Source organism: Rhizorhapis sp. SPR117 (assembly GCF_021742065.1).
Window position 1 is genome coordinate 113,649 of record NZ_JAKKIE010000003.1, and the last position, 53,456, is coordinate 167,104.

Annotated in this window: 50 protein-coding genes (1 of these 50 only partly in view); 23 read left to right on the top strand and 27 right to left on the bottom strand. The window is 64.5% G+C overall.

The window, feature by feature from the left end:
* A protein-coding gene (gene ppsA / locus L3X40_RS02290) for a phosphoenolpyruvate synthase (protein ID WP_066556477.1) crosses the window boundary here: on the bottom strand, window positions 1-1,424 show its 5' portion. 997 nt of this gene lie to the left of the window's left edge; only the first 1,424 of its 2,421 coding nucleotides appear in the window; the start codon lies at window positions 1,422-1,424; its stop codon lies beyond the left edge, outside the window.
* 201 nt (window positions 1,425-1,625) lie between these two features.
* Here ppsA and L3X40_RS02295 point away from each other — a divergent pair, with 201 nt between their 5' ends.
* The 3 genes from L3X40_RS02295 to L3X40_RS02305 all read left to right on the top strand — a co-directional run bounded on the left by L3X40_RS02295 (window position 1,626) and on the right by L3X40_RS02305 (window position 3,335).
* Window positions 1,626-2,030, top strand: coding sequence for a hypothetical protein (locus L3X40_RS02295; RefSeq protein ID WP_237364199.1), 405 nt, complete (start codon window positions 1,626-1,628; stop codon window positions 2,028-2,030).
* Window positions 2,031-2,166: 136 nt separating this feature from the next.
* Window positions 2,167-3,081 carry a class I fructose-bisphosphate aldolase gene (locus L3X40_RS02300; RefSeq protein WP_066561618.1) on the top strand — a complete coding sequence of 305 codons (915 nt, stop codon included), beginning with the start codon at window positions 2,167-2,169 and terminating at the stop codon, window positions 3,079-3,081.
* 65 nt (window positions 3,082-3,146) lie between these two features.
* Window positions 3,147-3,335, top strand: coding sequence for a hypothetical protein (locus tag L3X40_RS02305; protein WP_082748524.1), 189 nt, complete (start codon window positions 3,147-3,149; stop codon window positions 3,333-3,335).
* Window positions 3,336-3,432: 97 nt separating this feature from the next.
* Here the strand turns inward: L3X40_RS02305 and L3X40_RS02310 are convergent, their stop codons facing one another.
* The 3 genes from L3X40_RS02310 to L3X40_RS02320 all read right to left on the bottom strand — a co-directional run bounded on the left by L3X40_RS02310 (window position 3,433) and on the right by L3X40_RS02320 (window position 5,395).
* Complete coding sequence (locus L3X40_RS02310) at window positions 3,433-4,413, bottom strand: 1-phosphofructokinase family hexose kinase (RefSeq protein ID WP_066561619.1); 981 nt, start codon at window positions 4,411-4,413, stop codon at window positions 3,433-3,435.
* 123 nt (window positions 4,414-4,536) lie between these two features.
* Window positions 4,537-5,037, bottom strand: a complete 501-nt coding sequence (locus tag L3X40_RS02315; RefSeq protein ID WP_066556485.1) for a hypothetical protein — start codon at window positions 5,035-5,037, stop codon at window positions 4,537-4,539.
* Window positions 4,985-5,395, bottom strand: coding sequence for an alpha/beta fold hydrolase (locus L3X40_RS02320; protein ID WP_145907242.1), 411 nt, complete (start codon window positions 5,393-5,395; stop codon window positions 4,985-4,987). Before L3X40_RS02320 ends, L3X40_RS02315 begins: the two co-directional genes overlap by 53 nt.
* A 171-nt stretch (window positions 5,396-5,566) precedes the next feature.
* On the opposite strand from L3X40_RS02320, the gene L3X40_RS02325 reads away from it, so the two are divergent.
* From L3X40_RS02325 to L3X40_RS02350, 6 genes are all read left to right on the top strand, one after another.
* Window positions 5,567-6,382, top strand: coding sequence for a universal stress protein (locus L3X40_RS02325; protein ID WP_066556489.1), 816 nt, complete (start codon window positions 5,567-5,569; stop codon window positions 6,380-6,382).
* Between the two features lie 546 nt (window positions 6,383-6,928).
* The gene (locus L3X40_RS02330) at window positions 6,929-9,742 is read left to right on the top strand and encodes a cation-translocating P-type ATPase (protein ID WP_066556493.1); all 2,814 of its coding nucleotides are present in this window, start codon (window positions 6,929-6,931) and stop codon (window positions 9,740-9,742) included.
* Window positions 9,743-10,201: 459 nt separating this feature from the next.
* The gene (locus L3X40_RS02335) at window positions 10,202-11,350 is read left to right on the top strand and encodes an ABC transporter permease (protein ID WP_082748527.1); all 1,149 of its coding nucleotides are present in this window, start codon (window positions 10,202-10,204) and stop codon (window positions 11,348-11,350) included.
* Window positions 11,347-12,120, top strand: a complete 774-nt coding sequence (locus tag L3X40_RS02340; protein WP_066556496.1) for an ABC transporter ATP-binding protein — start codon at window positions 11,347-11,349, stop codon at window positions 12,118-12,120. The genes L3X40_RS02335 and L3X40_RS02340 overlap by 4 nt, the downstream gene beginning before the upstream one ends.
* Window positions 12,120-13,064 carry an MlaD family protein gene (locus L3X40_RS02345; protein WP_066561622.1) on the top strand — a complete coding sequence of 315 codons (945 nt, stop codon included), beginning with the start codon at window positions 12,120-12,122 and terminating at the stop codon, window positions 13,062-13,064. Before L3X40_RS02340 ends, L3X40_RS02345 begins: the two co-directional genes overlap by 1 nt.
* On the top strand, window positions 13,061-13,711 hold the full coding sequence (locus tag L3X40_RS02350; protein WP_082748529.1) for an ABC-type transport auxiliary lipoprotein family protein: 651 nt from the start codon (window positions 13,061-13,063) through the stop codon (window positions 13,709-13,711). The genes L3X40_RS02345 and L3X40_RS02350 overlap by 4 nt, the downstream gene beginning before the upstream one ends.
* Window positions 13,712-13,754: 43 nt before the next feature.
* Here the strand turns inward: L3X40_RS02350 and lptB are convergent, their stop codons facing one another.
* Window positions 13,755-14,552, bottom strand: a complete 798-nt coding sequence (gene lptB / locus L3X40_RS02355) for an LPS export ABC transporter ATP-binding protein (RefSeq protein WP_413243696.1) — start codon at window positions 14,550-14,552, stop codon at window positions 13,755-13,757.
* Window positions 14,553-14,936: 384 nt separating this feature from the next.
* On the opposite strand from lptB, the gene L3X40_RS02360 reads away from it, so the two are divergent.
* Together L3X40_RS02360 and L3X40_RS02365 are read left to right on the top strand one after the other, a co-directional pair.
* Window positions 14,937-15,695 (top strand): sensor histidine kinase, encoded by a 759-nt coding sequence (locus L3X40_RS02360; RefSeq protein WP_066556502.1) that lies wholly within the window; start codon window positions 14,937-14,939, stop codon window positions 15,693-15,695.
* Entirely contained in the window at window positions 15,667-16,320 is a 654-nt protein-coding gene (locus L3X40_RS02365; protein WP_066556506.1) for a BON domain-containing protein, read from the top strand. The genes L3X40_RS02360 and L3X40_RS02365 overlap by 29 nt, the downstream gene beginning before the upstream one ends.
* A gap of 16 nt (window positions 16,321-16,336) precedes the next feature.
* Here the strand turns inward: L3X40_RS02365 and L3X40_RS02370 are convergent, their stop codons facing one another.
* On the bottom strand, window positions 16,337-16,558 hold the full coding sequence (locus tag L3X40_RS02370) for a hypothetical protein (protein ID WP_237364201.1): 222 nt from the start codon (window positions 16,556-16,558) through the stop codon (window positions 16,337-16,339).
* A gap of 135 nt (window positions 16,559-16,693) precedes the next feature.
* On the opposite strand from L3X40_RS02370, the gene L3X40_RS02375 reads away from it, so the two are divergent.
* Complete coding sequence (locus tag L3X40_RS02375; RefSeq protein WP_066556514.1) at window positions 16,694-17,248, top strand: HdeD family acid-resistance protein; 555 nt, start codon at window positions 16,694-16,696, stop codon at window positions 17,246-17,248.
* Between the two features lie 236 nt (window positions 17,249-17,484).
* Here L3X40_RS02375 and L3X40_RS02380 read toward each other — a convergent pair whose 3' ends face one another.
* The 9 genes from L3X40_RS02380 to L3X40_RS02420 form a co-directional block, all read right to left on the bottom strand.
* Entirely contained in the window at window positions 17,485-17,931 is a 447-nt protein-coding gene (locus tag L3X40_RS02380; protein WP_237364203.1) for a GNAT family N-acetyltransferase, read from the bottom strand.
* Between the two features lie 80 nt (window positions 17,932-18,011).
* Window positions 18,012-19,223, bottom strand: coding sequence for an acetate/propionate family kinase (locus tag L3X40_RS02385; RefSeq protein ID WP_066556520.1), 1,212 nt, complete (start codon window positions 19,221-19,223; stop codon window positions 18,012-18,014).
* Window positions 19,220-20,644 (bottom strand): bifunctional enoyl-CoA hydratase/phosphate acetyltransferase, encoded by a 1,425-nt coding sequence (locus L3X40_RS02390; RefSeq protein ID WP_066556525.1) that lies wholly within the window; start codon window positions 20,642-20,644, stop codon window positions 19,220-19,222. Before L3X40_RS02390 ends, L3X40_RS02385 begins: the two co-directional genes overlap by 4 nt.
* A gap of 3 nt (window positions 20,645-20,647) precedes the next feature.
* The gene (locus tag L3X40_RS02395; RefSeq protein ID WP_145907246.1) at window positions 20,648-22,408 is read right to left on the bottom strand and encodes a PHA/PHB synthase family protein; all 1,761 of its coding nucleotides are present in this window, start codon (window positions 22,406-22,408) and stop codon (window positions 20,648-20,650) included.
* A 385-nt stretch (window positions 22,409-22,793) separates the two neighbouring features.
* Window positions 22,794-23,594: a universal stress protein gene (locus tag L3X40_RS02400; RefSeq protein WP_066561628.1), complete on the bottom strand. Its 801-nt coding sequence runs from the start codon at window positions 23,592-23,594 to the stop codon at window positions 22,794-22,796.
* Between the two features lie 229 nt (window positions 23,595-23,823).
* A complete protein-coding gene (locus L3X40_RS02405; RefSeq protein WP_237364204.1) occupies window positions 23,824-25,113 on the bottom strand; it encodes an MgtC/SapB family protein in 1,290 nt (429 codons plus the stop codon).
* Window positions 25,114-25,341: 228 nt separating this feature from the next.
* Window positions 25,342-26,403 carry an AI-2E family transporter gene (locus tag L3X40_RS02410; protein WP_066556528.1) on the bottom strand — a complete coding sequence of 354 codons (1,062 nt, stop codon included), beginning with the start codon at window positions 26,401-26,403 and terminating at the stop codon, window positions 25,342-25,344.
* 10 nt (window positions 26,404-26,413) lie between these two features.
* Window positions 26,414-26,752, bottom strand: coding sequence for a TraR/DksA family transcriptional regulator (locus tag L3X40_RS02415; protein ID WP_066556531.1), 339 nt, complete (start codon window positions 26,750-26,752; stop codon window positions 26,414-26,416).
* Window positions 26,740-27,000, bottom strand: a complete 261-nt coding sequence (locus L3X40_RS02420) for a YdcH family protein (RefSeq protein WP_066556533.1) — start codon at window positions 26,998-27,000, stop codon at window positions 26,740-26,742. Before L3X40_RS02420 ends, L3X40_RS02415 begins: the two co-directional genes overlap by 13 nt.
* Window positions 27,001-27,725: 725 nt before the next feature.
* Here L3X40_RS02420 and L3X40_RS02425 point away from each other — a divergent pair.
* Genes L3X40_RS02425 through L3X40_RS02435 form a run of 3 tightly spaced genes read left to right on the top strand, consistent with a single transcriptional unit; the run spans window position 27,726 to window position 30,447 of the window.
* Window positions 27,726-28,466 (top strand): SDR family NAD(P)-dependent oxidoreductase, encoded by a 741-nt coding sequence (locus L3X40_RS02425; protein ID WP_066556537.1) that lies wholly within the window; start codon window positions 27,726-27,728, stop codon window positions 28,464-28,466.
* A gap of 49 nt (window positions 28,467-28,515) precedes the next feature.
* Window positions 28,516-29,238: an acetoacetyl-CoA reductase gene (phbB, locus tag L3X40_RS02430; RefSeq protein WP_066556539.1), complete on the top strand. Its 723-nt coding sequence runs from the start codon at window positions 28,516-28,518 to the stop codon at window positions 29,236-29,238.
* A gap of 24 nt (window positions 29,239-29,262) precedes the next feature.
* A complete protein-coding gene (locus L3X40_RS02435; protein ID WP_066561633.1) occupies window positions 29,263-30,447 on the top strand; it encodes a thiolase family protein in 1,185 nt (394 codons plus the stop codon).
* 79 nt (window positions 30,448-30,526) lie between these two features.
* Here L3X40_RS02435 and L3X40_RS02440 read toward each other — a convergent pair whose 3' ends face one another.
* Window positions 30,527-31,219, bottom strand: coding sequence for a TetR/AcrR family transcriptional regulator (locus tag L3X40_RS02440; protein WP_082748827.1), 693 nt, complete (start codon window positions 31,217-31,219; stop codon window positions 30,527-30,529).
* Between the two features lie 169 nt (window positions 31,220-31,388).
* Between L3X40_RS02440 and phbB (L3X40_RS02445) the strand changes: the two genes are divergently transcribed.
* The 6 genes from phbB (L3X40_RS02445) to L3X40_RS02470 all read left to right on the top strand — a co-directional run bounded on the left by phbB (L3X40_RS02445) (window position 31,389) and on the right by L3X40_RS02470 (window position 39,172).
* Window positions 31,389-32,117 (top strand): acetoacetyl-CoA reductase, encoded by a 729-nt coding sequence (gene phbB, locus L3X40_RS02445; RefSeq protein WP_066556542.1) that lies wholly within the window; start codon window positions 31,389-31,391, stop codon window positions 32,115-32,117.
* Between the two features lie 108 nt (window positions 32,118-32,225).
* Window positions 32,226-32,654, top strand: coding sequence for a hypothetical protein (locus L3X40_RS02450; RefSeq protein ID WP_145907249.1), 429 nt, complete (start codon window positions 32,226-32,228; stop codon window positions 32,652-32,654).
* A gap of 87 nt (window positions 32,655-32,741) precedes the next feature.
* Window positions 32,742-34,208 (top strand): efflux transporter outer membrane subunit, encoded by a 1,467-nt coding sequence (locus L3X40_RS02455; protein ID WP_145907251.1) that lies wholly within the window; start codon window positions 32,742-32,744, stop codon window positions 34,206-34,208.
* Complete coding sequence (locus L3X40_RS02460; protein ID WP_066556547.1) at window positions 34,205-35,278, top strand: HlyD family secretion protein; 1,074 nt, start codon at window positions 34,205-34,207, stop codon at window positions 35,276-35,278. Before L3X40_RS02455 ends, L3X40_RS02460 begins: the two co-directional genes overlap by 4 nt.
* Window positions 35,275-38,046 (top strand): ribosome-associated ATPase/putative transporter RbbA, encoded by a 2,772-nt coding sequence (gene rbbA / locus L3X40_RS02465; RefSeq protein WP_066561634.1) that lies wholly within the window; start codon window positions 35,275-35,277, stop codon window positions 38,044-38,046. Before L3X40_RS02460 ends, rbbA begins: the two co-directional genes overlap by 4 nt.
* 1 nt (window position 38,047) lies before the next feature.
* Window positions 38,048-39,172, top strand: a complete 1,125-nt coding sequence (locus L3X40_RS02470) for an ABC transporter permease (RefSeq protein WP_066556549.1) — start codon at window positions 38,048-38,050, stop codon at window positions 39,170-39,172.
* A 48-nt stretch (window positions 39,173-39,220) separates the two neighbouring features.
* Here L3X40_RS02470 and L3X40_RS02475 read toward each other — a convergent pair whose 3' ends face one another.
* A complete protein-coding gene (locus L3X40_RS02475) occupies window positions 39,221-43,966 on the bottom strand; it encodes a chemotaxis protein CheB (protein ID WP_082748539.1) in 4,746 nt (1,581 codons plus the stop codon).
* A 185-nt stretch (window positions 43,967-44,151) separates the two neighbouring features.
* Between L3X40_RS02475 and L3X40_RS02480 the strand changes: the two genes are divergently transcribed.
* Window positions 44,152-44,379, top strand: coding sequence for a hypothetical protein (locus L3X40_RS02480; RefSeq protein ID WP_145907254.1), 228 nt, complete (start codon window positions 44,152-44,154; stop codon window positions 44,377-44,379).
* 263 nt (window positions 44,380-44,642) lie between these two features.
* On the opposite strand, the gene L3X40_RS02485 is transcribed toward L3X40_RS02480, so the two are convergent.
* The 10 genes from L3X40_RS02485 to L3X40_RS02530 form a co-directional block, all read right to left on the bottom strand.
* Window positions 44,643-45,497: a F0F1 ATP synthase subunit gamma gene (locus tag L3X40_RS02485; RefSeq protein WP_082748541.1), complete on the bottom strand. Its 855-nt coding sequence runs from the start codon at window positions 45,495-45,497 to the stop codon at window positions 44,643-44,645.
* On the bottom strand, window positions 45,494-47,005 hold the full coding sequence (locus tag L3X40_RS02490) for a F0F1 ATP synthase subunit alpha (protein ID WP_066556567.1): 1,512 nt from the start codon (window positions 47,003-47,005) through the stop codon (window positions 45,494-45,496). The genes L3X40_RS02485 and L3X40_RS02490 overlap by 4 nt, the downstream gene beginning before the upstream one ends.
* Complete coding sequence (locus L3X40_RS02495; RefSeq protein WP_066556571.1) at window positions 46,995-47,726, bottom strand: F0F1 ATP synthase subunit B family protein; 732 nt, start codon at window positions 47,724-47,726, stop codon at window positions 46,995-46,997. Before L3X40_RS02495 ends, L3X40_RS02490 begins: the two co-directional genes overlap by 11 nt.
* A gap of 9 nt (window positions 47,727-47,735) precedes the next feature.
* Window positions 47,736-47,984 (bottom strand): F0F1 ATP synthase subunit C, encoded by a 249-nt coding sequence (locus L3X40_RS02500; RefSeq protein ID WP_066556573.1) that lies wholly within the window; start codon window positions 47,982-47,984, stop codon window positions 47,736-47,738.
* Window positions 47,981-48,670: a F0F1 ATP synthase subunit A gene (locus L3X40_RS02505; protein ID WP_066556581.1), complete on the bottom strand. Its 690-nt coding sequence runs from the start codon at window positions 48,668-48,670 to the stop codon at window positions 47,981-47,983. The genes L3X40_RS02500 and L3X40_RS02505 overlap by 4 nt, the downstream gene beginning before the upstream one ends.
* Window positions 48,667-48,945, bottom strand: a complete 279-nt coding sequence (locus tag L3X40_RS02510; RefSeq protein WP_145907256.1) for a hypothetical protein — start codon at window positions 48,943-48,945, stop codon at window positions 48,667-48,669. Before L3X40_RS02510 ends, L3X40_RS02505 begins: the two co-directional genes overlap by 4 nt.
* On the bottom strand, window positions 48,942-49,220 hold the full coding sequence (locus L3X40_RS02515) for an AtpZ/AtpI family protein (protein WP_066556585.1): 279 nt from the start codon (window positions 49,218-49,220) through the stop codon (window positions 48,942-48,944). The genes L3X40_RS02510 and L3X40_RS02515 overlap by 4 nt, the downstream gene beginning before the upstream one ends.
* Window positions 49,217-49,642 (bottom strand): ATP synthase F0F1 subunit epsilon, encoded by a 426-nt coding sequence (locus L3X40_RS02520; protein WP_066556589.1) that lies wholly within the window; start codon window positions 49,640-49,642, stop codon window positions 49,217-49,219. Before L3X40_RS02520 ends, L3X40_RS02515 begins: the two co-directional genes overlap by 4 nt.
* Entirely contained in the window at window positions 49,639-51,096 is a 1,458-nt protein-coding gene (atpD, locus tag L3X40_RS02525) for a F0F1 ATP synthase subunit beta (RefSeq protein WP_082748543.1), read from the bottom strand. Before atpD ends, L3X40_RS02520 begins: the two co-directional genes overlap by 4 nt.
* Window positions 51,097-51,445: 349 nt before the next feature.
* Window positions 51,446-52,150: a TorF family putative porin gene (locus L3X40_RS02530; protein WP_082748545.1), complete on the bottom strand. Its 705-nt coding sequence runs from the start codon at window positions 52,148-52,150 to the stop codon at window positions 51,446-51,448.
* 88 nt (window positions 52,151-52,238) lie between these two features.
* Between L3X40_RS02530 and L3X40_RS02535 the strand changes: the two genes are divergently transcribed.
* Window positions 52,239-53,401, top strand: a protein-coding gene (locus L3X40_RS02535; protein WP_237364206.1) for an IS3 family transposase whose coding sequence is annotated in 2 segments (ribosomal slippage) — window positions 52,239-52,500 and window positions 52,500-53,401 — 1,164 coding nt in all. Because the reading frame shifts where the segments join, the coding sequence is not laid out codon by codon here.
* Window positions 53,402-53,456: the final 55 nt, after the last annotated feature.

The window sequence follows — 53,456 nt, forward strand, 5'->3', positions numbered from 1 at the left end:
AGATCGATCTCCTCCCGCTCGAAGGCGAGGCGGCCGGCATAGACGCTGCCCAGGTCGCCTTCCGCGCAGCACAGCGTGATGTCCTGCTCGCGGCTGAGGACCGTCGTGGCATTGCCGGTTCCCACGACGGCGGGAACGCCCAGTTCGCGGCTGACGATGGCGGCGTGGCTGGTGGCGCCGCCATGATCGGTTATGATGCCGGCCGCGCGCTTCATGATCGGAACCCAGTCCGGGTCGGTCGTGCTGGTGACAAGGATCGCCCCATCGCGAAACTGGTCGATATCCGCGGCGTTGCGGATCACGCAGGCCTGCCCTGTCGCAATCGCGCTGCCGATGGCGGCACCCGTCACCAGCGGTGTGCCGCCTTTGGCCTTGAGTTGATAGCGCAGGAACGAGGAGCGGCTGAGCCCGGCCTGGACGGTTTCCGGGCGTGCTTGGACGAGGAAGAGCGTCCCGGTCTCGCCGTCCTTGGCCCATTCCATGTCCATCGGCCGGCCGTAATGTCCCTCGACGATGACCGACCAACGGCCGAGCTCGAGGATGTCGTCGTCATCGAGCACGAAGGCTTCTCGTTCGGCGCGACTGGTCTCGACGATCCGGGTGCGCTTGCTCCCGCCTTCGGCGTAGCGCATTTTCAGCGCTTTCTTGCCCAGTATCTTTTCGATGATCGGCCGCGCGTCGCGCCTTTCGAGCAGCGGCTTGAAGACCAGATATTTGTCCGGGTCGACGCTCCCCTGCACGACGGTCTCGCCCAGGCCCCATGCGGCACTGATCACCGTGACATTGGGAAAGCCGCTCTCGGTATCGATCGAGAACATCACGCCCGATCCGGCAAGATCGGATCGCACCATCTGCTGGACGCCGATTGAGAGCGCGACATCGAAATGATCGAACCCCTTGGTCTGGCGATAGCTGATCGCCCGATCCGTGAAGAGCGACGCAAAGCAGCGGCGGCAGGCGTCGAGCAGCGCCCGGTGACCGCGCACATTGAGAAATGTTTCCTGCTGGCCAGCAAAGCTGGCGTCCGGCAAATCCTCCGCTGTGGCGCTGCTGCGCACCGCGACGGCCAGATGGGGCGCGCCCGTCCTCTGCTTGAGCTCGTCATAGGCGGTCCGGATGGCCTCGGCGAGGGCAGGGGGAACGTCGCCGTCCAGGAACAGCGAGCGTATCGCATTGCCCGCTACTTGAAGCGTCGCTTTGCCATCCTCATAACCGGCGAGCTCCGCCCGGATTGCGGCCTCTATCCCGTTGGCCGCAATGAAGCCGCGATAGGCGTCAGCAGTGATGGCAAAACCGGCAGGGACCCGCACGCCCGTGGCGGAAAGCGTGCTCACCATTTCGCCGAGCGAAGCGTTCTTGCCGCCGACCATGGCGATATCGCCGATTCCGATCTTGTCGAACCAAAGTATCAGGCTTGCGGTCATTATGCGGTCCGTCGTCATGGCGATGCGCGACGAGGATGATCGGCATGATATGGCTTGTCAGTCGGGGATGATACGTAGTCGCGCGGCCACCGAGTCCGAGTAGCCGACCGACATGCCTATGTGCAATCCTGGCCGCTTTCCGGGGCGATTAGGTGGAGCTTCCATTGGTCCGCGAGTCGCCTCGGACCTGGAGCACGGGGCTTGCCGATCCGGAAATATACGCATTGGCCCGGTCAGATCGAACGACCATCCTTGCCTCAACAGCGGAGAAGCATGATGCGTACGATCGTCACGACCATAGCGCTCCTCGCGCTCGCCGCATGCGGCAGGGCCGACAAGGACGCCACTGACACGGCCGACGCGGGAGGCAACGTGACCAATTACGTCGCAGAGGTTGGGACGCTCAACGTGCCTCAGCGGAACGCGGTGTTCTTCCGTGCGATCCGAGACGCGGGTTTGCCCTGCCAGAACGTGACCGGGTCCGAGCAGATCGCCGCGCCCGCCCAACGGCCAATGTGGCGTGCCCGTTGCGAGGACGGTGCCGCGCACCTTATCCAGGTGATGCCCGACGGGACCGTCAACGTCGTCAGCCGGGCCACGCCATGATGGAGGCCGGGGACGAGAGAGCAGCCGATGGCCTCGGCGGGCTGCACGCGAACCTGCTGTGACGGTCGAGGAGGAGGCAGACGCGCAGGAGCGCGAGGGCGATCCCGACAGCCTCGATCGAGGGCATCCCGCACGAATGCACATCTCTGACCGGGTTCACAAGATTCTTGCCCGGTATGAAGGCGAATCGGCCGAAACCAAGATGAATTTGGCGCGCATCCTGATGCAGGGCCGAGTCGGCGGGACCGGTCACCTCGTCATCCTTCCCGTAGACCAGGGGCTCGAGCATGGTCCTGCGCGAAGCTTCGCCGCAAATCCCGCCGCCTATGACCCTCATTATCATTTTCGGCTCGCGATCGACGCCGGTCTATCGGCCTTCGCGGCGCCGCTCGGGATGCTGGAGGCTGGAATCGACACCTTCGCCGGACAAATCCCCACGATCCTCAAGCTCAATTCCTCGAACTGCCTCTCCGCTGTCAAGGATCAAGCCGTCTTCGCAAGCGTGGATGACGCGCTGCGCCTCGATTGCGCAGCAGTTGGATTCACACTCTATCCTGGCTCCGATGGCTTTTTCGGCCAGGTGGACGAGCTGCGCACCGTGGCCCGGGAAGCGCGCGCCGCCGGTCTCCCGCTGCTCCTATGGTCCTATCCGCGCGGCGGATCGATTACCGCGGTCGGCGAGACGGCGCTCGATATCGTCGCATACGCCGCGCATATCGCCGTCGAGCTGGGAGCCCACATCGTCAAGGTGAAAGTTCCCAGTGATCATGTCGAACAGGATGCCGCCAAATCCGCTTACGCCGGCCGGCAATGGGCTGATCCGGTCGACAGAATTCGGCATGTGGTCGAGGCCGCTTTCGCCGGACGGCGGCTCGTCATCTTCTCGGGAGGCGCAGCCACGGATCCGGAGACGCTGTACCGGGACGTCCGCGCGATCCGCGAGGGTGGCGGTGGCGGTTCGATCATCGGCCGCAACAGCTTCCAGCGGCCACGGTCCGAGGCTCTGGCGATGCTGGACAAGATCGTGCGGATCTACTCCGGGGAAGCTTGACGTTCGCGGGCTTGTCCGGGCGTGAGGCCCTGCCGTGGGCGCGTGTTGGAAAGAGGAGAAGCATAATGGCAACCCAGCCCGAATTTCCGCCGCCGGATACTATTCAGCCCCAGTCGCCACCGGAGACGCCGCCCGGTCCGGGGCCGGCCGAAAATCCCTTTTCAGAGCCCCCGGAGATCATTCCAGACGTTCCCGATCAGGATAATCCCGGCCGCGAGCCTGGTCCCGGCTCCTCGACCTATCGGTCATCGTAGCTGCTTTGCCTCCCGATGCGTGGACGTCCGCGACACCGGTCGGCGGCGGCCGCTTCGAGAGGTCAGGCGCTCGCGCGTCGCCCCTGAAGCGCGTTCCTCATTCGCTGGCGGCGGGCCGTATCGGACTGGTCGTAGATTTCCATTGCGTTCCGCCAGGAGCGACAAGCGCGTGCATGCGCTCGACGTCATCCCGACGGCAAAGATTATTGCCCGGGGAAAGGACCGCCGCGGCGCCTGCCGCGATTCCATACCGGAAGGCCTCCACGAGCTCCCGCCCGCAAGCGAGCGCGAATGTCATAGCCGCCAGGAAGCTATCTCCGGCGCCGACTGCGCTTTTCGCATCAACCGGCACCGCCGGCAGGCTCAACACTCCGGAGCGCTGCGCGAGCAGGGCGCCGTCCTGTCCCATGGTCACTGCCACATATTTGGCCTGATCGCGGTTGACGATGTCGGACGCGGCCGCTGCGATGTCGTCGAGCTCCATTAGGGGAGTGCCCACGAACTGTTGAAGCTCGCCCAAACTGGGCTTGACCAGGAAAATGCCGCCGCCAGCGAGGCCGCGCTTCAGGGCGGAACCCGAACTGTCAAGAATGAGCTCGATTCCGCGGGCAGCGGCTATCCGCTGGACACGGTTGTAGAAGTCCTCGGGCACGCCCGGCGGGAGCGATCCGCTTGCAACCAGATAATCACATTCGATGCCGTCAAGATGATCCAGGCATGCTTGCCATTCCTGTTCGGCCACGACAGGCCCACGCGGCACTAGCCTGAATTCCTTGCCGGTTTCCCGTTCGTAGACAGCCGTGCTGATACGCGTATTGCCCTCGATTGGAATACGGGCTCGGACCATTTGATGGAGATCGAGAAGGCTGTCGAGCGTGGCGCCGGTGGCGCCGCCCGCCAGATAATGGGCTCGCGCCGTGCCGCCAAGCCGGGCAATGACGCGCGTAACATTGATGCCGCCTCCTCCCGGATCATACTGTTCCTGGCTAGCCCGGATCTTGTGCGTGTGAAAGACACGATCCGCCTCGTACGCCACGTCTATGGCCGGGTTCATCGTGAGGGTCGCAATGTTCTTCATGTCCGCGACGGCTATCATCGCAAGCGGCCGCGTCAGAATAAGTATATATCCCAAGATCGCATCAGTAATCGCCTAATCACATTCGAATCATGCCGGCGACGTCTACGCGGAGAATGCCAAGCCTCAGCCTGGCGCGACTGAGTCGGGTCGCTGCGCGTCGGCCTTTTCGGTGAGAACGACCGGCCACGGCGTCAACACCAACTCGCCTCGTTCCTCGGCTGGCCGAGCCATGGTCCCGCCGCCGGCCCACGCGCGCTGCCAATCCTGCCAAGCCGCGACCAACCCTTCGGCGGCCTCCAGTCGCCATTCCTCGATATCGGCGATGATGTCCTCCCATCGGCCGGGACGAACATCGTCTTCACCGTCGCTGCCGCCGGTGTTCGCCGCCCGGCGCAGCATGGCGCTGCCTTCCGCGCCGCATTCGATAAACGCCTTCTCGCCGATCTGGCTGAGACGCTCCCAAGCGGCCCGAAGTCCGTCCCCGAGCCTCAATGCGAGTCGCATGTTCGCCTCACTCAGGCCAGCGACTCCGCCGAGGGCCCAGTCCAGCGGGAAGGCATGTTCCCCATTTTCAGCCGATGCGATCGAGCCGGCATCGCGCGGATGTGTGACGTCGCTGTCCATGATGGGCCTCCTGACCCAGGATTATCCCAACACGCGCGCGTGCGTCTGTACGTGCTTTCCGCAATGACGCCCGGATGGCGAGACTATTCAGCAGCGCCGTGACCGACCGATGGAAACTGACGGGATCTTGCTGCGGTCCGCCGTGGCTGACATTCGGCAGGATGAGCAGCCTGGCTCCTGGAATCAGGCGCGCAAGCCGCTCGCTATGCTCGCGGGCGATGAACTGTTCGTGCTCGCCATCGGCGATAACCGTCCTGGCTTTGATGCTCCCAAGCTCGCCCGCGGTAAGGTTCGGCTCCTTCTCAAAAAGCTGCCCGAGCTTCGCCCGCAGGACGGGAAAGCCATCCGAATCATACATAACGGGCGTTCGCCGCCCGACCCCGGTTGCTGATGCGTTGCGCGCGACTAGCATGACCTTCTTCGATGCGTTCGATCGGAGGCGCTCGCAGTGCTTGGCCTTCCGTCGTGCTGCGATCTTACGTAAATATCCTAAATGCGACCGCCCTGATCGTGCGGCATTGCCGGCAGCATGATCAAACAGATCCTCGCCATCGTTGAAACTGGTGTTCTGGAGGAGCAGTTTCTGACCGACGCCGTGCGGCTTGCACGACTTCATGATGCCGGGTTGATCGTGGTCGCACTTTCAGCGGTTGCCATGCCGAGCGGCGACCTTTCCGTCGGCTCAGCCGTAGTCAGGGACGAGCTGATCGCAGCGATCGAGGCCAAGGGGGCAGAAGTCGAAAAGCGCGCCCAGCGTGAAGGATTCGAGCTGCGGAACATCCCTCGAGATGCGGCTAGCCTGATCGGGCAGATTCCGGTCGAGGCCCGTTATGCTGATCTGGCTCTCCTCGCTCCGACCTCCGCCTACGGCAATCCTCGGCTTCGGCGTCAGCTATTCGAGGCTCTCGTACAGGCTTCCGGACGTCCTCTGCTTGTTTTGCCCGTAGCGTGGGTACCCGCGCCGTTCGAAGGTCTTCTCGTCGGCTGGAATAGCACTTGGGAGGCCGCCCGCGCGCTTGCCGACAGCCTCATCCTTGCCAAACCAGGCGCCCAGGTGGACGTGATCACGGTGGATGCCGCAGATACGCTCAAGGGCCATAGCACCCACTCGGGGACGGACGTTGTCCGATACATTCGCCGCCACGGCTTTGTCGCCCATTTTCAAGATATCTCTTCGGATGGCCGGAGCGATGCCACGGCGCTGACCGACTTTGCGGCCGCCCAACGGTCGGACCTGCTCGTGCTGGGTGCCGCCATTCATTCCCGGGTGCACGAATTGCTGTTGGGGGGCGTGACGCATGATCTGCTTGACGGCGCAAAGATCCCCCTCCTGTTCAGCCGCTGATTCCATCCTTGGCTCTTCCAGGATTTCCCCGGGGTCCTCTTCGGGCAATCTCACGATTCCCGGATCACCCGGAAATCCGCATCCTCATCACCCGAAGCCGAGTTCATCGCCGAAGGTCTCACGCATGCGGCGGCGCCAGACTCCCGTCAGCCTCGATGGCCAATCCGGCCGATTAGTGAGAGCCGCAGCCAGCGATCCTGGCCGCTTGCGCTTTGGATGTGACGGGCGGTTGCTCGTGTGGGCGGAGCCCGAGGGTCAGCGGCTAGCCATGTCGGGCCACGACCTTCATGTGATCGATGGCCCCCGCCGGGCGCCGAAGCCTTCCGCCCGCGGCAGAGACTGTCGGCGCTTGAGCGCGGCGCTCGAGCATCCCAACGCGCATTGCCTTGCTGCGATCGCGCCGCGCACCGCCTATAGCGAGAGGAGTCGGCGTTTTGGCGGATGCGATCCGGTAAGCGCACGGTGCGACGCATCGGCCGCGTGGAAAAGATCGGCGGCTGAATGCCTGCCGTTGACCGAGGCCGTGGCAGCATCGAAGGAGTGAACATGGCTGACACGCCCGGTCAGGCCGAACCGGAAGGGACCGGACCCCACCGGCAATCCGTGGAAGCGGTCCTCGCCTTGTTCGGCGCGGATGCCGCGGCCGGACTGACCCGGGCGGAGGCGCTCGCCCGTCTCGACCGATATGGCCCCAATGCGCTTGCCACCGCCAAACCCGTGCCGATCTGGCGAAAGATCCTGGCGCAGTTCTCCGACGTGCTGGTCATCCTGCTGCTCGTCGCGGCGTTCGTCTCGGCCGGCCTTTGGTTCTACGAGCGCGACTCGTCCTTGCCCTTCGAGGCGATGGCGATCTTCGCCATCGTCCTCCTCAATGCGGCCATGGGCTATGTCCAGCGGGTCCGCGCCGAACAGGCGGTCTCCGCCCTGCAGAAGATGTCGGCGGCGCGGGCCAGCGTCATGCGGGGCAGCGCGCGGCAGAGCATTCCGGCGAGCGAGCTCGTCCCGGGCGACATCATCTTTGTCGAAGAGGGCGTTACCGTGCCCGCCGACGCCCGCCTGATCGAGTCCGTTTCCCTGCAGACGGGCGAGGCGTCGCTGACCGGAGAAAGCCTGCCCGTGGCCAAGGACGTCGACCCGATCCAGGACGACGTGCCGCTCGGCGACCGCCATAACATGATCTTCGCCGGCACAAGCGCGACCTACGGCCGGGGCAGCGCGGTCGTCACGGCGACCGGCATGCGGACCGAGATGGGACGAATCGCAGGCCTGATCGAGGACGCGCCGAAGGAGATGACCCCGTTGCAGCGGGAGCTCGACCGCACCGGCCGGCTGTTGGGCGTGATCGTCGTCGCGATCGCCGTCGTGATGATCGCGACGATCCTCCTGGTGGAGGATATTCGCGGCTTTTCGGCGGTCTTCGACGTGCTGATCCTGGGCGTCGCGCTCGCCGTCGCCGCCGTGCCCGAGGGCCTGCCGGCGATCGTGACCGCGGTGCTCTCGCTCGGCGTCCAGAGAATGGCCAAGCGGCACGCCATCGTGCGTCATCTGGCTGCGGTCGAGACGCTCGGCTCGGCCGACGTCATCGCCTCCGACAAGACCGGCACGCTGACCCGCAACGAGATGACGGTGCGGGCGGTCGTCACCGCGAGCGGCCGCGTCACCCTGGCTGGAACGGGCTATCGCCCGGAGGGCGAACTGCGCGACGAGCGGGGCGAAGGTGTCGATGGTGATCTTCGGACCGAATTGCTGCGTACGCTCACCGCGGCCGATCGCGCCAACAACGCCGTGCTTCAGGAGCATGACGGACAATGGTCGGTGCAGGGCGATCCCACCGAGGGCGCGCTCCTCGTCGCCGCGCGCAAGGCGCGCCTCGCAAGCGATGCGCTCGAAGCCCGTTTTTGTCGGATCGGCGAGGTGCCGTTCTCATCCGAACGCAAGTTGATGAGCACGGTCCATAGCGATGCGGAACAAGAGGAACGGCTGCTGACGCTGACCAAGGGTGCGCCGGATGTGCTGCTGGCGCGCTGCTCGCATGAACTTGTGGGCGGCGGGACGAGGCCTCTGACCGACGCACGTCGAACCGAGATCGGACAGATCAACGAGGGGCTGGCAGGCGAGGCGCTGCGCACGCTCGGCCTGGCCTTCCGCACGCTGCCCAACGACGGTTCGACGCCGAGGGCGTTCGACGATGGCCTGGAACATGACCTCGTGTTCCTCGGGCTGGTCGGCATGATCGATCCACCGCGGGACGAGGCCAAGGCTGCAATCGTCCACGCCAAGCATGCGGGCATCCGCCCGATCATGATCACCGGCGACCATCCCAAGACCGCCGCGGTCATTGCCGTGGAACTCGGCGTCTCCGATGACGGCCGCGCCGTCACCGGGGCGCAGATCGACGCGATGTCGGATGCGTCGCTCGATGAGACCGTGCGCACCATCTCGGTCTTCGGGCGGGTCGACCCCGAGCACAAGTTGCGTATCGTCAAGGCATTCCAGCGCAACGGCATGACGGTCGCGATGACCGGCGACGGCGTCAACGATGCGCCGGCGCTCACCACCGCCGACATCGGGATCGCCATGGGCATTACCGGAACCGACGTGTCCAAGCAGGCAGCCGACGTCGTGCTGGCCGACGACAATTTCGCGACCATCGTCGCCGCGGTCGAGGAAGGCCGCGCGATCTACGCCAATATCCGCAAGTTCCTGCGCTACCTTCTCTCCTCGAACATTGGGGAGGTGATGACGATGTTCTTCGGCGTCCTGCTCGCGGATGCGCTTGGTCTGACCGCAGCGAGCAGCGGTGGTCTCGTCTTGCCGCTGCTGGCGACGCAGATTCTGTGGATCAACCTTGTCACCGATGGCGCGCCGGCGCTCGCGCTCGGGATAGAGCCGCCGGACAGCGGCACGATGGCGAAGCCCCCGCGCGCCCGCGAGGAGCGGGTCATCACGCCGCGCATGTGGGCAGGCATATTGTTCGTCGGCATGGTGATGGCTGCAGGCACGCTGCTGGTGCTCGACGCGGGCCTGCCGGGCGGTCTGATCGAAGGAAGCGGCACGATCGGCTATGCCCAGACGATGGCGTTCTCGACATTGACCCTCTTCCAGCTTTTCAACATCTTCAACGCGCGCTCGGACGAGCAAAGCGCGTTTCACGGCCTCTTTGCCAATCCCTGGCTGTGGGCGGCGGTGGGGCTGTCACTCGTGCTGCAGGCGGGCGTGGTATATCTGCCCATTCTCCAGCAGGCGTTCTCGACGACGAGCCTCGGCGCGGGGGACTGGGCGCTCTGCACGGTGACCGCGAGTTCGGTGCTCTGGCTGCGCGAACTCAGCAAGATCGTGGTGCGGGCAAGCCGGCGCTGATCCGGCATTCGCGCGCTTCGGCGCATGTTCGGGGCCCGGAAGCGCAACGCCGCGGCCCCGGAGCCTCCCGATCGAAGTCACGCGCGGCTGCTGCGGCGGTTTGTGAGATGGACCAAGCGCCTTTTCCGCCCCGATAGGCGAACGCGAATTCCTACGCGTCGCGGCCGTTGAGCACCAAAAAACCTTCCGCGCAGAAAATCGGAAATCTACGACCAGTAGCCCCGGCCCAATCATTACGTAGCATTGCGGATTATCGACCATAGCCGTCGGCATCATGAACAAAAGCGGAAGGTCTCGGGAGGCGCATCTTGCAAAGCCGACCCCCGGCCTCGCTATGGTGGAGGCTGATGATGTCCTGTGACCAGGAGACGACCGGGCGCTCTCCGGAGCCAATCGCATCTCGCCGCAAGTGGCCGGCGGCCTCTGCTCGGCCGCCTTGCGGCGGGTGAGGGCAGGCCCATGCCGCCTTCCCGAACTGCCTCTTCAGCCCGACACCCGCCCGAACCGGCCGATTATGCACTTCGCACGTCGGGTCGCGGGCATGAGCTTGTCGCGCGCGGAGATTGGACGGTGCTGATGCTTGGAAGTGTTCCTGCGCGGCTGGAACGCGAAATCGGTCGGGGCGGGCGCATGGTGGCGGTCGACATATCACAACTCGGACGGGCCGACAGCGCGGGAATCTATGCTCTGCTCGGTGCGCTCACGACGGGCGCCGAGAAGCGCTTCGATCGGGAGGATTTGCGGCGGCTCGCCGAGATCGTGCATCCTGCGCTCGAGGCCGCGCCGACGGCGGTGCGCGCCGATCACGGCATCACGGCATTCTTCGAGCGGCTGGGGAGGGCAGTCGTAGCCGAGGGCATCGAAGTCTACCGTGCCCTGGCGTTTGCAGGCCAACTCATCCTCGCTCTGATCCGAACGGCGCTCCGGCCGCGGCGGTTGCGCCTGACGCCGCTTGTGGCGGTCATGGAGGAAGCGGGTCTCGACGGCATTCCGATAACGGTCATTATGACGTTCTTCATCGGAGCTGTCGTGGCGCTGGTGGGCGTCAACATCCTCGTCGAATTCGGCGTGTCGGTCTTCACGGTGCAAATGGTCGGCGTGGCGATTCTGCGCGAGTTTGGCGTCGTCATCGCAGCCATTCTTCTCGCCGGCCGATCGGCATCGGCCTTCGCGGCGCAGATCGGCGCGATGCGGATGAACCAGGAAATCAACGCCATGCAAGTAATGGGCGTCGATCTGTTCGATGCGCTCGTCGTCCCGCGCGTTCTTGCGGCCCTGCTGATGATGCCGCTGATGACGTTCTGCGCGGATATCGGCGGTATCGTCGGGGGATTGCTCGTCAGCTGGCTGACGCTCGACATCAGTCCGGTCTTCTTCATCAACCGCACGCTCGAATCCGTCGAGATCAGGCATTTTTGGATCGGCATGAGCAAGGCCCCCTTCCTTGCTGTGGTGATCGCCGCCACCGGTTGCCGGCAGGGTTTCATGGTCGAGGGCGATACAGGGAGCCTCGGTCGCCGCGTTACCGCCGCGGTCGTTCAGTCCGTGTTTCTCATCATCATGTTTGACGCGATCTTCGCCATGATCTTCACGGAGCTCGATCTGTGAGCCAGGAAGAGGGCGACCTGCCGCTGGTTCATGTAAAGGGCTTGCGGACAGTGTTCGGCGAAAAGGTCGTTCACGACGGCCTCGATCTCGATCTGAAGCGTGGCGAAATCCTGGGGGTGGTGGGCGAATCGGGTTCCGGAAAGTCAGTCCTGCTCAACTCCATACTTGGTCTCAAGCGACCCGATGCGGGCGAGATCTCAGTTCTTGGCCATGACGTTCTCGATCCGAACCGGCAGGCCGATGTCGAGCGACGGATCGGCGTCATGTTCCAGCAGGGTGCTCTGTTTTCAGCACTGTCGGTCCAGGAGAATGTCGAGGCGCCGTTTCTTGAACATGCCGACCTGCCCATCGGCTTCGTCCGCGCCATGGCAGCGTTGAAGATCAAACTTGTCGGTCTTCCCGATCATGCCGGCGCGCAGATGCCGGCCGAGCTGTCGGGCGGCATGCGAAAGCGGGCCAGCGTCGCCAGGGCGATCGCCCTCGATCCGGAGTTGCTTTTCCTCGACGAGCCGACTTCCGGTCTCGATCCGATCGGTGCCAATGCGTTCGATGAGCTTGTCCGCGCGTTGCGCGACGCGCTCGGTCTCACTGTCTTCATGATCACGCACGATCTGGATACACTGTACACCATCTGTGACCGAGTGGCGGTGCTGGCGGACAAGCGGGTGATCGCCTTGGCATCGCCCCGGGAGGTCGAGCATTCCGCACATCCATGGATCAAGGCCTATTTCGGGGGTCCGCGTGGACGCGCGGCACGGGAGGCGCATTGATGGAGCGCCATGCCCGCTATGTCCTGGTCGGCGTTTCGTCGGTCGCGATCCTCTTCGCTGCGATGATCTTCATCATCTGGTTGGGGCGGACCGATTTCAGCAGAAGCTATGATGAGTATCGCATTGTCTTCGAGGGTCCCGTTCGCGGTCTGACCGACGGCGGAGACGTCCAGTTCAATGGCATCACAATGGGCCGCATCCAGGCTATCGCGCTTGACGAGCATGATCCCAGCCACGTCCTCACCGATATCCAGTTGCACGCGGGAACCCCGGTTCGAGCGGATTCGGTGGCTATGATGGAGACCCAGGGCATTTCCGGCGTGAATATCATCCAGATAACGTCCGGTTCCATACATCGCCCGCTCTTGAGGACCGTGCCGCACAGCGGCCGGCCAGTCATCCAAAGCAGCACCGATTCCATGGCCGCGCTTTCTGCCCTGTTCCCGGGGGGTGGAGAGATGGTGCGAAGCGCCACCGAGGCGCTCAACCGGGTCAACCGGCTTCTTTCCGATCGGACAATCACGGATTTGGCCGCGACGGCGCATGACGTACGTCTGACCGCCGGCGCGATCGCCGAAAACCGCGAAATGTTTACCCGTGCGTCTTCAACCCTCGCGAAACTCGACGATGCCGCGACCGACATTCAGCGTGCCGCCGCCTCGGTCCGGAATATCGCCGAGGGCGACGGTCGCCGGGCGGCTTCAGACATCGCGCAGACGGCGGACGACCTCAAGCTCGCGATCCGGGACGCGCGTGGGACGCTGGAGAGGATTGACGGCCAGACCCAGAGAATTTCGACGACCACGCTGCCCAACTTCGATCGCACCTTGACGAGTATCGAGCGGGCCGCAGACTCGCTTGACCGGCTGCTTCGCGAAGTGCGCCAGAACCCGCGGGGCATCCTGGGCAGGGCGGGCGAAAAGGAACTGGAACTGCGCCCATGACTATGTTCCGCCACGGCGCCGCCCTGCTTCTGCTCATGCTTTGCGGCTGTGCGGGCTCTCTCCTGGCGCCACCGAGGCCGGTCGTCCTCTATCGGCTCGAAGGAGCCGCGACCACGCCGCCAATCCCGCAGCTTGCGATCGAGCAACGGCAGAGCGTGCATCTGACAATCGGCTTCGCTTCAGAAATCGATGGCGACCGGCTGCTCACAGTTCGGGGCCCGCGGGCGATGTACCTCAAGAGTGCGCGGTGGATCTCGCCGGTGCCGGATCTCTTCCGCAAAGGCATCGAACAGGCCTTCGCCCGCCGCGCCCCCTTGGTCATGCTGTATCCCGTCCGCCCGCCTGCGAATTTCGGCTATCGGTTCGAGTTGAGGATCGACCATTTCGAAGCGGTCTATGCCGACGTCGCAACTGCCGATGCTCCCCCTATCGTGAGACTGGATGGCGAAGCCCGGCTTCTTCGGCGCGACGGCACAGAGCCTCTCGCGGTCTGGGCGCTGGCAGCCCACGCGCGCGCGAAGGAGAACAGTGTCGGTGCGATCGTCGAGGCCTTCGGTGTCGCGGCTGACCGCTGCTTTGACGAGACCGCCGATAAAACGGCCGGGCTCATCGCAGGCGCGCTCCGGGAGAACGGACCGGCACGATAGGATATCGCTGCTTTCGTGTTCGGGTGGAGCGCAGCGGAATCGGCTACAGCGAGAAGCCTTCTCCGAGATAGAGGCGCCTGACGTTCGCATCGAGGACCAACTGCGCGGGCGTGCCCTGCGTGAGCAAAGCGCCTTCGTAGAGGATGTATGCCCTGTCGACGAGCTCGAGTGTCTCGCGCACATTATGATCCGTGATCAGAACGCCGACATCGTGCTTCTTCAAGTCGCGCACCATGCGCTCGAGGTCCGCGATGGATAGTGGATCGATACCGGCAAAGGGCTCGTCGAGCAGGATGATGGTCGGATCTGCCGCCATTGCCCGCGCGATTTCGCAGCGCCGCCGCTCGCCGCCGGAGAGCGACTTGGCAGGTGTGTCCCGTAAGGATTCGATGCGGAATTCTTCGAGAAGAGCGTTCAGACGGCGCCCGCGTGCGTCCCTATCGGGTTCGACGAGTTCCAGCACGGCCTCGATGTTCTGCGAGACAGTCATCCCCCGGAAGATGGATGGCTCCTGGGGCAGATATCCGAGGCCGAGACGAGCCCGCCGGTACATGGGAAGCTTGGTGACATCGAGGCCGTTGAGGAGAATGCGCCCGGCGTCCGGCCGCACAAGGCCGATGATCGAGTAGAAGCACAGCGTCTTCCCCGCGCCGTTGGGTCCGAGCAGTCCAACAACCTGGCCATGAGCGACGTCAAGCGAGATGTCGTTCAGTACCTTGCGCCCGTCATAGGCCTTGTCGATCCCAACAACCGAGAGTCCGCGAGGATGGGAGGCGTCGGATTGTGCCCGGGGCTCGCAGGCATGGGGTTCCGCCGTTTGTGCTGAAGGCACCTGCTTCAATTCAGGCGGCGCCGGCGTCCTTCCGGAGCCGTCTGCAGAGGCGGCGTTGACTGCGTGGGTCGGAGTTTCGGCCATGATCCTTGAGGCAAAAGGGGCGCATCGCCTGGACGCATCCCATCCCTGTGACGTTCAGGCGACTATCGGAGGGGACGAACCCGGTCTTTACGTAGTTACCTCCAAGCGCCGGCGAACGGCCGATGCGGCTCGCCACGAACGATGCAGAACCGCTTGCAGCGCTCGCGGCGCCGGCGCCCCGCGGTTCTGGTTAATGCTGCGAATGCTTCATGGCTTCAGCCCGATCCGCCGAGCGATCTAAGTAACATTCCCAATTTCCGGGACTGTCCCTTGCCGAGACAATCGCCTCGTTCGACAGGGAGGCGCTCGATGCACATCGGAACCGGTCATCAGGACCCTGGCACCTCCGCTCGGGAAGGTATCCATGATCTGAGGAATCTGTTCAGCGTCGTGGCATCGGCCCGCCACATGCTGGATGATCCGCTTACGACAGAGCGGCGCGCTTTGCTCCTCGATGCCATCGAAGACGCCGCAGAGCGTGGCGGCCGCCTCACGACCACTCTTCTCGCTCGCTCAGATGGTGCCGGTGCGACGGAGGATCTGGAGGTAAACGGTCATCTGGCAGGTCTTGAGCCACTGATGCGCGCGCTCGCCGGCCGACATGTGGAGGTCGTGCTGGACCGCACGAGCAAACGGTTGCCAGCGAAGTTCGAAGCGGCCGCCTTTGACGCGGCGATTCTCGAACTGGTGGCAAACGCAAGCGCATCGCTGGTGACGCCGGGTAAGATATGGATCCGCATCAAGGGGATCAACAACCGGATCTGGATCGCTATTGCCGATACCGGCCGCGGCCTCACTCTGTGCGAATTGCATCGCGCGCTCCAAGGGAACGTAGCGCCCGCCGCCAACGGGACAGGACTGGGCCGCGTACGCCATTTCGTCCGGGCTGCTCACGGCCGCTTCCGTATTCGCAGCCGCGCGGGCCATGGCACCGTCGTTTCCCTGATCTTGCCGATGGTCCTCAAGGTGGCCGTCGACAAGCCGTGCACCGTCGCCACATCCCGCGTGCGGCGGATTTCAAAGCGAAAGGAGACCGCAAATGACAAGCGACAGCCAACTACAGCGTGACGTCATGGACGAACTGACTTGGGAGCCGAGCGTCGACCACGCCGATATCGGCGTGGCCGTGACCGACGGCGTGGTGACACTTTCCGGCTATGTGAAGAGCTATCCGGAGAAGCTGGCGGCCGAGAAGGCGGCGCGGCGCGTGGCCGGCGTCAAGGCGATCGCCGAGGAGATCAAGGTGCGCTTCGCGTCGGATCCGAAGACGGCGGATCATGAGATTGCCAAGCGCATCCTCGACATGTTCGCCTGGAATGTCTCGATCCCGGACGACAAGATCAAGGTGAAGGTCGAGCATGGCTGGGTCACGCTTACCGGCACCGTCGACTGGTATTATCAGAGCGACGAAGCCCGCAAGGTCGCCGGCAAGATCACTGGCGTGATCGGCGTCGGCAACCAGATCGAGATCAAGCAGCACGTGCCGACCGCCCACGATGTCAAGGACCGGATCGTCGCCGCCTTCAAGCGCCAGGCCAACCTCGATGCGGCGACTGTGACGGTGCTTACCGACGGCGGCAAGGTGACGCTGGGGGGAAAGGTCAAGGCGTGGAACGAGCGCCAGATCGCCGAACGCGCCGCGTGGGCCGCGCCCGGCGTCGTTCGGGTGGAGGACAATATCGTCGTCGCCTGATCCCCGTGCGGGGATATCAGCTTGCAACGGTCGCGAGGAATGTCTGGCGACCGTTGCAGGCCGTCCGGCCGAGGCGAAGGTTGCCGCGAGCCATGACCTCATGGCGGTCGATCAGCTTGGCGCCCGACCGTGCAAACAAAATCGCGTCCGACCATGTGCCGACCCTAGAGACGGTCCATTGTCGCAAGGGAAGGACCACCGATCGAACGTCCGGCGCTGCATCTGCGGCGGATTGCACAAGCCGACGCTCGCACGCGCCGCCGGGGCCTGGCCGCCTCGTGCAAGGAACCAGATCTGGAACTGGCCCGCCAACTCGCTCATTCTCGTCACGGGCGATGTCCCCGGCTTGGGCGACCGAACAGGGAGAATATTGATGGCCGCGAAAAACTGGAACCTCGAGCCTGGCCTTGCCCAGGGCACAGGATGGGGCTGGATCCTCGCCTACGGCATCCTGCTGGCGATCGTCGGAATAGTGGCCCTGCTCGAGCCACTTGCGACAGGCCTTGCCACCGGCCTGTTTATTGGCTTCGTGCTGCTGAGTGGTGGCGTTCTCGGGCTGGCGGCTGGCTTTTCCGGGAAGGGCTGGCGCAGCCGTTGGCTCGACATCGTCCTGGGGCTGCTCTCGCTCGCCCTCGGGCTGCTTGTCCTGTGGCACCCTTTTGCGGGCGCGTTCTCGCTCGTCTGGTTCATCGCCGTCTGGCTGATCGTCGGCGGCGCGCTTGAGATTTCAACCGGCTTGGGAGGAGCACATCACCGGGGCTGGCTCGTCTTCCTCGGGCTGATCGACATCGCCCTCGGCGTGATCCTGTTCTTTGCAGGGCCGGCCAGCGCGCTCATCTTTCTGGCGTTCATCATCGGTACGAGCTTTATCTTTCGGGGCGTGTTCCTCTGTATCTTTGCGCTGCGCCTGCGAAAGCTCGCGGACTAGCAGCGACCGGTCTGAGCGCGGTACGATAATCACATACGAGGCGCCGTCCGCTCGGTCGCGCCAGATCGTCCCGGTGGCTTGCTTCGGCCAGAGCCCGGTGGATGATCATCGCGTGTCTGTGACATTGTCGAGTGCATGATCGGCGTCAGGCGATTCCGTATAGCTTGCCTACGGTTTGCGTGGACGCTGACACGCTCCGCCAGTCGAGGGCGGTGCATCCTGTCCTGTCTCACACATTATCCGCCGGACGCCGGGATCTCGAGCGTCCTCCTTACGATCACCAGCGTCGGGTCTCCGGGGCACTCCTCCACCGTGAAACCGACGTCGCGTTCCACTTCGATCGCCTCGTGATTGGCGCGGCTTTCGAGGGACTCGATCACCTGAACGCCGCGCTGCCTCGCGTGCTCCGCTACGAAAGACAGCAAGGTCCAACCGATGCCACGACGCTTGTAATCGGCGTCTACCGAGATCGCGACCTCGCCGCGCTTGCCCTCGGCATCGAGGGCAAGCATCGCCGTGGCGACAGCTTTGCCATTTGCGGCGTCGAACGCGATGAAGCTTTCCGGGTTTCCGTGATCGATGGCGGTCATGGCGCGCAGCTGCTCGGGTTTCACTTCGTTGATCCCACTCAGGAAGCGGAACCGCAGATCCTCCTGGCTCACATGATGGAAGAGTTCATCCAATATGGAGATATCGCCAGGACCCGCCGGACGAACGGACAGCCGTAGGCCTGTTCGCGTTTCACATTCAAATGCCGAGCCGGTCATGATCTCGCCTTTCCGTCAAGAAGTGAGCCCGAATTGAGCACGTTCAGCATATGGATTGCGATCATCCGCTCCTCGTCGGTTGGAATGACGCGGACCGCGATCCTGCTGTTCCCGGCACTGATCACCGGCGTATTTCGCGCATTGCTTTCCGGATCGAGCACGATGCCGGCCCAGGCGAGGCGTTCGCAGATCGATGCACGAACAACCGGATCATTTTCACCGATGCCGGCGGTGAAGACCAAACCGTCCAGTCCCTCGAGCGAGGCAATGAGCGCTCCCGCCTCGCGCGCCGCGCGCCACGCAAAGAGCTCGACCGCCTCGGCCGCACGCGGATCCGAGCTGCCGTGCAGCGCGCGCATGTCGCTCGAGACTCCGGACACGCCGAGCAAACCCGATTTGTTGTAAAATAGATCTTCGACCTGAGCGGGGCTCATCCCGATCTGGGTCTCAAGGTGGAGCGCGACGCCGGGATCGATGCTGCCGCAGCGCGTGCCCATCATGAGACCGTCGAGCGCGGTGAAGCCCATGGTCGTATCGACGCTCTTTCCACCGCGGATCGCGCAGAGGCTGGCGCCGTTGCCGAGGTGCGCGGCGATGACCCGGCCGCCGGCGAGCGGCGGGTCGAGCTCGGCCAAGCTGCGCGCGATATATTCGTAGGAGAGACCATGAAAGCCATAACGACGTATGCCCCGGTCATGGAGCGCGCGCGGTATGGCGAGGCGAGCGGCTATTTCCGGCATGTCGTGATGGAAGGCAGTGTCGAAGCACGCCACCTGTGGCAGGCGGGGCTGGAGTTTCGCGATCGCCCGGATCGCGGCGAGATTATGGGGCTGGTGGAGCGGGGCGAGCGGACAGAGCGCCTCGAGTTTCTCCAGCAGCGCATCGTCGACCAGGCGAGGGCTCGCGAATTCGGTGCCCCCGTGAACGACCCGATGCCCGATCGCGATCACCTCGTTATCGCCGAGATGGCCCGCCGACCATTCGAACAGGTCGGCGAGCAGGGCATCGTGCCCGAGCGAGGCACCGTCCTTCCACGACCGCTCGACAAGGACTTCTCCTCCTGTCGCCCGCCCGACAAGATGCGGCGCGACGCCGATGCCCTCTATCTTGCCTCCGGCAGAGAAGCGCGGCGCGCCTTGCGGGTCCATGGTGAAGAGCGCGAATTTGATGCTCGAAGAGCCCGAGTTGAGGCTGACGACCGCCTTCATGCGCTTGCCGCCTGAGTGACCCCGGGCGCCGCCTTGGTCGCTGCACGGGCCATCAGAACGGCGACGGCGCAGGAGGCAAGGCGGGTGCGCAGGCTGTCTGCGCGGCTCGTAAGGATGATGGGAACGCGTGCTCCCAGGACGATCCCCGCAGCGTCGGCGCCGCCGAGAAATGTCAGCTGCTTGGCGAGCATATTGCCTGCCTCGAGGTTGGGTACGATGAGGATCTCCGCCTTGCCGGCGACGGGCGAGGCAATACCCTTTTCGTTTGCCGCCGCCTCACTGATCGCATTGTCGAAGGCGAGCGGCCCATCGAGCACGCCGCCTGTGATCTGGCCGCGATCAGCCATCTTGCAGAGCGCGGCCGCATGGAGCGTGGACTGCATGTCCGAATTGACCGTTTCGACAGCAGAGAGAATCGCGACCTTTGGCGTCTCGATCTCGATCACATGAGCGAGGTCGATCGCGTTGCGAACGATGTCGGCCTTTTCCTCAAGCGTCGGTGCAATGTTGATCGCCGCGTCGGTGATGATCAGCGGCGTCGGATGACCCGGGACATCCATGATATAGGCGTGGCTGATCCGCCGTTCGGTTCTGAGGCCGGCGGCGGAAGGCACGATCGCGCCCATCAATTCGTCGGTGTGGAGCGACCCCTTCATCAGCAGCTTCGCCTCACCCGCCCGGACGAGCGCGACCGCCTTGGCAGCGGCATCATGGCTGTGATCTGCGGCCACGAGCCGAAGGAACGAAATGTCCTTGCCCGCCTCCTCGGCCGCCTGACGGATCTTCGCCTCCGGACCCACAAGGATCGGAACGATCAGATTGGCCTCGGCCGCCTCGATCGCGGCGAGGAGCGCCGCCGCGCTGCACGGATGCGCGACGGCGGTCGCGACCGGCTCGCCCCCGGCTGTCTTGTCGATCAGCCGACGATAGCGGTCGTGGTCGGAAAGGCGCACATCGGGAAGCGTCGCGCGTGGCCGGCGGACCTTTTGCGTCGGCGCCTTGACCTCGGCCTCCCCGAGAATGACGTCCTCACCATTCTGGTTGGCGCACCGGCAATCAAGGACGACTATATGATGTTCGGCCCGCTTTTCGGTGACCGTCACCGAGGCGGTGATCGTGTCGCCCAGACCGACCGGCCGTGTGAAGCGCAGCGATTGGCTCAGATAAATTGCACCCGGTCCCGGCAGTTCGGTGCCGAGCACGGCGGAGATCAGGCCGCCGCCCCACATGCCATGCGCGATCACGTGGCGGAACATGTCGGTCGCGGCGTAAGCCGAATCGAGCACTGCCGGGTTCACGTCCCCCGAGACGAGCGCGAAAAGCTGGATGTCCTTTTCGTCCAACCTGCGCGTGAGGCTCGCGCGATCGCCAATCCGGATCTCGTCGAACGTCTTGTTCTCGATCATCGCATCGTCAGCCACCGCTCAATGCTCCAGCACGTAGAGCCCGGGCGCGTCGGCGATCGGCCCATAACCCTTGTCCGACGCGCCCATCGGCGGCGGCGCGACGGGATTGCCGGACTGGCGGTCAAGCCACTCGCCCCATTCGATCCACCATGAACCGTGCTTCTGCTCGGCTCGCGCCGACCATTCCTCCGGGTCGTAGGAGATGCCGTCGGGTTCGCGGGTGAGCACTCGGTATCGGCGGCCCTTGTGACCGGGTTCCGAGACGATGCCGGCATTGTGGCCGCCGCTCGTCAGCACGAAAGTGATCTCCGCGCCGGTCAGCAGATGGATCTTGTGCACCGAACGCCAGGGCGCGACATGATAGCGTTCGGTGCCGACCACGAACAGCGGCTTGCGGATCGCCGAGAGGCTGATCGTCCTTCCCTCGACCTTGTACCGGCCCTCGGCAAGATCGTCGTCGAGGAACAGGCGCCGCAGATACTGGCTGTGCATCGCGTAGGGCATGCGCGTGCCGTCGGCGTTCCAGGCCATGAGGTCGTTCATCGGCTCGCGTTCGCCCATCAGATAGGTGCCGAGCACGCGCGACCACACCAGGTCGTTGGACCTGAGGATCTGGAAGGCGCCACCCATCTGGCTGCTGTCGAGATAGCCGCGGCTCCACATCATGCTGTCGAGCAAGTTCAACTGCGCCTCGTCGATGAACAGGCCGAGCTCGCCGGGCTCGCTGAACTCGCTCTGGGCGGCGAACAGGGTGACGCTGGCGAGGCGGTCGTCGCCGTCGCGCGCCATCGCAGCCGCCACGATCGAAAGCAGCGTGCCGCCGAGGCAATAGCCGACCGAATGGATCGCGGAGGCGCCGGTGATCGCAGTGACTGCTTCGAGCGCGGCCATCGGCCCCATTCTTCTATACGCTTCCATGTCCAGGTCGCGGTCGGCGCTGCCGGGATTGTGCCAGGAGATCATGAACACGCTATAGCCTTGGCCTGTCAGCCATCTCACCAGAGAATTCTCCGGAGACAGGTCCAGGATGTAGTATTTCATGATCCAGGCCGGCACGATCAGCACCGGCTCTGGCCGCACCTTCTCGGTCGTCGCCTCATACTGGATGAGCTCGATCAGCTGGTTGCGATAGACGACCTTGCCTTTGGCGGTCGCGACATTGTCGCCGACCCGGAACTGCTCGGCGCCAACATCCGGCAGGCCCCGCACGGTGTGCTGGATATCCTCGAGCAGATGCTTGAAGCCCTCGACGAGACATTGGCCGCCGGTTTCCAGGATCTTCCTTTGCAGGACCGGATTGGTGGCAAGGAAGTTGGAGGGCGCAAGCATGTCGAGCATCTGTCGCGTGGCGAACTCGACCATCGCTTCATGATGCCTGGTGACGCCGTGCACGTCCGTGGTCGCCGCATGCCACCATTGCTGGCTGAGCAGGAAGGACTGGCTGATGAAATTAAACGGTGCCTCGTTCCAGGCCGGATCGGAAAATCGGCGGTCCTGCGGCAAGGGCTCGATCGCGAGCGGGGCCTCAGCGTCGCCGGTGCTGCGGAGGGCATAATCGAAGAGTCGCGCATATTTACGGGCGATCTTCGCGCCGAGCAGCAGGGTCTTCCCGGGCGAAATGGCGAGGTGGATCCCCCAGTCGGAGAAAGCCTGGACGATGGTCGCGGGCGAAAGCCCGGACGTCAGCTGAGCAATGGCGGCGACCGCGGCGCGGTCGAATGTCTCAGCGAGGCCATCCAGCGGATCGGGGGGCGATGGCGCTGCGGCAGGGCTGGTCATGCAGAAGGCTCCTGGATCGGCGGTGTCCCATCATCGCTTTGCGTGCACGCGCGCGCACTACGTAATTGCACTGCCCCGTCTCGAACTCCCGGCGTGCGGCTCATCCGGGGCGTGCTCGCGCGGCTGCGTCGCCGCCGCTCCGCGAACAGGGGCCGCAAACGCCTCGAACGCCATGTCCGCCCGGACGCTTGGAAAGAGCAAGAACTGGAACTCTGTGCTTCCCTTCTGCGATGGACACGAAAGACGCCCGCCCAGATATCTGGCGGCGGGAGTTCCGCGCGCGGGTAGCACTTCTCTCCTTGATGGCGGTCAAATCGGCCGCTGTGAGCGGACATTCCGGCGGCGGCCGATTCTGAGCCGACCGCGGCTTGCACGGGTGATTTCTTCAGTGCCCGAGCACCAGCGGCAGGTTGCTCTTGTTCAGCATCCGCTTGGTGACGCCGCCAAACGCTTCCAGCAGGCGGCCGTGGCTATAGGCCCCCATCAGCACATAGTCGGCCTGCCAAAGCGCCGCTTCCTCGGCAATCAGCGCATCAGGCGCGTGCAGGCCATCGTCGATGATCTTGACGCTCGCATGGATGCCGTGGCGGGACAGATATTCGGCCGCTTCGGTGGGTTCGGTCTTCTCGGCGCCATCGCGGGCCATGAAAATGTGGACATTGGATGCAAGCCGCAGAAGGGGCACGCACACGCGCATCGTGTCAGCCGCAGATGCCTGGCCATCCCAGGCGATGAGCGCGCGACCCACGGCGTTGAACCGATCCAGCTTCTCGGGGACAGCGACGATGGGCTTGCGCGCATGCATCACTATCCGGCTGGCGATCGTACGCATATCGGGGAGAGGATATGCGTCGAGCGTCCGATTGAGCACGATCAGATCGGCGAGCGTCGCCGCCTCGAGGACGCAGCTGGCGATATCACCGGTGGCATCGGCCCAATCCCAGGGAACATCTTCGCGCGAGAGGCGCTCCGTCAGGGCAGCCTTGTTCTTCGCCTCGTTCTCCCGCTCATCGGTCAGCATCACGGCTTCACCAAAGCCCGCATAAATGTCGCCCGCGACTACGGGGGATTGCGTGACGTCGATGCAGGTCAGATGGCCATCAAGCGCACGTGTCAGATCGAGCGCCGCCTGCAGTCGGGCTTCCTGCCCCTCGTCGTCGTGAACCAGCAAAAGAATGTTTTTCATGGTCGCCTCCATCGCAATGGAACGAGGCTATCGACGGCGCCTGACTCAGAATATGCGTGACTATACCTATGGGAGACGTTCTCGCGGCGGCCGCAGTGCACCCTGGACGGCTACGCTCACGCCTACCGCGACAACGCGGTCTCATGTCGCTCCGGCGGTCAGGCAGGTACGCAGACCTGCGATCTCCCGGCCATGAGCTTCGCTCCCAGCAGGCGCTCCCGACCGGCCATCACAACACCGCAGGCAGCATGAGCATGCTGGCTGCGACGCTCGCAATCAGGGACAGGGCGGCGGACGAGCCTCGCTGCCTTCCGGCGAGGCTGATCGTGGCTCCGGCCTTGACGAGAGTGTTGAGCATGACCGGGGTGGCCAGAACGAGGCCCGCAGTTGGTCCTTCCAGCACGCCCTTCGGCAACCCACCCATCGTGATGATGGCGGAATCGACGTCCACCATCCCCGACAGGGCGAGGATCGTGGCCAAGCCGGCATCACCAAATCGATCGAGCACCCACCGCGAGGCGAGCGACAAAACCATTACCAGCGCCATCAGGCCGAGCGCCGGCGCAAGGTTGAACGGGTTGCGAACAGGAACCTCCTGGCTGGACCGTGAGGGCAAACGCGCTGCTGCCCGAAGAAGCCAGACGGTGGCGAGGGCGCTGACCAGCATCGCGGGCGCAACCAGCACCGCTAGCGCCGGCAACGCGAACGGAGCCAGGACGCCCACCAGCACCAGTACGCGCGCCAGCATGATGACGGAGGCGACGGTGATTCCCGCCATGAGAATGGGACCGTTTTCCGCTGGGTCGCGCAGCCGGGTCGCCAAGGCGGCGGTAACCGCCGTCGACGAGACCATGGCGCCGGCAGCTGCAGTCGCGAGCGTCCCGCGCGAGGCGCCGAGGCGCTTGCTCGCCATATAGCCGGCGAAGGAAAAGCCCGACACGAGGACAACCACCATCCACAGTTGCTGCGGATTCCAGGCACCGTAGGGACCAAAAGCGCGGTCGGGGAGAAGCGGCAGGATAGCGAGGGAAATCAGAGCGAAGCGGGCGATCGCCCTCACCTCGACTTCGCTCAACCTCTCGATCCAGCCATGAAGCTGAGATCGGAGCGCAAGCACGAACGTCATTATGACGGCGACGATCGTCGCGAGGCGTTCGTGCTGGCTGCTCGCGAGGAATCCGCAGCCTAGCGTCAGAAGCCCGGCAAGGCTCGCTGTTCCACTGACCGGGCCGCCCCGCCATGCGGCCTGCGCATATCCCATCAGAACCAACATCGCGGCAGCCGCGACCAGGATGATCGCCACGCCGGGCTCGATCGACCTGAGCGCGCCCGCGACGCCTCCCGCCAGCCCGAGCAGTCCGAAGGTCCGGATGCCGGCGAAGCGGGAGCCGGCCGGTTCACGGCGCAATGTCCAGCCACGTTGGACGCCGATCAGCAGCCCGAGGCCAAGCGCAAGCGCGATGCCGGCGATGGCGGCAATATCCCCGGCTATCGTTAGGTCCGTATGAAAGATTGTCACTTCTGGTTCAGATTTCCTCAGCACAACAGCGTTCGAGGACCGCTCGATGGCCCGCATGGCCCGAAATGAACACGACTACCCATTGCTGGGCGCGCGGCACGACGCCTCACTGCACTAGGCCGACAGAATAGGGCCAAGGGAATGCGTAACTACCCGTAACCTGTCCCCATAGGCCAGCGCCTGTCGGCCGCTCCAATTGCGTCGCTCATTGCAAGGCACTCGGATTGCCTATGTTGGCCCTGCCTGCGGCTTTAGTCGTGAGCGCGCGAAGATATCCCATGCTGCGATGAAGAGCGCCGCCGTCACCGGACCGATCACCAGGCCGTTGAAGCCGAGCACCTCCAGACCACCGAGAGTGGAGATCAGGACGACATAGTCGGGCATGCGCGCATCCCGTCCCACGAGGATCGGGCGCAGGAGATTATCGACGAGCCCGATAATGAAAAGGCCGCACAATATGAGAATGATGCCTTCCCAGACTGCGCCCGTCACGAGCAGATAGACGGCAACGGGCACCCAGACGATGCCCGTCCCGATCGCCGGCAGAAGGGACAGAAAGGCCATCAGGACACCCCAAAGCAAGGCGCTATGGATCCCGAGTATCCAGAAAACGATCCCGCCGATAGCGCCCTGAATGACCGCGACCACGAGGCTGCCCTTGATCGTTGCGCGAATGACCGCAGTGAATTTTGCAAACAGTGCCGCGCGCTGCTCCGGATCGAGCGGAATGGCGGCTTCCACTCGGGCAGCCACCTGCTTGCCATCGCGCAAGAGAAAGAACGACAGGTAGAGCATGACGCCCAGCCCGATGACGAAGCCAAAGGCGCTCTGGCCGATGCTGAGAGCTCGCGCCGTCAGCGTCTGGAAGCTCGCGGCGATCCCGGCTGTCAGCCTTGCCCGCACGGCCTCGAAATCCGTCAGACCCAACCCGGTCAGCAGCGACTTCACCCATCGTGGCAGACGTTCCTGAAATTGCAGGAAATAGGCGCCCGGATCGACATCTCCGCTCTGCATCCGCGCGTATACGCCTGCCAGCTCCTGAAGAAGGAAAGCGGAAAGCAGGATTGCCGGAAGGATTACCATCGCCATGATTGCGAGCAGTGTCAGCAGAGCGGCAAGATTGTTGCGCCTCGGCATTGCGAGCAACAAGCGGTCGTTCAGCGGCGCGAAGAGGATCGATGCGATGACGCCCCAGAGAATGGCGCCAAACAGTGGCTGGACGACCCACGCGAAGGCGAGCGATACGGCCAAGATGAGCACAGTGAAGCTCGTGTCCTCGATACGGCGCATGGACGTTCCGTCAGACTCTGTCGTGCGCCGCCGAGCTTGCGCACCGGATGCACTGCGCCGCGGCTGGTAGCGCTTCGAGCCGCGCTGCCGCGATGACCTTCCCGCAGTTGGTGCACAGGCCATACGTGCCCGCGTCCAGCCTTGCGAGCGCCTGTTGCGTCAGCGCAATATGAGCCAGCGTGGACTGTTCGACGGCGTCCAGTGCTTCATCATCCTCGCGGGCGACCGCCTGCTCTTCGAAGTCGTCATCGAGCGGTTGACCCTGCTCCTCCTCGATGCGCGCAACCTTGGCGTTCAGCTCGCGGAGCTTGTCGGTGAGGCGATAGCGTATCAGATTCAGATCCGGCATCGCGCGTCCAGCTTATCTGCAATCAGTTCTGCGACCTCGTCGAGCAGCCTCAGGTGCTGCTTTTTCAGGTCTTCGAGTCGGTCATCGGAAGTGGCGTCCAGTCCTCCTTCGATCCGGTATATCTGCCGAGTCAACTCGTGATGGCGATGAGCCAGTTCACGATAGTGCGGGCTTTCCAGTTTCAGTGCGTGAAGGATCTCGCGGTGCGCGGGAAAGAGCGTGTGCAGATCGTGGCCGAGTTCGCTCATTATTTCTCCAGTCAGAGTTGCATTGGGATGGTGTCGCGTTGAACGCGCGGGCCCGCCGGCACCCGCGCTTGGAGCGAGCCGGCCATGCGGCCGGCCGCGCCTGTACAGCGGAGTTGCCGGCGCTCGCGAGCGTCGGCGAGCCTGATTGGCGGATGACTGCTGACGAACTGCTGATGAATGGAGCGGGCTTCGGCGCAGGCCGTGACACGGGCCGGCGTTCGGCGTGAGCGGCGTCGGCCCAGCAGGCAGGAAATGCCGGAATCATTCATGGCAGGCCTCCTTCCCCGAGAAGATTGCTGCAAGCTAGCCGCCATGTCGCTACGTGAATCTCCGCACCAGCTGGATCGATCGCGATGATGATCATTGCTGCCCGGAATGCCGCGGCCTCTTTGCTTATGGCGCGCCAACGCGGTCCGGGGTCCATCTTTGGCAAGCATGAAAAGCAGACGGGCGAGCCCGCCGCGGCGCAGGATGTCCATCGCCCATCCGTTTGGTTGATCCACTGCTTCCACGGTTGCCCGACCTCCGGCTTTGCGCATCAGCGCGCCGACGCGAGCTTGAATTGAACGCATAAGTAGAGTTCCCGATGGCGGGCCGCTCTACCGCGATGCACATCAACGGCAGTTCCCGCCAGGATCGGGAAATCCACAACTCTAGGGTGAGGTGCCGATCGGTCTGACAATGCCCGTTTTCGGGCGGCGCTTCCGCGCGCTCTGGAGGACAAGATGTTCGACTTCAATGGCAAGATTGCGATCGTGACAGGAGCCGCCAGCGGGCTTGGCGAGAGCAATTCCCGCGAGTTGGCCGCCGGCGGCGCGCGGCTTGTGCTCGCCGATCTCGACGTTGACCGCGCGCATTCTCTCGCCACCGACATCGGAGACGGTCGGGCCTTTCCGCTGCGGACGGACGTGGCGAACCCCGCCGATGTCGAGGCGATGGTTGCCTTTACAGTGAAGACCTTCGGCCGGCTCGATCTTGCCGTGAACAATGCGGGCGTCGGCGGGATCTCCGCCCCGGCGGGCGAGTATGATCTCGCCGATTGGCGGCGCGTGCTCAGCGTCGACATGGACGGCGTCTTCTACGGCATGCGATATCAGATCCCCGCCATGCTCGCCTCGGGCGGCGGTGCGATCGTCAACATGAGTTCGATCTGCGGCATGCTCGGCCTGCCCGGCACCATCGCGTATACGGCCGCCAAGCACGCCGTCGTCGGCATGACCCGGACTGCGGCCGTCGACTACGCCCGCCAGGCAATCCGCGTCAACGCCGTCGGACCAGCCGTCATCGATACGCCCCTTATCCGGGCACAGGGCGAGCCGTCGCCCTCACTGATCGAGCAGCACCCGATCGGCCGACTCGGCCGGCCCGAGGAGGTTGCTGCGCTTGTCGCGCTTCTTCTTTCGAACCGTGCCTCGTTCATGACGGGCGGCTACTATCCCGTCGATGGCGGCTATCTCGCGCAGTGACCGCGCCGCTCCAGGCCGCCTCCACCAGCACCAGCAGCAAGGAAATCCTATGTCTCGTATAGCGCTCATCACCGGCGGCGTGAGCGGCATCGGCGCCGCGACCGCACGACTCCTCAAGGCCCATGGCTACACCGTCATTGCCAATTATTTCGGCAACGACGCCGACGCCCAGGCCTTTCACGACGAGACGGGCGTCGCTGTCTACAGCTGGAACGTGGGTGATTTTGCCGCGAGCCAGGCCGGCGTAGCCAGGATCGTTGCGGAGATCGGGCCGGTCGACATCCTTGTCAACAACGCTGGCATCACCCGCGACGGCACGCTCCACAAGATGACGGAAGAGCAATGGCGCAGCGTGATCGATGTCGACCTTGGCGGCTGCTTCAACATGTGCCGCGCGGTCATCGAGGGCATGCGCGAGCGGCGCTTCGGCAGAATCGTCAATGTGAGCTCGGTCAACGCCCTGTCGGGGCAGTTCGGCCAGACCAACTATGCGGCGGCCAAGGCGGGCGTGATCGGCTTCACCAAGGCGCTGGCGCTCGAGGGCGCGGCGCGCAACGTCACGGTCAATGCGATCGCGCCGGGCTATACCGACACCGCGATGGTCGCCGCAGTCCCGGCAGAGGCGATGAAGAATGTTCTGGCCGCCGTTCCCGTCGGACGTCTCGGCGCGCCCGAGGAGATCGCTCGGGGCGTCCTCTTCCTGGTCGAGGACGAAGCCGGTTTCGTCACCGGCGCCACGCTTTCGATCAACGGCGGCAAATACATGGCCTGAAGCGGCCGAATGGAGGAAAAGATCATGACCACGAATGTCGTTCTCTGCGCGCCCGTGCGAACCGCGATCGGGAGCTATGGCGGCAGCCTCAAGGACATGGCCGCGCCGAGGCTCGGCAGTATCGCGATCGCGGAGACGCTGAAGCGCGCCGGCGTGACCGGGGACGCGATCGATACGGTTGTCATGGGCCAGGTGGTGCAGGCCGGCGCGAAGATGAACCCGGCGCGGCAGGCGGCGATCGGCGGCGGGATCCCCGACACTGTGCCGGCGATGACCGTCAACCGGGTCTGCGGCTCCGGTGCCCAGGCGATCGCCACCGCTGCGCAGGAGGTCATGCTGGGCCTGACCAATGCCGCCGTCGCTGGCGGGATGGAGAATATGGATCAGGCGCCGTACCTCATCGAGAAGGGCCGCTGGGGCTACCGGATGGGAGACGGCAAGCTGTTCGACAGCATGCTCCATGACGGCCTCAACGACGCGTTCGTCGACCAGCATTCGGGCTGGGTGACCGAGGATCTCGTGACGAAATTCCAGATTTCGCGCGAGGCCCAGGACGCCTGGGCCGTGCGATCACAACAGCGGTTCGGCGCCGCCCAGGCGGCGGGCAAGTTCGACAGCGAGATCGTGGCGGTCGAAATTCCAGGACGAAAAGGACCGACCATCTTCTCGCGGGACGAGCAGAATCGGCCGGACGCGACGCCCGAAAGCCTCGCCCACCTCAAGCCCGCCTTTCGCCCGGAAGGAACAATCACTGCGGGCAACGCCCCAGGGCTCAATACCGGCGCGGCGGCGATGATCGTCGCAAGCGAGGACTGGGCCGGCCGGAATGGTGCCGCTCCCCTGGGGCGTCTGGTCGCGTTCGGCGTGGGCGCGGTAGCGCCGGGCCTGTTCGGTCTCGGCCCGGTCCCCGCCGCGCGCCAGGCGCTTGCCCGTGCGGGCTGGTCGATATCGGACCTCGAACGGGTCGAGATCAACGAAGCCTTCGCCGCGATCGCGATCGCCGTCATCCGCGAGCTGGGCCTGCCCGAAGATATCGTCAACGTCGAAGGTGGCGCCATTGCCCATGGACATCCGATCGGTGCGACGGGCGCCGTGCTGACCACGCGGCTGCTCCAGTCGATGCGCCGCGACGGACTGCGGCGCGGGCTCGTCACGCTCTGCATCGGAGGCGGGCAGGGCGTGGCGCTGCTCCTGGAGAGCGTCACCTGAGCCGGAAGCGGGCGATCGACCATGATGGCCGTGTTCTTCGCACAAAGGGGCCGCCGCTATGAGATGGGCGGCGCGCAGTCTAATCGGGCGAACACCTGCCGAGGAAGGGCATTCCATCGGCAATCAATTCCATCGTGCGCTCGAGATAATCCGACTTGGCTTGCGCGGTGTTTTCCAGTTCGCGGCGCTGGAGAATGCGATGCCGCGGGCTTGTGACGAGCGCATCGAAAAGGAAAGCCGCCAGGAACGGCAGGTCCGTGTCGCTCTCGCGTGCGCGTGTGCCGCAGGCCTCTTCAAGAATGGACTGGATGATCGCAATTCCTGCCTTCGCACCCATCGAGGGCTTCGCCTGACCGACTTCCGATTCATGGTCGGCAACACAATTGACAAGGGACTCCAGGCCGATCACCTCGCGTTTGAGCGACGAATCGAGAATTTTTCTGCCGACATGGAGCAGCTTGTCCCGCGCCGAGCCGGCCGGAATGTTCGACGCGATCGGCCGGAGATGATGCGCGATTCCGTGTTCCACGGCCGAGACGAGCAAGCGCGCCTTTGCGCCGAAGCGCGCGTAGAGCGTCCGCTTCGAAACGTTGGCGGCAGCCGCTATCCCTTCCATGCTGGCGCCTTCGACGCCATGGGCGACGAACTGTTCGAGAGCGACGTCGAGGATATGCGTGCCCAACCGCGCCGCGACATCCTGCCTTGGCCGACCGCCCTTGGGGTCGCGCGGCGGCAGACGCCTCGTCCTTCCTGAAGATTTCACTCGCGTCATGACGTCGCCTTCAACGAGGCCATCTGCATTCCGCCTTGGCCTCCGGACTTGCTCCTCGAATGCAAGGCGATAATAACAAAACCGATAAGTATACATACGCATTGTCCGGGGGAGGCTCTGTAAGGGACACGTCGCAGCGTAGCTGAGGCAGAAACGGGACCGGACGACCATGACGGATATTGCACTCGTTACCGGTGGCACGCGCGGGATCGGCGCGGCCATTGCCCGCTCGTTGAAGTCGGAGGGCCGCGAGGTAGCCGCCATCTACCATGGCGATGACGACGCTGCCGCCGAGTTCAGGCACGACACCGGGATCCCGGTGTTCAAATGGGACGTCGCCGACGAGACCGCCTGTCGCCAAGGCGTCGCCCTCGTCGAAAAACAGCTCGGACCCGTGTCCGTTCTTGTCAACAATGCAGGCATCGCCCGAGACGGATTATTCCACAAGATGAGTTGGGACCAGTGGCGCGCGGTGCTGGCGACCAATCTCGACTCGATGTTCACGATGACCCGCGCGATCATTGAGGGCATGCGCGAGCGACGCTTCGGCCGGATCATCAACATCTCATCGATCAATGGTCAGAAGGGCCAGGTCGGGCAGGTCAACTATTCCGCGGCCAAAGCCGGTGTGATCGGCTTCACCAAAGCACTCGCCCAGGAAAATGCCTCGCGGAACATCACCGTCAATGCCGTCTGCCCCGGCTATATCGACACGGATATGGTCGCGGCGGTCAAGGAGGAGGTGCGCGACGGAATCATCGCCAGCATTCCGGTGGGCCGTCTCGGCGAGCCCGACGAAATCGCGCAGGCCGTATCCTATCTTGCTTCGCCAAAAGCAGCGTTCTGCACGGGTTCGGTGCTCACCATCAACGGAGGTCAATATATCGCCACTGGCTGAACCTTCCCGCGGGTTCGCGCCATTCCTACGGGCATTCCCTCATATCGCGGCGCAGCATTGTAAAGGATGCTGTTCGTCCCCCAAGCCTTATTTCGAAAGGACCGATTCATGAGCTATCCCCTCGACCAGATCACTGCCCTTGCCAGGGCCAATGGCGAGCTAGCGCTCAAATTCGCCGAGATTGCCCGGGCCGGCGGCGAGGAATGCGCGCAGATCGGCAGCAAGGCAGCCGCCCTCTTCGTCGATCAGCTGAAGGAGCTGAAGCCCGGAACGGTCCCCAGCTTGAAGAGCGAAGCGGTCACCAGCATGTTCAACGAGGCGGAAAAGAGCCGCGAGGTGGCGGCAACCAAGTTCAAGGCTGCGATCGACGAGTGGCAGGGTAGCTGGAAGGACCTGCTCTCGCAGGCAACCAACCAGCAGCAACTGACCGATACCCTCCAGGCGTGGTTCCGGCCACTGGCCAAGACAGCGGCGACCGAGCCCGCGAAGCCCAGCGAGCCGGCGCGCTCGCCCGCAAAGGTCCCTCAAGCGGCCTGAGCCCTCACGTAAGACATGAACCGGCTTCCGCCCGCTCTTGGGCGGGAGCCGGTGCTCTTGAATCGAAGCGGGGACCGGCGAAGCAACATGGCGGATCTGACGATCACAAGGATCGCGCGGCGTGGCGGCGTCTTCACGCCCGTTCTCGCGGCCCTGCCGATGCTTCTGGCCGGCTGCTCGTTCGCCCCTGCGCATGTCCGCCCGCCGCAGCCCGTGCCGCAGGCCTATGCCGCCGCGCCCGCCGCCGGGCTCTCCGTCGCCCAGGTCGGCTGGTACGATTTCTTCCGCGAGGAACAGCTGCGCGCGCTCATCGCGGCAGCGCTCGATAACAACCGCGACATCCGGGTCGCTTCCGGACGCGTCGCCGAGGCTCGGGCGGCATGGCGGATCCAGGGGTCGGCGCTCTATCCGGAGCTGGACGCGGTCGCGACCGGAACGCGGGGACGAACCCCGGCCGATCTGTCGGGGTTCGGGCAGGCGGTCACGGGAAACCAGATCTACGCCCAGCTGAGCGCCGGTTGGGAAATCGACTTCTGGGGCCGCCTGCGCAATCTCAACGAGGCGGCGCGGGCGCAATATCTGGCGACGGAAGAGGCGCGACGCGCGGTCGCCACCGACCTCGTCGCCCAGGTTGCCAACGGCTATCTTCTCGAGCGCGAATATGAGGAGCGCGCCGAACTGGCGGTCCGGACGATCAAGACCCGCGAGGACGCGCTCCGAATCATGCGACGGCGCTACGAGGTCGGGTCAGGTTCGAAGCTCGAGATGACGCAGGCGCAGACCCTGCTGGCGCAGGCCCAGGCGGCGCTGCAGGCGCTCGATCAGGATCGCGCGGTCAACCGCAACGCCCTGGCGCTGCTGGTCGGGCGGCCCGTCGACATCCCGCCCGGGCCGCTCCGCCTCGCGGAAGCCGCGCCCGAGGTGGCGCTGCCCACGGGCCTGCCGTCGGCGCTTCTCACCAATCGACCCGACATCGTGGCGGCCGAATATTCCCTGCGCGCAGCCGAAGCGAATATCGGCGCCGCGCGCGCCGCTTTCTTTCCCAATATCAGCCTGACAGGCGCCTTCGGCACCGCGAGCAGCGACCTGGACGGCTTGTTCAAGGATGGAAGCCTGTCCTGGAATTTCACGCCGACCTTGAGCCTCCCCTTGTTCAATGCCGGACGCCTCAAGGGTAACCTCGACGTGGCCAAAGCCCGTCAGGTGATCGCCGTCGCAGATTATGAGCGGACGGTGCAGGCAGCATTTCGTGACGTCTCCGACGCACTCGTCCGGCGCCGGCAACTCGGCCTCCAGATCGAGACGACGCGGACCATGCTTGCGGCGTTGCGCGAACGCGCGCGGCTCGCGCAGCTGCGCTTCGACAACGGCCGCTCGGCCTATCTCGAGGTTCTCGACGCGCAGCGCGACCTGTTCGACACCGAGCAGGCGCTGGTCGAGCTTCGGCGGGCCCATCTCGCGAGCGCCGTCGCCCTCTATGCGGCGCTGGGCGGCGGCTTCGTCCAGAACCCTGCCTTCGACATCAACGCAGCTCCCGGGAATCGAGCACAATGACGACCCCTCAGAAGAAATGGATCATAAGGGGCGGCATCGCCGCGACGGCTGTTGCGGTCGGCCTCATCCTGTGGCTGCTGCTCAGGCCCGCCGATCTTCCGGAGGGCATTGTCGGGGGCAACGGACGGATCGAGGCGATCGAGATCGACGTGTCGGCCAAGACCCCGGGACGCATCCGCGACATCGTCGCCGATGAGGGCGACTTCGTGAAGGCAGGCCAGGTCGTCGCGCATATGGACGTCGACGTCCTCAACGCCCAGCGCTCCGAGGCTCAGGCTCAACTCGCCCAGGCTCTCAATGCCATCCAGATCGCGCAGAGCCAGGTGGCGCAGCGCCAGAGCGAACGCGCGGCGGCGCTTGCCGCCGTCCGGCAGCGCGAGGCCGAACTCAACGCCGCCCGCAAGCGGCTCGCCCGCTCGGAAACGTTGGCGCGCGAGGGGGCGACCGCGGTTCAGGAACGCGACGACGATCAGGCGCAGGTCGAGGGCGCGACGGCGGCGGTCGAGGCGGCGCGCGCGCAGATGGCGGCGGTCGACGCGGCCATCGGCACCGCGCGCAGCCAGGTGATCGGCGCGCGGTCGAACGTCGACGCCGCGCGCGCGACGATCGAACGGATCGAGGCGGATATCCGCGACAGCGACCTGCGCGCGCCAGTGGCTGGGCGTGTTCAGTATCGCGTGGCTCAACCAGGCGAGGTCGTCGCGGGCGGCGGGCGGGTGCTCAATCTCGTCAACCTCGGCGACGTGTACATGACCTTCTTCCTGCCCGAGACGGTGGCGGGGCGCGTGGCGCTGGGAAGCGAGGTCCGGATCGTGCTCGATGCCGCGCCCGATTACGTCGTACCGGCCAGGGTCTCGTTCGTGGCCGATGTCGCCCAGTTCACGCCCAAGACGGTCGAGACGGCCAGCGAGCGGCAGAAGCTGATGTTCCGCGTCAAGGCGCGGATCGATCCCGCCTTGCTCGAACGCCACATCACCCAGGTCAAGACCGGGCTCCCCGGCATGGCCTATGTCCGGACCGACCGCGAGGCGCAATGGCCGGCGAAGCTGACCGTCAACGTATCGCGATGACTGCGAGCGGCACGACGGAGAGCGCCTCGCCGGAACCGGCGGCGCGCCTTTCCGGGGTCGGCATCCATTATGGCAAGACGCTGGCGCTCGACGACGTCGACCTGGAGATCCCGGCCGGGCGCATGGTCGCCTTGATCGGCCCCGACGGGGTCGGCAAGTCCACGCTGTTCTCGCTCGTCGCGGGCGCCCGGGTCATCCAGAAGGGGCGGGTCGAGGTGCTGGGCGGCGACATGAGCGACAGGGGGCACCGCGAGCTGGTGTGCCCGCGGATCGCCTACATGCCGCAGGGACTCGGCAAGAATCTCTATCCCACCTTGTCGATAGCCGAGAATCTGGAGTTCTTCGGCCGTCTCTTCGGCCAGGACGCGGACGAGCGCGACCGGCGGATCGCCGATCTTCTCGATAGCACCGGACTTGCCGAGTTTCGCGATCGTCCCGCCGGCAAGCTGTCGGGCGGCATGAAGCAGAAGCTGGGGCTGTGCTGCGCGCTGATTCACGATCCTGATTTCCTGCTGCTCGACGAGCCGACCACGGGCGTCGATCCGCTCTCACGCGCGCAGTTCTGGGACCTGATCGATCGCATCCGCGCCGGACGGCCCGGCATGAGCGTGCTGGTCGCCACCGCCTATATGGAGGAGGCCGCGCGGTTCGACTGGCTGGTGGCGATGGACGCGGGACGGATCCTCGCGACGGGAACGGCGCAGCAGTTTTACGAGCGGACCAATACCACGACGCTGGAGCAGGCCTTCATTGCGCTGCTGCCCGAGGAGCGTCGACGCGGTCACAAGGCCGTGACGATCCCGCCGCGCAGCGACGGACGCGAGGCCGAGATCGCCATCGAGGCCAAGGGACTGACCATGCGCTTCGGCGAATTCACCGCGGTCGATCATGTCGACTTTCGGATCGAGCGGGGCGAGATCTTCGGCTTCCTCGGCTCCAACGGCTGCGGCAAGTCGACGACGATGAAGATGCTGACCGGCCTGCTCAAGGCGAGCGAGGGTCAGGCGTGGCTGTTCGGGCGCGAGGTCGAGAATGACGACATGGCGACCCGCCGGCGCGTCGGCTACATGTCCCAGGCCTTCTCGCTCTATTCCGAGCTCACCGTCCGGCAGAACCTCGAACTGCATGCGCAGCTTTTCCACGTCCCCGCCGCCCAAATTCCCGCGCGGATCGAGGAGATGGCCGGACGCTTCGGCCTGACCGAGATCATGGATGCGCTGCCGGACGCGCTCCCGCTCGGCCAGCGGCAGCGCCTGAGCCTCTCGGTCGCGATGATCCACAAGCCCGAGATGCTGATCCTCGACGAGCCGACCTCGGGCGTCGATCCGATCGCGCGCGACCAGTTCTGGCAAATGATGATCGACCTGTCCCGCAACGACAAGGTGACGATCTTCATCTCGACCCACTTCATGAACGAGGCCGAGCGCTGCGACCGCATCTCGCTGATGCACGCGGGCAAGGTGCTGGTCAGCGATACGCCGGCGGCGATCGTCGAGAAGCGCGGCAGCAAAAGCCTCGAGGACGCATTCATCAGCTATCTGGAGGACGCGGCGGGCATAGACGAAAGCGCAGAGACGGGAACGGCGGCCGCCGCACCGGCCGTCGAGACAAAGGACCAGCCCGCTTCGTCCTTCTCCCGCGCCTTCAGCCGCCGGCGCATGATGAGCTACAGCCGGCGCGAGGCGCTGGAGCTTCGTCGCGATCCGATCCGCGCGACGCTCGCCCTTTTGGGGAGCGTGCTGCTCATGTTCATCATGGGGTACGGCATCAGCATGGACGTGGAGGATCTGCCCTTCGCGATCCTCGACCGCGACGGAACCACAACGAGCCAGAACTATGCGCTCAACCTGGCCGGCTCGCGCTATTTCATCGAACGCCCGCCGATCACCGATTACGCCCAGCTCGACAGGCGCATGCGCTCCGGCGAACTCAGTCTTGCGATCGAGATCCCGCCCAACTTCGCCCGCGATCTGAGGCGTGGCGATCCTGTCCAGGTCGGCGTGTGGATCGACGGCGCGATGCCGCAGCGCGCCGAGACCGTGCAGGGCTATATCCAGGCGTTGCACGCTCAGTGGCTGAGCGAGACGGCGACGCAGGAACTGGGCGTTCGGCCATCGGCGGGCCTCATCACCATCGAGACCCGCTATCGCTATAATCCCGACGTCAAGAGCCTGGTGGCGATCGCACCTGCGGTCATTCCCGTCCTGCTGCTGCTGTTCCCCGCGATGCTGACGGCGCTCAGCGTCGTGCGGGAGAAGGAACTCGGCTCGATCATCAACTTCTATGTCACGCCGATAACGCGGATCGAATTCCTGCTCGGCAAGCAGCTTCCCTATGTCGCGCTCGCCATGCTGAACTATGTCCTTCTGGTGTTGCTGGCGGTGCTGGTGTTCCGCGTGCCGATCACCGGCAGCGTGCTGGCCATGACGGTGGGGGCCTTGCTCTACACGCTGTCCGCGACGGCGATCGGACTGCTCTTCTCGATCTTTATGCGCAGCCAGATCGCCGCGATGTTCGCCACGGCGATCGGCACCATCCTGCCGGCGGTGCAATTTTCCGGGCTGATCAATCCGGTATCGTCGCTCGAGGGGGCCGGAGCATTCGTCGGCGCCATTTTCCCGACCACCCATTTCGTCACCATCTGCCGTGGCGTCTTCTCCAAGGGCCTGGGTTTCGGCGATCTCGTCCGGCCGCTTCTCGCACTGGCCGTGGCGGTGCCGGTGCTGTTGGCGCTGTCGGTCGCGCTTCTCAAAAAGCAGGAGAGCTGAGATGCGGCAGGCAGCCAATATCCTCCGCCTCGGGATCAAGGAACTGCGCAGCCTGTGGCGCGATCCGATGATGCTGGTGCTGATTGTCTACGCCTTCTCGCTCGGCATCTATGTGGCAGCCTCCGCCATGCCCGAGACCTTGCACAAGGCGCCGATCGCGATCGTCGACGAGGACCAGTCGCCGCTGTCGAACCGGATCACCGGGGCCTTTTATCCGCCGCACTTCACGCCGCCAGCGTTGATCTCGCTGGGCGAGGTCGATCCGGCCATGGACGCCGGGCGCTACACCTTCGCGCTCGATCTGCCGCCCGATTTCCAGCGCGATGTCCTCGCCGGCCGTCAGCCGACCGTCCAGCTCAACATCGACGCCACGCGGATGAGCCAGGCCTTCACCGGGGGGGGGTATATCCAGCAGATCGTCCAGGGCGAGGTGTCCGAATTCATGCAGGGGACCCGCGCCACGGCCGCGCCGCCCGCCGACCTCGCGCTGCGCGCCCGCTTCAATCCGACGCTGGCGCAGAGCTGGTTCGGATCGGTGATGGAGATCATCAACAACGTCACCATGCTCTCGATCGTGCTGACCGGCGCGGCGCTGATCCGCGAGCGCGAGCACGGCACAATCGAGCATCTGCTGGTAATGCCCGTCACACCGTTCGAGATCATGGCGAGCAAGGTCTGGGCGATGGGGCTCGTTGTCCTGCTCGCCTGCGCCTTCGCGTTGCTCGTGGTGGTCGAGGGGATATTGAAGGTGCCGATCGAGGGATCGATTGCGCTGTTCCTGGCCGGCGCCGCGCTACACCTGTTCGCGACCACGTCGATCGGCATCTTCATGGGCACGATCGCGCGTTCGATGCCGCAGTTCGGGCTACTGCTGATGCTCGTGTTGCTGCCGCTCCAGCTGCTTTCCGGGGGCATGACGCCGCGCGAGAGCATGCCCGAGATCGTGCAAACGGTGATGCTCGCCGCGCCGACGACGCATTTCGTCAAGCTGGCCCAGTCGATCCTCTATCGCGGCGCCGGACTGGATGTCGTCTGGCCCCAATTCCTCGGGATCATCGCGATCGGTGCAATCTTCTTCCTGATTGCCCTTGGACGCTTTCGCAGGACGATTGGCATGATGGCGTGATCCAGGTCTCGCCACGACACGAGGGCTCGATCTCTGGTGACAATGGAGTCAATGCGCGGTCAGCACCAGACGGACGAGTTCCGCAACCGAGGTCGCGCCCATTTTCTTCATGATCAGCGCGCGGTGACTTTCGACGGTGCGCTGGTTGATCCGAAGGCTGGCCGCTATTTCCTTGTTGACCTTGCCGGCAAGAATCAAGTCTAGCACCTGGCGCTGGCGCTTGGTCATGCTCGCGAGCGCTTGCGTAGCGCTGGCGCGCGATTCGGACTCTTCGGAGGCTATCCTTGCCCGCTCGAACGCCCGGTTGATCGTCGCGATCAGTTGAGCCGGGTCGACCGGCTTCTCGATGAAATCTATTGCCCCAGCCTTCATGGCCGTCACCGCCGTCGCTATGTCGCCTTTCCCGGTGATCATGCATATGGAGAGTCGGCTGTCGCGCCCCTTGAGATGTTCAAGAACCTCAAGGCCGCCCATGCCGGGCATGTTGGCATCAAGGATCAGGCATCCCTGCATTCCGGGGCTGTCGGCCTTCAGAAGCGATTCGCCGTCGGAATAGGTTTCGACCTGATAACCCTTGATCTCCAAGAGCTCGCGAAGCGTGTCGCGTATGCCCCGGTCGTCATCCACGACGAACACCCTCAAGTCGGACGAGGCGGAAATCCGCTCAGGAGCGGCCGGCGATTGGGGCGACGCCGCGAGCAGTCGGGCGACCATTCCGGCCAGACGATCGCCCGTCACCGGCTTTGCGAGGTGGAACTCGCCGCGTCTCGTGATCGCCTGGAGAGTGACCGTTGAAATGTCTCCGGTGAGCACGATTGCCGGCAGCTTTGCATTCAATGCCTTGCGAATATTGTCGATAGCTGCGAATCCGTCTGCGCCGTCGGGCAAGCTATAGTCCGCGATCAAAAGATCCGGCGCCTCCGCTACCTTATAGACTGCGTCCAGCGCCTCCTGCCCATCGGCCGCCAGCACCACATGATGTCCAACGCCGCTGAGAAACATTCCGAGCATTTCCCGGACGGGAGCGTCATCCTCGATGACGAGAATTCTCCCCTTGCGCGAGGGTATCATGCCGCCATCCGCCCGCAGCTCCATTGTCCTGTGATCGGCGCTCCTGTCGGTCCCGATCGGCACCTTGATTTTGAATGCCGAGCCCTTGCCGACGCGCGAGCAGACATCGATCGGGTGGTCCAGAAGCTCGCCCAGCCGGCGAACGATCGACAGCCCGAGCCCGAGCCCGGGGTTCGGGTCCGGTGTGGCCATACCGCCCGTTCGATGGAACTCGTTGAAGATCGTCGGTAGGTCTCCCTCAGGAATGCCCGCGCCCGTGTCCCAGACCTCGATGGATAGCCTGTCGCCATGGGCGCGGCAGCCAAGAAGAATCTTGCCGCGCCTTGTGTATTTGAAGGCGTTGGAGAGCAGATTGCGGAGCATTCGTTCAAGGAGGTGTTGGTCGCTTTTGACCAGTCTCTTAGATGGGATCACCCGCCATGCCACGCCCGCCGCCTCGGCGTGGACGGCGAATTCGCTCCGAAGCCGATCGAGAAGGTCATGGATGGGAAATGCATCCACTTGCGGGAGGATCGTACCCGCCTCGAGCTGGTTGTTGTCGAGCATCGAATCCAGCAGGCCGTTTAGCCCATCGAGGGTCTCGCCCGCTCTCTTCATCAGTTGCACCGTCTCCGGGTCGACAACCTTTTGCTCGATGATTCCACGCAGCAGCCGAAGCGTCTGCAATGGCTGACGCAAATCGTGGCTGGCCGCGGCGAGAAAGCGGGATTTCTCGAAATTGGCCTCTTCGGCCGCCTTCCGTGCATCGACGAGCGCCTGCTCGGCCTCGACACGCTCGGTGATGTCGTCGATGGCGACCAGAACCCGCCGTTCGTCCGCCGGGCGGTTCTCGATCTCGCGCGCGCGCAGCATCAGGACCCGGCGGCCGCGGCCCTTCCGCTCGATCTCGATCTCATGGTCCTGTGCGATCTTGCCGGCGCGAATCTCGTCGATAAACCTATCCAGTCCCGGGACGCCCAGTTCGCCAGCACCCGATTGTCCTAAGGTGCGTCCGAGCGTGTCCTCGGCGGTTGCGGCAAAATATCGGTAAAAGGATGTGTTCGCCGAGACGATGCCCATGCTGCCATCGAGGACGACAAGGGGCTCTCGGATCGTATCGATTATGCTCACGGCATAATTTCGGGCGTCGCGAATCTGCTCTTCCACGACCTTCATCTGGCTGACGTCGGAGAAAGTTATGATGATGCCGGCAACTTGATCGTCCTGCGTCCGGATCGGAAGGATCCGCCGGATGTACCAGGCGTCATTCTCTGCCTTGATCTCCCGCTGAACCGGCGAGAGATCGCGCAGGACGAGACCGGCGTCGTCAAGGAGCGTTGCATCGGTGCGCGGCAATGCGAGGTTGGCAAGCGGCCGCCCGACATCGGTGTCTATGATTCCAAAGAGCGTCTTTGCGCTCGGCGTGAAGAACCGGATGTTGAAATCCCGGTCAAGGAAGAGCGTGGCAATGTCCGTGCTGTTCAGGATGTTCTGCAGGTCGCTGGCGGTGCTGCGCTGCTTCTCCAGGGCTATCTGAAGCTGGCCGTTGACAGTCGTCAGCTCCTCGTTCAGCGATTGCAATTCCTCCTTCGAGGTCTGGAGTTCTTCGCTGGTCGCGTGAAACTCCTCGTTGACCGACATCGCCTCTTCATTGTTCGCCCTCAGTTCCTCATTCGCATGCTCCAGTTCGCGGATCGTCTGTTCCAGCTCCTGGCGCGTGGTTGCGACGTCATTTTCAAGCTCGGCGATCCGCGCCGCATCCGACAGCGACCGCGGAGAGCGCCGCACTTTGGCCTTGTGCCCGGGTTCATCGAAAAAGCTGACCAGGAGCAGTTCCTGGCCTTCCACATCGAGCGGTCTGACGGTAGCGGTCGCGAAAAACGTCTTGCCGTCGCGTCTGATTTCGGCACCCGTGGCGGTCACCGCCTCATGTCGCTGCCGCGCCTGCCTGACGGCGATCCTGAGCTTCAGGCCGAGGCCGTCGCGCGCCATCGTGAACAGATCGCGGCTGAACTCTCCGGGTGAGACTCGCAGATAGCGATCGATCGGACCGAAGTGATAGAGACTCTCATGCTTGGCATTGATCAACACCGACGCCGGCGCATAGGCATCGGCAAGGATGCGATGCGTGATATTCCCAAGATTTTCCAGCCGCCGCTCGGAGGCTCGATCGACATTTGGCCAGGTCACGCGGGTCCTTTCCAGAGTATCGATCGGGAATTGCAGCTGACTTGCCCGGCCCTGGCCGACTCTCCGGTAGAGGTGGTGAGCGTGCGATATTGGCTTGAAGAGATCCGAAGGATCGCCCGGCGTTTCGGATGCGCCGAGAAAAAGAACGCCGTCTTGCCGCAGTGAAAAATGAAACAACCCGATGATCTTGTCCTGCGCTTCGGGGCGCAAGTAGATCAAGAGATTCCGGCAGGATATGAAATCAATTCGTGAAAAGGGTGCATCCTTCAAAATGTCGTGGGCCGTAAAAACAATCGTTTCCCGGAGGCGCGTCGAAGCGCGGTATCCGTCCGTCTCCTTGATGAAAAAATGTTCCAGGCGTTCCGGATCAATTTCCGATTTGATCGATGGGGAGTAAACGCCCTGCCGGGCTATTGAAATCATCTCCTCATCGATGTCGGTGGCGAATATCTGGAGGTTTATATTCCGCCCGCGTCGTGCCATCTCCTCGAAGAAGAGGATCGCGATCGAGTAGGCTTCCTCTCCGGTGCTGCAAGCCGTCACCCATATCCTGAGCGGCACGTCGTCCCGGTGTTGGCGAACGAGATCCGGAATAACACTCGACGCGAGCGTCTCGAAGTCCTTGGTTCCCCGAAAGAACTGCGTGACGTGGATCAGCATATCTTTCGCCAGCAAGGCAATTTCGCTGGGATCGGCGCGAAGGAGCTTCAGATATTCATCGAGGGTCTCGCTTCCGCGTATCGCCATGCGCCGTTGGATGCGGCGCAACAGGCTCGCCTCCTTATAGGCGCCGAAATCGCGCGAGGTCTTTTGGTGCACCAGCGCCAGGATCTGCGCGAGAATGGTGTCGGGTCCCACGCCTGCGTCGGTTTCGCCGGGAGCGGTCGTCCGCGCATGCGCGCACTGCTGCAACAGCGCTTCGGCGATTTTGACGAGCGGAAGGACAAGATCGACGGCTCCCGTGCCGATCGCGTTGCGGGGCATGCCATCGAAAGCGGCTTCATCGGGATCCTGGGCGATGATGAGGCCGGCATGCTCGTTGATGGCCTTCAACCCCAGGCTGCCGTCCGTTCCGGTGCCGGTCAGGATCACGGCAACCGTCCGTGCGCGATTTTCCTCTGCGAGCGACGTCAGGAATCTGTCGATGGGGAAGCGTGCGCCATGCTTTTCCCGCTCGATCGAAACCCGCAGCATGCCGTCCTTTACCGTCAGGTAGGCATGGCGCGGAATGACATAGACATGGTCCGGTTCGAGGGCGGTGCGATCGGCCGCTTCGCTGACGATCATGCCTGTGTGCTGGGATAGAATCTCGGGCAGCGTGCTTTCATGCGTGGGATCGAGGTGCTGGATCAGGACGAATGCCATTCCGCACCGATCCGGCAGCATATCAAAAAGCTCCATGAAAGCCTCGACGCCGCCGGCGGAGGCTCCGATCGCGACGATCGGGAAGGCGTCTCCCTCGATTCGATCCCGCTTGGCGGCCACCACGGGCGCGTTATCGGTACCTGCAGCTACGATTGCCGGTGGCTTTGCCGAAGAGCGCTTCCTCGTCATCCGGCCTGCCTCACATGCCTTTGCCAGGCGTGGGACCACAAGGCTTTATGCCGGCGCGCGCACGCCACTCGGTATTTTCCGAGTCTGTGCAAGCAACCCCGTTTGGGCGAACACTCATTCACCCAGAGCCTTTCAGATATCAGATTTCGAAAGTCCGAGCATTGCTGCTTGGAATGGAGGCGGCGATGACTGAAGAATGGGTGATCAAACAGAACATTTCTCGATACCGGCGGCTTCTGGAGGCCGAAACCGATCACGATAAACAATTGACGCTTCGGAACTTGCTTGCCGAGTCCCGCGAACGATTGGCCCGCGGCGATCGGAAGAGCGACTCGTCTATTGCGGCTAAAGGGCGCGGTTCCACTGAGACCAGCTTGAGTCCTAAACCTCCATCCAACCAACACACTGAGTGACCCCGACATTTCCGACCGCCTTCGGGAGCCGTTTTGAATAGATCATGGAGCGATGACAAGCGATCTGTCGAACAGCCGGCGCTCGTCAGGGGCGATGTCGCCGGGGGAGATGCCGCCTAGCGAAGGGATTCCGTGCCGGTCGAGCCCGACAGTGGGCGGTCCTTATCCTCGCTCGGGCGGTTGCGAGGCGAACTCGGTGCGGATGCGGCCAAAAGCAAGATCAGGGCAATCGGCGAGGTCGGTGTGCGGCTTTCGAATCGTCCTCAACGGAAACCCGCCGCGAGTTCCACCACTTCCTCTGTGATCGCGTCCTGACGGCCTTGGCGAAAGACAGCAGCGAGCACATCGCTCGTCTTTGCGATATTCTCGCTGACCGACATCATCGCGCGAAGACGCGCCTCGCTCTCGGCGGCGAACGCCAGCATGAGCGCTTCGCAAAGCTCGGCGAATACATATTCCTCGGCCAGCATCGCCACCAACCGATCCGCGGGCATCGTCACAAGCGGCGGAATCGCGCGCGGATGCGAGGAAAAGCGGGCATAGTCGAACGGAATCAGCGTCTTCGCGCGGAAAGGCTGTAACGCGGAGGCGCCATCGGGCGAGGCATGGAGCAGCGTCACGCTGCCGACTCCACCGTGTGCCAGCAGCGCATAGAGAGTCTGGGCAATATGGTTGGCCGTGTCGGCGACCTCGCGGACGTGCAGCGGCATGGTGGTCGTCCAGGCGGGTTTGAGGCCCTGCGCTTCCGCCAGCATCCGTCCGCGGCTGCCGGCGAGCATCAGCGTCGCGGGAGGTCCGTCGGCGGACTGCCGCAAATGGGCAAGCGCGGCCTGGATCGCGCGGTCGCTGTAGGCGCCGGCGAAGCCCTGCTCGCCCGCCAGGAGAATCAATATATCGCCTTCCGCCTTGCCGTTCCGCGGCGCGGCGCTGCCGTGCGCGAGCGCAAGCGCTTCGCCGATGGCGCTGCCCATCGTCGCGGCATAGGCGCGTATCGCCTCCAGCCGGCTTTCCGCCTCACGCTGCCGGGCAGCGGCAATTCCGCGCATCGCCGTCGCGACGGCTCCGAGCTGGCGAACGGTCTCCATGCGCCGTGTGATTGCGGCCAGGCGGTCCATCATGGCCGGATCGTCTCGGCGATCAGATCGCGGAGCACGGCAAGGAGGGCTGCGTGAGCGGCATCGTCCAGTTCACCGCGCTGGATGAGCTTTGCGACCACATCGCCCGCATCGGCATCCAGCCGCGCGGACAGCCTATCACGGATCGCGTCAATGTCGGCCACCGGCACGGGGTCGAGCAGCCCTGCGGCGAGCCCGGCCAGGAGCGCCACCATGTCGGCCGTTTTGAGCGCTCTCAGACGCGGCTGGGCGAGCAGCGCGCGGATGCGCTCGCCGCGCAGGATGCGCCCCTTCAGCCGCTCGTCGGACAGGCCGCCGAAGCGGGTGAACATCTCCAGCTCCTGGAACTGGGCATAGTCGAGCCGGATACGTCCCGACGCCTTGCGTAGCGCCGGATTCTGCGCCTTGCCGCCGACGCGGCTGACACTGAGCCCGACATCCACCGCCGGGCGCTGGCCGGCCGCGAACAGGTGACGGTCCAGAACGATCTGTCCATCGGTGATCGAGATCAGGTTCGTCGGGATATAGCCGGAGAGGTTGCCCGCATCTGTCTCGGCGATCGGAAGTGCGGTCAGCGTACCGCCGCCCAAGGCGGGGGACAGCCGTGCGGCGCGTTCGAGCAGGCGGGCGTGGAGATAGAAGATATCCCCCGGATAGGCCTCGCGACCCGGCGGCTCGCGGGTGAGCAGCGAAAGCTCACGGTGGGTGGCCGCGTGCTTGGTGAGGTCGTCGAGCACGATCAGCACATGCTGGCCCTTGTCGCGGAAATATTCGCCCATGGCGAAACCAGCGAAGGGGGCAATCCATTGCATGCCCGCGGTCGAAGAAGCCGAAGCGATGAGAAAGATCGTGCGCTCGGGAGCGCCGTGCGCCCGTATGTCCTCGATCACGCGCTCGACCGCCATGCTCCGCTGGCCGATCGCCACATAGACGCAGATCATGTCGGCGCGGCGCTGGTTGACCATCGCGTCGACCGCGATGGATGTTTTCCCGGTGGCGCGGTCGCCGATGATGAGTTCGCGCTGGCCGCGGCCGATGGGAAACAGAGTGTCGACCACGACCAAGCCGGTCTCGACCGGCTCGCTGACGAGGTCGCGCTCGATGATGCGCGGTGCGTCGCGCTCGATCGGATGCATCGCCTCGGCCGTGATCGCCGGCCCGTCATCGAGCGGACGGCCGAGCGGGTCCACGATCCGCCCTAGCAGCGCTTCTCCGACCGGCACGCGGACAACCTCGCCGGTGCCCGCGACGCGCGAGCCCGCTTCGATTTTCTGACCCTCGTCGAGCAGCACCACGTTCACGCCGTCGGTTTCCAGGCTGAGCGCGAAACCATAGCGGTCCCCTTCGAAGCGCAGCAATTCGTCGAGCCGGGCCTCGGGCAGCCCCGAGACGTAGGCGATATTGTCGCCCGTGCGCTCGACACGGCCGAGCGACATCGCCTCGGGACCGATCGCCGCCCCGGCGATGCGGCCGCGCTCACGCTCGAGCCAGGCATTCTCGTCAATCGCCATCGCGACCGAGCTCCGCCGTGATGTGGTCAAGGTCGGCGCGCAGGCTGTTGCGTACGACGGCGTGCGCGCCTTCCAGCTCGATCCCGGCGATGAGCGCGGCGTCGACCACGATCTCCGGCTCGGCCGGCGCGCCAAGCTTTTCCGCCAGCAGGACGCGAAGTGCGCGGATATCGGTTTCATCCGGCGGCGCGGCGACGCGGGCGCATGGCTGCTCGGCAAGGCCGGCCTTTGCTTGCGGCGAAAGCGCATCGATGGCCTTGCCCAGCGAGGGCAGGAACGGGGCGATCCGCAACGCTTCCGGCAGATGCGCAAGCACGCGGCCAGCGATGATAATGGCAAGTTGGGAGGCGCGGGACTGGGCTCGACGCTCCACGTCGGTGCGCATCCTTTCGATCTCTGCGACGGCGGCGGCACGTAGCCTGGCGGCCTCGTCATGGGCCGCCGTGACGAGGCGTTCGCGCTCTCCGGCAGCGGCGTCAGTCGCCGCCTTGAGCTGCGCGGCGCGGCTGGCGGCCATCTCGGCTTCCGCCGCCGCCGCCGCGTCGCGATCCTGCTCTGCCGATGCTCTCAGGGCTTCGGCCTCGGCGCCAATCCGCTCGGCGGCGGCTTGGCGCTCCGCAATCATCGCGGCGACCGGCTTGAACAGGAAACGGGACAGCAGCCAGATCAGGACGATCGCGTTGATCGCCTGCAGCCCCAGCGTCCACCAGTCGATCCGCACCGCCTGCGCTCAGCCGGCGAAAGGGTTTGCGAACAGCAGCAGCAGCGCCACGACGAGGCAGTAGATCGCCATCGTCTCGATCATCGCAAGGCCGACGAACAGCGTGCGCGACAGCGTGCCCGCCATTTCGGGTTGGCGCGCGATCGCGTCCATCGCCGCGGCGACGGCGCGTCCTTCGGCGAGCGCCGGCCCGATCGCACCGAAGGAGACGGCGAGTGCCGCGGCAAATATACTGGCGATGTGTGCCCAGTTGGTCATGGCGTCGTTTCCGTAGCTGCTTGAGGGGAGGGCGCGATGGCGGCGCCGATGAACACCATGGTCAGCACCGCAAAGATATAGGCCTGGATGGCGCCGGTCAGCAGATCGAGCGCCATCAGCGGGATGGGCACCAACAAACCCGCGAGGCTCAACAGGATGCCGATGATGAACACGCCGCTCATCACATTGCCGAACAGGCGCACGATCATCGAGAAGGTGCGCGTGATCTGTTCCAACAGCGTGAGCGGCGCCATGAACCAGCTCGGCTCGGCGAAGCTCTTGAGGTAACCGAGCGCTCCGCGCGTGCGCACGCCGTGGAAGATCATCGCTGCGAATACGATGCCGGCAAGCGCCGCGTCGGTTTCAAGATGGGCCGTGGGCGGCTCGACGCCAGGGAGGAGCGACGACCAGTTGGCCGTCAGGATGAACAGGAAGATGGCGCCCACGAGCCCGCGATAAGGCGCGGGATCGGCCTGCATCGTATCGCGGATCTGGCTGTCGATCGTCGCGACGGTCAGCTCGAGGGCGGCCTGCGTCTTGCCCGGAACGATCCGCAGCCGCCGAGTGAAGAGCGCCGATCCGCCCACGAGAAGCAGCATGATCGCCCAGGTGACGAGCACGGGCGCGGTGATCGCCACCGGACCCAGGTGAAAAAGCGGATGGAGGGTGAGCGGCGATTCTCTCATAGTCCACCGCTCTTTCTCGCCTGGCGTCGCATCATCAGCGCACGCACGGCCACGAGCGCGACGGCGGCCGAGATCAGGTCCACAGCCCCGAGCCTGGCGAGCAGGACCAGCACCAATGCGAGCAGCGCAAACCGTAGCGCCTGCAACCCGGCTGCCGCACCCACACGCCCCTCGGTGATCCAGCGCACGCTTGGCGACAGGGTATGGAGATGCGCAAAGCCGATCATGACACCGGCCATTGCGCCGAACGCGGCGTGCTGGATGGTGGCGATCATGGCCGCCGCATCCATCGCCACGCCATCCAGAAGCCGAGTGCCGCGCCCAGCATCAGCAGAGCGGCGGTGATCTCGATGCCAGTATGCAAGCGCTTGTCGAGTAGACGACCGACCAGCGCGCCGCCGAGCGCCGGCAGCACGATCATCCAGCCGAGCACACCGATCTGTCCGAGCCGCGCCGCGAGCGAAGGTTCGGGATGACGAGCCGCCTGTTCGGCGCGGCGGCGGGCTTCGCGCGCCGCCGCGGCCAGCGGGTCCGGTCGCTCGCGGTTCATGCGTAGCTGTCCCCATCCGCCGAAGGCGCCTTCAGGTGCGCGACGAGGCTGCGCACCGCCTGTGCATGTAGGCGAGTGGCGGCCACGCGTTCATGCTTCGCCGTCTCGAGTTCCCGCTCGCGGGCGGCGCCGATCTCCTGCTCGAGCGTGTCCAGGCGTTCGCCCCGCAGCGCCTGGCGCGCCGACACGCGCACGTCGGAACCCCCGTCGACGACGAGCAACGCGCCTTCGACCGCACAATAGCCGTGCGTTCCATCCGGCTCGCGCCAGCGCAGGATGGTGCGCCGCATCATCGTCAGCAGGTCCGCGTGACCGGCCATCACGCCGAAGCTCCCTGAATCGTCGTCCGCACGCACGACGGCCACCGGGAGCCGATCGACGACCACTTCCCCCGGTGTCGCGATGGTGAGGTGGAGCGTCATGAGGCGGGCCCTTCGGATGCGTCATGCCGCGCCTCGCCGATGGCGCCGATCATATAGAGCGACTCCTCGCTCCACCCATCGCAGTCGCCGGACAGAATGCGCCCGCACCCCGTGATCGTGTCTTTGAGCGCCACCGAGCGCCCGGGCACGCCGGTGAACGCCTCGGTGACCGAGAAGGGTTGCGTGAGGAAACGCATGAGCCGGCGCGCCCGACCGACGATGCGGCGATCTTCCGCGCCGAGTTCCTCGACCCCCAACAGCGAGATCACGTCCTGCAGCTCGCGATAATGTTCGATCGTGCGGCGGACCTCGCGGGCCGTTCGGGCATGGTCCTCACCCACGATCAGCGGATCGAGCAGCACCGAGGTCGAACCGATCGGGTCGACCGCCGGATACATGCCCTCCGCTGCCATCGACCGGGAGAGCAGCACGGTGCTGTCGACATGGGCGGCGATCGCAGTGACGGCGGGATCGGTGAAGTCGTCAGCGGGAACATAGACCGCCTCGATCGCGGTGACCGCCGCATCGCCCACCGAGGCGATCCGCTCCTGGAGCGCCGCGACCTCGCTGGCCAGCGTGGGCTGATAGCCAACGCGCGACGGGAGTCGCCCGAGCAGCCCGGACACTTCCGAGCCCGCCTGGACGAAGCGAAAGACATTGTCCATCAGGAGCAGCACGTCGCGATGCTGTTCGTCGCGGAAATATTCGGCGATGGTGAGTGCCGTCATCGGCACGCGCCAGCGCGCGCCCGGCGGCTCGTTCATCTGGCCGTAGACGAGGACCGCGCGATCGAGCACGCCCGACGCACGCATGTCGAGCAGCAGTTCATGTCCCTCGCGCGATCGCTCGCCGATGCCGGCGAAGACCGACAGGCCGTGATAGGTTTCCGCCATCGCGTGGATCAATTCCATTACCAGCACGGTCTTGCCGACGCCGGCGCCGCCGAACATGGCCGCCTTCCCGCCCCGGCTCAACGGTGCGAGCAGGTCGATAACCTTGATGCCGGTGGCGAAAATGTCGGCGGAGCCAACCTGACTCGAAAGCGGCGGGGCAGGCCGATGGATCGGACGGCGCGGCACATCGCCGGTAAGTGCGGGTCCGTCGTCGCCGGGTCGGCCGACGACGTCGATCAGCCGGCCCAGGACTGCGTCTCCGACCGGCACCTCGAGCGGTCCGCCGGCCCGACGAGCCACGCCGCCACGACGCAGTCCGGATGTCGAGGTAAGCGCCACGGCGCGTACCGTGTGACGGTCCAGGTGTGCCTGCACCTCGGCGGCGATCGGCGTGCCCGGCTCATTGAACAATAGCAGAGCATCTTCCACCAAGGGCAGCGAACCGGACGGAAAGGTGACGTCAACAACCGCACCCCGCACCGCGCTCACGCGCCCCGCTGGAAAGGGTGTGATTTTGCCGCCGTCGCCGGGTTGCGGCCTGGGAAGCACAGCTGTCGGCATCGTTCGGGCAACCTCCGTCCCCGATCTGCCGCTTGAGCGCGCGCCCGCCTATCGGGGATGGTACTTAACCGATCGGGACCCATGCCAAGCTTGCGGGCAAGAAGGGCAGGGTGGAGCGCGTGATCCGCGCGATCGGCCAGCACTCTTAGAGATGCCGCTGACTCGGTGTCCTACGGGCACCCGGTCGCCATGGCAAGGTATTGAATTTACGGCGGTATTTGCTTTAAGCTGGCCACGCATACCATCAGACATGCCCTCTGTCCAGTGAGATTGCATGGGCCTGAATGACGCTTGTTGAGCGTAGCATGGGCCGTTTCTGTTTGAGGCAGATTTGAGCCACGCAATCCAATTAGAAGCGAACTTTCATTGCCCCTACAAGGCTCCCGGCAGCGTTCCTTCCGGCATATCGTTGATAGTCGGAGTCGACATAGCTCAATGAAGCTTCCAGCTTTCCCTTCGTATATCGCAAGCCAACACTCCAATCTTGCTTGTCGTCATACATACCCTCTTCCCAGCCATAGTGTAGGCGGAGAACGAGCCGGTTAGGCGCGAGCGGAAGAGTGACCGTTTCCGACAAGTAGACATTTGTGCGGGGAGCGTTCCCTTGGCGAGGCGCGAGAGCAATAAGCGTATCAAAGGTAGCTGCGCCAACCATCCTCGTAAGCGATGCTTCTATGTCGTAGGTGTTGACACTATCGCCGCCTGGATAAACAAAGCCATAGGCTAGGATAGTGATTTGCGTTTCTCCGATGGAACTGCGGAATCCGCTATAAAAATCGAGTTCGATATTGGAACCATGATAGTCGGCTATCGACGACGCCCAAACGCCCACCACAAGTCCGTCGCCGCTCGCCATTTCGACGTTCGCCTGTATCGCTGGCCCGCGCTCTGATGCGCTGATCCCACGAAACCTGTAGTCCGAAACTATAGCCAATTCTGTGACGATGGATGGGCTATCCCGTGCAAGTGCGGGGTCGCACGCTGACGCGCACGCAGGCAAGAACAGTAAGATACGAAGCCCCCATATGACCTGACGGGCCGGTGGCTTCGCCACGGCTCAAGGCCAAGCATAAAGCGATACGTGAGCTGCTGCCGGTTCCGTGGACACCGAGATAAGGTGTTTTTGGGACCGGAGGGTGTGGATGCAACGACGGAAGTTCAGCCGGGAGTTCAAGCTCGAGGCGGTGAAGCTGGTGCGGGAGCGCGGGGTGTCGGTGGCGCAGGCGGCGCGCGATCTGGACGTCCACGAGAACGTGCTGCGTAAATGGGTTCGCGACCATCAAGCCGATCCGGGATCGGCATTTCCCGGGCACGGCGTGATGAAGCCCGAGCAGCAGGAGATTGAGCGGCTGCGCCGCGAGTTGGCCCGGATGAAGGCGGAGCGCGACATCCTAAAAAAAGCGGCGGCCTACTTCGCGAAGGACTCGATATGAGGTTCGCCTTCGTCGCGAAGCACCGAGGGATCTGGCCAGTGTCTTGGATCTGCGAAGCGCTCGGTGTTTCGCGCAGCGGCTTTCACGCCTGGTTGGTCCGAGCGCCCAGCGCCCGTGCCCGCAGCGATGAAGAGTTCGGCGCCAAGGTCCGCGCCAGCTTCATCTCCAGCTATCGGACGTACGGTGCGCGCCGGATCTGGCACGACCTTCTGGCCGAAGGCCTTTCATGCGGCCTGCATCGCATCGAGCGGCTGATGCGTGTTCACGGCCTGAAGGCTCGTCCCCGGCGCCGCGGGCTGCCGAAGGATGACGGCCTGCGGTCCGTGATCGCCGACAACCTGCTCGATCGCCAGTTCACGGCCGAGGCGCCCAACCAGAAGTGGATCGCCGACTTCACCTACATCTGGACCGCCGAGGGATGGCTGTACGTCGCCGTCGTTATCGACCTGTTCTCCAGGCGCGTGGTCGGCTGGTCGATGAGCGACACCATGACCGCCCAGCTCGTGACCGACGCGTTGATGATGGCGATCTGGCGCCGCGCAAAGCCCGACGCCCTGCTGCACCACTCGGATCAGGGCAGCCAATATACGAGCGAGAAGTTCCAGCGGCTGATGGCCGACAATGGCGTGGCCTGTTCCATGAGCCGGTCGGGCAACGTCTGGGACAACGCGGCGATGGAGAGCTTCTTCTCCTCGCTGAAGACCGAGCGGATCGGGCGTAAAACCTACCGCACGCGCAATCACGCGAAGGCAGACGTGTTCGATTACATCGAGCGCTTCTACAATCCGACGCGCCGGCACTCGACCCTGGGCTATCTCAGCCCCATGGACTTCGAGCGGCAAGCGCAGCTTGCTGCGCGACAATCAGGGTGAGAATTGCCGACAATCAGGATGAGAATGGCGGCGGTGTGTCTGTCGGGACGAGGGG

Excerpts from the sequence above, each read along its gene's own strand:
- L3X40_RS02300 (WP_066561618.1), top strand. The coding sequence starts at position 2,167 with ATGCACATCTCTGACCGGGTTCACAAGATTCTTGCCCGGTATGAAGGC.
- L3X40_RS02305 (WP_082748524.1), top strand. The coding sequence starts at position 3,147 with ATGGCAACCCAGCCCGAATTTCCGCCGCCGGATACTATTCAGCCCCAG.
- L3X40_RS02310 (WP_066561619.1), bottom strand. The coding sequence starts at position 4,413 with ATGAAGAACATTGCGACCCTCACGATGAACCCGGCCATAGACGTGGCG.
- L3X40_RS02315 (WP_066556485.1), bottom strand. The coding sequence starts at position 5,037 with ATGGACAGCGACGTCACACATCCGCGCGATGCCGGCTCGATCGCATCG.
- L3X40_RS02320 (WP_145907242.1), bottom strand. The coding sequence starts at position 5,395 with ATGTATGATTCGGATGGCTTTCCCGTCCTGCGGGCGAAGCTCGGGCAG.
- L3X40_RS02325 (WP_066556489.1), top strand. The coding sequence starts at position 5,567 with ATGATCAAACAGATCCTCGCCATCGTTGAAACTGGTGTTCTGGAGGAG.
- L3X40_RS02330 (WP_066556493.1), top strand. The coding sequence starts at position 6,929 with ATGGCTGACACGCCCGGTCAGGCCGAACCGGAAGGGACCGGACCCCAC.
- L3X40_RS02335 (WP_082748527.1), top strand. The coding sequence starts at position 10,202 with ATGCCGCCTTCCCGAACTGCCTCTTCAGCCCGACACCCGCCCGAACCG.
- L3X40_RS02345 (WP_066561622.1), top strand. The coding sequence starts at position 12,120 with ATGGAGCGCCATGCCCGCTATGTCCTGGTCGGCGTTTCGTCGGTCGCG.
- L3X40_RS02350 (WP_082748529.1), top strand. The coding sequence starts at position 13,061 with ATGACTATGTTCCGCCACGGCGCCGCCCTGCTTCTGCTCATGCTTTGC.
- L3X40_RS02360 (WP_066556502.1), top strand. The coding sequence starts at position 14,937 with ATGCACATCGGAACCGGTCATCAGGACCCTGGCACCTCCGCTCGGGAA.
- L3X40_RS02365 (WP_066556506.1), top strand. The coding sequence starts at position 15,667 with ATGACAAGCGACAGCCAACTACAGCGTGACGTCATGGACGAACTGACT.
- L3X40_RS02375 (WP_066556514.1), top strand. The coding sequence starts at position 16,694 with ATGGCCGCGAAAAACTGGAACCTCGAGCCTGGCCTTGCCCAGGGCACA.
- L3X40_RS02385 (WP_066556520.1), bottom strand. The coding sequence starts at position 19,223 with ATGAAGGCGGTCGTCAGCCTCAACTCGGGCTCTTCGAGCATCAAATTC.
- L3X40_RS02395 (WP_145907246.1), bottom strand. The coding sequence starts at position 22,408 with ATGACCAGCCCTGCCGCAGCGCCATCGCCCCCCGATCCGCTGGATGGC.
- L3X40_RS02400 (WP_066561628.1), bottom strand. The coding sequence starts at position 23,594 with ATGAAAAACATTCTTTTGCTGGTTCACGACGACGAGGGGCAGGAAGCC.
- L3X40_RS02410 (WP_066556528.1), bottom strand. The coding sequence starts at position 26,403 with ATGCGCCGTATCGAGGACACGAGCTTCACTGTGCTCATCTTGGCCGTA.
- L3X40_RS02415 (WP_066556531.1), bottom strand. The coding sequence starts at position 26,752 with ATGCCGGATCTGAATCTGATACGCTATCGCCTCACCGACAAGCTCCGC.
- L3X40_RS02420 (WP_066556533.1), bottom strand. The coding sequence starts at position 27,000 with ATGAGCGAACTCGGCCACGATCTGCACACGCTCTTTCCCGCGCACCGC.
- L3X40_RS02425 (WP_066556537.1), top strand. The coding sequence starts at position 27,726 with ATGTTCGACTTCAATGGCAAGATTGCGATCGTGACAGGAGCCGCCAGC.
- phbB (WP_066556539.1), top strand. The coding sequence starts at position 28,516 with ATGTCTCGTATAGCGCTCATCACCGGCGGCGTGAGCGGCATCGGCGCC.
- L3X40_RS02435 (WP_066561633.1), top strand. The coding sequence starts at position 29,263 with ATGACCACGAATGTCGTTCTCTGCGCGCCCGTGCGAACCGCGATCGGG.
- L3X40_RS02440 (WP_082748827.1), bottom strand. The coding sequence starts at position 31,219 with ATGACGCGAGTGAAATCTTCAGGAAGGACGAGGCGTCTGCCGCCGCGC.
- phbB (WP_066556542.1), top strand. The coding sequence starts at position 31,389 with ATGACGGATATTGCACTCGTTACCGGTGGCACGCGCGGGATCGGCGCG.
- L3X40_RS02450 (WP_145907249.1), top strand. The coding sequence starts at position 32,226 with ATGAGCTATCCCCTCGACCAGATCACTGCCCTTGCCAGGGCCAATGGC.
- L3X40_RS02455 (WP_145907251.1), top strand. The coding sequence starts at position 32,742 with ATGGCGGATCTGACGATCACAAGGATCGCGCGGCGTGGCGGCGTCTTC.
- L3X40_RS02460 (WP_066556547.1), top strand. The coding sequence starts at position 34,205 with ATGACGACCCCTCAGAAGAAATGGATCATAAGGGGCGGCATCGCCGCG.
- rbbA (WP_066561634.1), top strand. The coding sequence starts at position 35,275 with ATGACTGCGAGCGGCACGACGGAGAGCGCCTCGCCGGAACCGGCGGCG.
- L3X40_RS02470 (WP_066556549.1), top strand. The coding sequence starts at position 38,048 with ATGCGGCAGGCAGCCAATATCCTCCGCCTCGGGATCAAGGAACTGCGC.
- L3X40_RS02475 (WP_082748539.1), bottom strand. The coding sequence starts at position 43,966 with ATGACGAGGAAGCGCTCTTCGGCAAAGCCACCGGCAATCGTAGCTGCA.
- L3X40_RS02480 (WP_145907254.1), top strand. The coding sequence starts at position 44,152 with ATGACTGAAGAATGGGTGATCAAACAGAACATTTCTCGATACCGGCGG.
- L3X40_RS02485 (WP_082748541.1), bottom strand. The coding sequence starts at position 45,497 with ATGATGGACCGCCTGGCCGCAATCACACGGCGCATGGAGACCGTTCGC.
- L3X40_RS02490 (WP_066556567.1), bottom strand. The coding sequence starts at position 47,005 with ATGGCGATTGACGAGAATGCCTGGCTCGAGCGTGAGCGCGGCCGCATC.
- L3X40_RS02500 (WP_066556573.1), bottom strand. The coding sequence starts at position 47,984 with ATGACCAACTGGGCACACATCGCCAGTATATTTGCCGCGGCACTCGCC.
- L3X40_RS02505 (WP_066556581.1), bottom strand. The coding sequence starts at position 48,670 with ATGAGAGAATCGCCGCTCACCCTCCATCCGCTTTTTCACCTGGGTCCG.
- L3X40_RS02510 (WP_145907256.1), bottom strand. The coding sequence starts at position 48,945 with ATGATCGCCACCATCCAGCACGCCGCGTTCGGCGCAATGGCCGGTGTC.
- L3X40_RS02515 (WP_066556585.1), bottom strand. The coding sequence starts at position 49,220 with ATGAACCGCGAGCGACCGGACCCGCTGGCCGCGGCGGCGCGCGAAGCC.
- L3X40_RS02520 (WP_066556589.1), bottom strand. The coding sequence starts at position 49,642 with ATGACGCTCCACCTCACCATCGCGACACCGGGGGAAGTGGTCGTCGAT.
- atpD (WP_082748543.1), bottom strand. The coding sequence starts at position 51,096 with ATGCCGACAGCTGTGCTTCCCAGGCCGCAACCCGGCGACGGCGGCAAA.